Source organism: Specibacter sp. AOP5-B1-6 (genome assembly GCF_052376555.1).
Lineage (GTDB): Bacteria > Actinomycetota > Actinomycetes > Actinomycetales > Micrococcaceae > Specibacter.
In genome coordinates, this window is sequence record NZ_JBQSVT010000008.1 from 56,809 (window position 1) to 114,198 (window position 57,390).

General features: G+C 64.2%; 50 protein-coding genes, 4 tRNA genes and 1 riboswitch (2 of these 55 cut by a window edge). Of the genes, 10 read left to right on the forward strand and 44 right to left on the reverse strand.

All coding sequences use genetic code 11. From position 1 onward, the window contains the following. The 4 genes in view from ACT3TS_RS05775 to ACT3TS_RS05790 are tightly spaced (at most 6 nt apart) and all read right to left on the reverse strand, a layout consistent with a single transcriptional unit that may run on beyond the window. Positions 1 to 966: the 5' portion of a vWA domain-containing protein gene (locus tag ACT3TS_RS05775; RefSeq protein ID WP_444530542.1), read on the reverse strand. Its footprint begins 45 nt before the window's first position; 966 of the gene's 1,011 nt are visible here — the first part of the coding sequence; its start codon is at positions 964 to 966; the stop codon falls past the left edge of the window. Then, positions 957 to 1,427, reverse strand: coding sequence for a hypothetical protein (locus ACT3TS_RS05780; RefSeq protein ID WP_444530543.1), 471 nt, complete (start codon positions 1,425 to 1,427; stop codon positions 957 to 959). Before ACT3TS_RS05780 ends, ACT3TS_RS05775 begins: the two co-directional genes overlap by 10 nt. Continuing rightward, the gene (locus tag ACT3TS_RS05785; RefSeq protein ID WP_444530544.1) at positions 1,417 to 2,298 is read right to left on the reverse strand and encodes a DUF58 domain-containing protein; all 882 of its coding nucleotides are present in this window, start codon (positions 2,296 to 2,298) and stop codon (positions 1,417 to 1,419) included. The genes ACT3TS_RS05780 and ACT3TS_RS05785 overlap by 11 nt, the downstream gene beginning before the upstream one ends. A gap of 6 nt (positions 2,299 to 2,304) precedes the next feature. Beyond that, the gene (locus ACT3TS_RS05790) at positions 2,305 to 3,315 is read right to left on the reverse strand and encodes an AAA family ATPase (protein WP_444530609.1); all 1,011 of its coding nucleotides are present in this window, start codon (positions 3,313 to 3,315) and stop codon (positions 2,305 to 2,307) included. A 134-nt stretch (positions 3,316 to 3,449) separates the two neighbouring features. Between ACT3TS_RS05790 and ACT3TS_RS05795 the strand changes: the two genes are divergently transcribed. Continuing rightward, positions 3,450 to 3,647, forward strand: coding sequence for a hypothetical protein (locus tag ACT3TS_RS05795; RefSeq protein ID WP_444530545.1), 198 nt, complete (start codon positions 3,450 to 3,452; stop codon positions 3,645 to 3,647). 25 nt (positions 3,648 to 3,672) lie between these two features. Here the strand turns inward: ACT3TS_RS05795 and ACT3TS_RS05800 are convergent, their stop codons facing one another. Continuing rightward, entirely contained in the window at positions 3,673 to 4,878 is a 1,206-nt protein-coding gene (locus tag ACT3TS_RS05800; protein ID WP_444530546.1) for an ROK family transcriptional regulator, read from the reverse strand. A 188-nt stretch (positions 4,879 to 5,066) separates the two neighbouring features. Further along, positions 5,067 to 6,248: a class I SAM-dependent methyltransferase gene (locus ACT3TS_RS05805; protein ID WP_444530547.1), complete on the reverse strand. Its 1,182-nt coding sequence runs from the start codon at positions 6,246 to 6,248 to the stop codon at positions 5,067 to 5,069. A 141-nt stretch (positions 6,249 to 6,389) separates the two neighbouring features. On the opposite strand from ACT3TS_RS05805, the gene ACT3TS_RS05810 reads away from it, so the two are divergent. Continuing rightward, positions 6,390 to 7,388, forward strand: a complete 999-nt coding sequence (locus ACT3TS_RS05810; RefSeq protein WP_444530548.1) for an MIP/aquaporin family protein — start codon at positions 6,390 to 6,392, stop codon at positions 7,386 to 7,388. On the opposite strand, the gene ACT3TS_RS05815 is transcribed toward ACT3TS_RS05810, so the two are convergent. The 16 genes from ACT3TS_RS05815 to ACT3TS_RS05890 all read right to left on the reverse strand — a co-directional run bounded on the left by ACT3TS_RS05815 (position 7,382) and on the right by ACT3TS_RS05890 (position 25,284). Next, positions 7,382 to 7,870, reverse strand: a complete 489-nt coding sequence (locus tag ACT3TS_RS05815) for a YchJ family protein (protein ID WP_444530549.1) — start codon at positions 7,868 to 7,870, stop codon at positions 7,382 to 7,384. The two genes, ACT3TS_RS05810 and ACT3TS_RS05815, sit on opposite strands and share 7 nt — an antisense overlap. Before the next feature lie 47 nt (positions 7,871 to 7,917). After that, positions 7,918 to 9,675 (reverse strand): L-lactate permease, encoded by a 1,758-nt coding sequence (locus tag ACT3TS_RS05820; RefSeq protein WP_444530550.1) that lies wholly within the window; start codon positions 9,673 to 9,675, stop codon positions 7,918 to 7,920. 246 nt (positions 9,676 to 9,921) lie between these two features. Beyond that, positions 9,922 to 9,997: transfer RNA gene (locus ACT3TS_RS05825), tRNA-Ala, on the reverse strand. Between the two features lie 61 nt (positions 9,998 to 10,058). Beyond that, positions 10,059 to 10,134, reverse strand: a tRNA-Ala gene (locus ACT3TS_RS05830). A gap of 112 nt (positions 10,135 to 10,246) precedes the next feature. Further along, positions 10,247 to 10,996: a histidine phosphatase family protein gene (locus ACT3TS_RS05835; RefSeq protein ID WP_444530551.1), complete on the reverse strand. Its 750-nt coding sequence runs from the start codon at positions 10,994 to 10,996 to the stop codon at positions 10,247 to 10,249. A 37-nt stretch (positions 10,997 to 11,033) separates the two neighbouring features. Then, positions 11,034 to 11,453, reverse strand: coding sequence for a ribosome silencing factor (gene rsfS / locus ACT3TS_RS05840; protein WP_444530552.1), 420 nt, complete (start codon positions 11,451 to 11,453; stop codon positions 11,034 to 11,036). Positions 11,454 to 11,480: 27 nt separating this feature from the next. Continuing rightward, entirely contained in the window at positions 11,481 to 13,394 is a 1,914-nt protein-coding gene (locus ACT3TS_RS05845) for a hypothetical protein (protein WP_444530553.1), read from the reverse strand. A 7-nt stretch (positions 13,395 to 13,401) separates the two neighbouring features. After that, the gene (nadD, locus tag ACT3TS_RS05850) at positions 13,402 to 14,100 is read right to left on the reverse strand and encodes a nicotinate-nucleotide adenylyltransferase (protein WP_444530554.1); all 699 of its coding nucleotides are present in this window, start codon (positions 14,098 to 14,100) and stop codon (positions 13,402 to 13,404) included. Continuing rightward, positions 14,069 to 14,314 (reverse strand): hypothetical protein, encoded by a 246-nt coding sequence (locus ACT3TS_RS05855; protein WP_444530555.1) that lies wholly within the window; start codon positions 14,312 to 14,314, stop codon positions 14,069 to 14,071. Before ACT3TS_RS05855 ends, nadD begins: the two co-directional genes overlap by 32 nt. Before the next feature lie 201 nt (positions 14,315 to 14,515). After that, on the reverse strand, positions 14,516 to 15,796 hold the full coding sequence (locus ACT3TS_RS05860; RefSeq protein WP_444530556.1) for a glutamate-5-semialdehyde dehydrogenase: 1,281 nt from the start codon (positions 15,794 to 15,796) through the stop codon (positions 14,516 to 14,518). 46 nt (positions 15,797 to 15,842) lie between these two features. Further along, positions 15,843 to 17,009, reverse strand: coding sequence for a glutamate 5-kinase (gene proB / locus ACT3TS_RS05865; RefSeq protein ID WP_444530557.1), 1,167 nt, complete (start codon positions 17,007 to 17,009; stop codon positions 15,843 to 15,845). Next, positions 17,009 to 18,622 carry a GTPase ObgE gene (obgE, locus tag ACT3TS_RS05870; protein WP_444530558.1) on the reverse strand — a complete coding sequence of 538 codons (1,614 nt, stop codon included), beginning with the start codon at positions 18,620 to 18,622 and terminating at the stop codon, positions 17,009 to 17,011. Before obgE ends, proB begins: the two co-directional genes overlap by 1 nt. A 158-nt stretch (positions 18,623 to 18,780) precedes the next feature. Then, a complete protein-coding gene (rpmA, locus tag ACT3TS_RS05875) occupies positions 18,781 to 19,038 on the reverse strand; it encodes a 50S ribosomal protein L27 (RefSeq protein ID WP_082357843.1) in 258 nt (85 codons plus the stop codon). A gap of 58 nt (positions 19,039 to 19,096) precedes the next feature. After that, on the reverse strand, positions 19,097 to 19,405 hold the full coding sequence (rplU, locus tag ACT3TS_RS05880; protein ID WP_444530610.1) for a 50S ribosomal protein L21: 309 nt from the start codon (positions 19,403 to 19,405) through the stop codon (positions 19,097 to 19,099). Positions 19,406 to 19,799: 394 nt separating this feature from the next. Then, entirely contained in the window at positions 19,800 to 21,434 is a 1,635-nt protein-coding gene (locus ACT3TS_RS05885) for a bifunctional hydroxymethylpyrimidine kinase/phosphomethylpyrimidine kinase (protein WP_444530559.1), read from the reverse strand. Then, a riboswitch (TPP riboswitch) is annotated at positions 21,425 to 21,523 on the reverse strand. Its footprint overlaps the gene before it by 10 nt. Positions 21,524 to 21,636: 113 nt before the next feature. After that, positions 21,637 to 25,284, reverse strand: coding sequence for an Rne/Rng family ribonuclease (locus ACT3TS_RS05890; protein ID WP_444530560.1), 3,648 nt, complete (start codon positions 25,282 to 25,284; stop codon positions 21,637 to 21,639). Positions 25,285 to 25,651: 367 nt separating this feature from the next. Here ACT3TS_RS05890 and ACT3TS_RS05895 point away from each other — a divergent pair, with 367 nt between their 5' ends. Next, positions 25,652 to 26,287, forward strand: coding sequence for a vitamin K epoxide reductase family protein (locus ACT3TS_RS05895; RefSeq protein WP_444530561.1), 636 nt, complete (start codon positions 25,652 to 25,654; stop codon positions 26,285 to 26,287). A 187-nt stretch (positions 26,288 to 26,474) separates the two neighbouring features. Here ACT3TS_RS05895 and ndk read toward each other — a convergent pair whose 3' ends face one another. The 7 genes from ndk to ACT3TS_RS05930 form a co-directional block, all read right to left on the reverse strand. Further along, positions 26,475 to 26,891 carry a nucleoside-diphosphate kinase gene (gene ndk / locus ACT3TS_RS05900; protein ID WP_444530562.1) on the reverse strand — a complete coding sequence of 139 codons (417 nt, stop codon included), beginning with the start codon at positions 26,889 to 26,891 and terminating at the stop codon, positions 26,475 to 26,477. Between the two features lie 96 nt (positions 26,892 to 26,987). Then, positions 26,988 to 27,434, reverse strand: coding sequence for a DUF4233 domain-containing protein (locus tag ACT3TS_RS05905; protein ID WP_444530563.1), 447 nt, complete (start codon positions 27,432 to 27,434; stop codon positions 26,988 to 26,990). 1 nt (position 27,435) lies between these two features. After that, positions 27,436 to 28,818, reverse strand: coding sequence for a bifunctional folylpolyglutamate synthase/dihydrofolate synthase (locus ACT3TS_RS05910; protein ID WP_444530564.1), 1,383 nt, complete (start codon positions 28,816 to 28,818; stop codon positions 27,436 to 27,438). Beyond that, positions 28,819 to 32,109 (reverse strand): isoleucine--tRNA ligase, encoded by a 3,291-nt coding sequence (ileS, locus tag ACT3TS_RS05915; protein ID WP_444530611.1) that lies wholly within the window; start codon positions 32,107 to 32,109, stop codon positions 28,819 to 28,821. A 295-nt stretch (positions 32,110 to 32,404) separates the two neighbouring features. Then, entirely contained in the window at positions 32,405 to 33,175 is a 771-nt protein-coding gene (locus ACT3TS_RS05920; protein WP_444530565.1) for an SDR family oxidoreductase, read from the reverse strand. Positions 33,176 to 33,230: 55 nt separating this feature from the next. Continuing rightward, complete coding sequence (locus tag ACT3TS_RS05925; RefSeq protein ID WP_444530566.1) at positions 33,231 to 33,575, reverse strand: DUF488 domain-containing protein; 345 nt, start codon at positions 33,573 to 33,575, stop codon at positions 33,231 to 33,233. 236 nt (positions 33,576 to 33,811) lie between these two features. Further along, entirely contained in the window at positions 33,812 to 34,300 is a 489-nt protein-coding gene (locus tag ACT3TS_RS05930) for a MepB family protein (RefSeq protein ID WP_444530567.1), read from the reverse strand. Positions 34,301 to 34,348: 48 nt separating this feature from the next. On the opposite strand from ACT3TS_RS05930, the gene valS reads away from it, so the two are divergent. Next, complete coding sequence (valS, locus tag ACT3TS_RS05935; protein WP_444530568.1) at positions 34,349 to 36,970, forward strand: valine--tRNA ligase; 2,622 nt, start codon at positions 34,349 to 34,351, stop codon at positions 36,968 to 36,970. 56 nt (positions 36,971 to 37,026) lie between these two features. Here valS and ACT3TS_RS05940 read toward each other — a convergent pair whose 3' ends face one another. From ACT3TS_RS05940 to ACT3TS_RS05950, 3 genes are read right to left on the reverse strand one after another with little or no spacing between them, the layout of a single operon-like run. Then, the gene (locus ACT3TS_RS05940) at positions 37,027 to 37,860 is read right to left on the reverse strand and encodes an SGNH/GDSL hydrolase family protein (RefSeq protein WP_444530569.1); all 834 of its coding nucleotides are present in this window, start codon (positions 37,858 to 37,860) and stop codon (positions 37,027 to 37,029) included. A 6-nt stretch (positions 37,861 to 37,866) separates the two neighbouring features. Continuing rightward, the gene (locus ACT3TS_RS05945; RefSeq protein ID WP_444530570.1) at positions 37,867 to 39,309 is read right to left on the reverse strand and encodes a UDP-glucose dehydrogenase family protein; all 1,443 of its coding nucleotides are present in this window, start codon (positions 39,307 to 39,309) and stop codon (positions 37,867 to 37,869) included. Next, positions 39,306 to 40,451, reverse strand: coding sequence for a glycosyltransferase family 4 protein (locus ACT3TS_RS05950; RefSeq protein ID WP_444530571.1), 1,146 nt, complete (start codon positions 40,449 to 40,451; stop codon positions 39,306 to 39,308). The genes ACT3TS_RS05945 and ACT3TS_RS05950 overlap by 4 nt, the downstream gene beginning before the upstream one ends. A 205-nt stretch (positions 40,452 to 40,656) precedes the next feature. Here ACT3TS_RS05950 and ACT3TS_RS05955 point away from each other — a divergent pair, with 205 nt between their 5' ends. Beyond that, positions 40,657 to 41,265, forward strand: a complete 609-nt coding sequence (locus tag ACT3TS_RS05955) for a TetR/AcrR family transcriptional regulator (protein WP_444530572.1) — start codon at positions 40,657 to 40,659, stop codon at positions 41,263 to 41,265. Position 41,266: 1 nt separating this feature from the next. Beyond that, positions 41,267 to 41,629, forward strand: a complete 363-nt coding sequence (locus ACT3TS_RS05960; protein WP_444530573.1) for a DoxX family protein — start codon at positions 41,267 to 41,269, stop codon at positions 41,627 to 41,629. Positions 41,630 to 42,039: 410 nt separating this feature from the next. Here the strand turns inward: ACT3TS_RS05960 and ACT3TS_RS05965 are convergent, their stop codons facing one another. The 11 genes from ACT3TS_RS05965 to ACT3TS_RS06015 form a co-directional block, all read right to left on the reverse strand. Further along, a complete protein-coding gene (locus ACT3TS_RS05965; protein WP_444530574.1) occupies positions 42,040 to 42,666 on the reverse strand; it encodes a mycothiol-dependent nitroreductase Rv2466c family protein in 627 nt (208 codons plus the stop codon). 132 nt (positions 42,667 to 42,798) lie between these two features. Next, entirely contained in the window at positions 42,799 to 44,085 is a 1,287-nt protein-coding gene (gene clpX, locus ACT3TS_RS05970; protein ID WP_444530575.1) for an ATP-dependent Clp protease ATP-binding subunit ClpX, read from the reverse strand. A 186-nt stretch (positions 44,086 to 44,271) separates the two neighbouring features. After that, a complete protein-coding gene (locus ACT3TS_RS05975) occupies positions 44,272 to 44,946 on the reverse strand; it encodes an ATP-dependent Clp protease proteolytic subunit (protein ID WP_444530576.1) in 675 nt (224 codons plus the stop codon). Between the two features lie 32 nt (positions 44,947 to 44,978). Continuing rightward, positions 44,979 to 45,599, reverse strand: coding sequence for an ATP-dependent Clp protease proteolytic subunit (locus tag ACT3TS_RS05980; protein ID WP_444530577.1), 621 nt, complete (start codon positions 45,597 to 45,599; stop codon positions 44,979 to 44,981). A 296-nt stretch (positions 45,600 to 45,895) separates the two neighbouring features. After that, positions 45,896 to 47,266, reverse strand: coding sequence for a trigger factor (tig, locus tag ACT3TS_RS05985; RefSeq protein WP_444530578.1), 1,371 nt, complete (start codon positions 47,264 to 47,266; stop codon positions 45,896 to 45,898). A 90-nt stretch (positions 47,267 to 47,356) separates the two neighbouring features. Then, positions 47,357 to 47,429 (reverse strand) — tRNA-Pro (locus tag ACT3TS_RS05990). 318 nt (positions 47,430 to 47,747) lie between these two features. Continuing rightward, positions 47,748 to 47,821, reverse strand: a tRNA-Gly gene (locus ACT3TS_RS05995). A 263-nt stretch (positions 47,822 to 48,084) separates the two neighbouring features. After that, on the reverse strand, positions 48,085 to 49,095 hold the full coding sequence (locus tag ACT3TS_RS06000) for an Fpg/Nei family DNA glycosylase (RefSeq protein WP_444530579.1): 1,011 nt from the start codon (positions 49,093 to 49,095) through the stop codon (positions 48,085 to 48,087). Positions 49,096 to 49,151: 56 nt separating this feature from the next. After that, positions 49,152 to 49,625, reverse strand: coding sequence for a ribose-5-phosphate isomerase (locus tag ACT3TS_RS06005; RefSeq protein WP_444530580.1), 474 nt, complete (start codon positions 49,623 to 49,625; stop codon positions 49,152 to 49,154). A 76-nt stretch (positions 49,626 to 49,701) separates the two neighbouring features. Further along, positions 49,702 to 50,697 (reverse strand): hypothetical protein, encoded by a 996-nt coding sequence (locus ACT3TS_RS06010; RefSeq protein WP_444530581.1) that lies wholly within the window; start codon positions 50,695 to 50,697, stop codon positions 49,702 to 49,704. Positions 50,698 to 50,701: 4 nt separating this feature from the next. Then, complete coding sequence (locus tag ACT3TS_RS06015) at positions 50,702 to 51,727, reverse strand: DUF1648 domain-containing protein (RefSeq protein ID WP_444530582.1); 1,026 nt, start codon at positions 51,725 to 51,727, stop codon at positions 50,702 to 50,704. A 310-nt stretch (positions 51,728 to 52,037) separates the two neighbouring features. Here ACT3TS_RS06015 and pepN point away from each other — a divergent pair, with 310 nt between their 5' ends. The 4 genes from pepN to ACT3TS_RS06035 all read left to right on the forward strand — a co-directional run bounded on the left by pepN (position 52,038) and on the right by ACT3TS_RS06035 (position 56,686). After that, positions 52,038 to 54,617 carry an aminopeptidase N gene (gene pepN, locus ACT3TS_RS06020; RefSeq protein ID WP_444530583.1) on the forward strand — a complete coding sequence of 860 codons (2,580 nt, stop codon included), beginning with the start codon at positions 52,038 to 52,040 and terminating at the stop codon, positions 54,615 to 54,617. Positions 54,618 to 54,774: 157 nt separating this feature from the next. Continuing rightward, positions 54,775 to 55,257, forward strand: a complete 483-nt coding sequence (locus ACT3TS_RS06025; RefSeq protein ID WP_444530584.1) for an OsmC family protein — start codon at positions 54,775 to 54,777, stop codon at positions 55,255 to 55,257. A gap of 59 nt (positions 55,258 to 55,316) precedes the next feature. Then, a complete protein-coding gene (locus ACT3TS_RS06030; protein ID WP_444530585.1) occupies positions 55,317 to 56,036 on the forward strand; it encodes a mechanosensitive ion channel family protein in 720 nt (239 codons plus the stop codon). A gap of 158 nt (positions 56,037 to 56,194) precedes the next feature. Beyond that, entirely contained in the window at positions 56,195 to 56,686 is a 492-nt protein-coding gene (locus ACT3TS_RS06035) for a globin (RefSeq protein ID WP_444530612.1), read from the forward strand. Positions 56,687 to 56,842: 156 nt separating this feature from the next. On the opposite strand, the gene ACT3TS_RS06040 is transcribed toward ACT3TS_RS06035, so the two are convergent. Further along, on the reverse strand, positions 56,843 to 57,390 hold the 3' portion of the coding sequence (locus tag ACT3TS_RS06040) for a hypothetical protein (RefSeq protein WP_444530586.1). It continues 121 nt past the right edge of the window; the window shows 548 of its 669 coding nt (coding positions 122–669); the start codon falls outside the window, past its right edge; its stop codon occupies positions 56,843 to 56,845.

The window sequence follows — 57,390 nt, forward strand, 5'->3', positions numbered from 1 at the left end:
CAGCAGGGCCAGGCCCAAGGGCCAGCCCGGGTGATCCAGCACAGTCTTTTGCGGCGCGCCTGACAGCTTGGACGCCTCGGTCGCCTGCACCTTGGTCACGATCGCATCCACCGCCGACTCCGATTCCAGTGCATGATAAGTGCCTCCGGTGCTGCTGCTGGCTTGTTTCAGCCCGTCAGAGGCCTCGGCAAACACAGTGCTGGAACCATAGTCGTTCGGGTTCAGGGAGTACACGCGGATGTCCGCCTTCTTGGCCAGCGCCGCGGCCTCGTCCAGACGGAAAATTGGTTTGCCGGCAAGCATGTTGTCCGTGGCGAAAATAATTGACCGCGAGCGTTTCGTTTCCTCCGCGCCCGACGTGCCCGACGTCCCCGACGTGCCGGGGAAGCCGTTGACGCAGCTGGCCAGCCCGTCGCCGATCAACGACGACCCCGCCGCTTCATAGGTCCCGGCAAAATACTCAAAGCTGGAGGCATCCATGCTCAACGCCTTCTGCGCCACCTTCAGTTCCCCCGCCACGAACTCGTAATCGTCGGTCAGCGGAAACACCATCACCGCGCTGGAGTCAAAAATTGTCAGGCCCACGCGTTCACCCTTGAAATTGCCCACCAGTTTGGAAAAGACCGTGACAATGGCCTCGTCGGTGCTGATCATTGAGCCGGACACGTCAAGGCACAAGATGATGTCACGGTTGAGCTTCTCGGGAATGCTGGTGCTTTCGGTGACCGGGCGCGCCGCAGCCACGGCCAGCGACAGGCCGAGCACGACGACGGCGGCCAGGGCGGCAAGCAGCCTTTTTTTGCGCTGCGCCAGGGCTTTTCTGTACGCGGGCAGGGCCGTGAGCCGGTCCGCGTGCGCCACCGGGGTCCGTTGCCCGCCGGCCTCCTGCCGGCGCCAAAAGATGACTGCCACGGCGGCAAGCGCGGCCAGGGCCAGGAGCAGCAGCCACCAATATTTCAACGCCACGACGCCACCACGCTTCTGGCGGACGCAGCCGAAGCGGCCACCGTGAGGTTCCCGCCGTGGGCGGCGAACTCCCCCGGATAGAAAAGTTCGACGGCGTCAGCCACCAGGGGCAGTTGGCGTCCCCTGAGCTGGGCCAGGGTCATGCGCTGGGCCGGCAGGCCCGTCATCTCGTGGACAAACGTCCGCACAGCCAGGCTCAACTCAAGGTGGGCTGCCCGCCTGCCCAGCCGGCCGCCGTCGTGCTTGTCCTCAATGACCGCTATCAGCTGCAGGTATTTTTGCCGCACGGACTCCGGGTTTCGCGGGGCGACAAAGTCCGGCACGCCGGTGGTGGCCCGGTCCCTGGTGGAAATCCACACCCACGACGTCCAGCCAAGGCAGAGCAGGAGGAGGGCCGCGCCGCCCAGGGGCCACCACGCCGAGTAGCCAACAGGGGCGAAAAATGTTCCGTCAGTGGGCACGGCGGTGCCTTTCGAGCAGGGCAAAAATCTTCGCCATGACCTCATCGGTGGTGCCAATGCCGGCCATCGCAATGCCGCTGGCCTGGAGCATTTGCGCCAGCGCCCGGGCCCGGTCCGCCACCGCCTCCGCATAGCTGCGGGCCAGTTCGGGATCCTCGGCCAGCAGCATCAGGACCGGGTCCATGCCCGCAACGTCCATGCCGACCCCGTGCACGGAGCCGGGACCGGCCAGGGCCGCATCGTCGACCTGGATCCACAGGATCTCGTGCTGGGCCCTGAGCCGCCGCAGCACCTTGGCCAGGCGGGGATCGGCGGCGACTTCGTCGGCCACCACCACCAGGAGCATCCGCTGCTTGTAGTGCGCGGCCACATATTCCAGCCGGGCGCACAGCTCGCTGGGGCCGCGGGTGAGGCTGGCGCCGTCCATGCAGCGGAGCAGCTGTTCGAGGTGGTTCTCCGTGCCCTTGGCCGGCAGTGCCACTGAAGCTCCGCCGTCGCCGTGGACCAGCGCCACCGAGTCCCCGTGGCGGATGGCCAGCGAACCAATGACTCCCATGGCCATGACGGCGATGTCCTTCTTGACCTCGCCCCCGCGGGCCGTGGCTGCCATGTTGCGGCCGGTGTCGGCAACGAACAAAACCTGCTGCCTGCGGGTTGCCAGGTAGCGCTTGATCAGCGGTGTTCCTGTCCGGGCAGTGGCCTTCCAATCAATGTCGCGGACCTCGTCGCCCGGGACGTAGTCGCGCAGGTCGTCGAAGTCCAGGCTGCGCCCGCGGAAGATGGAGGCGTATTCGCCGTCGAGCATGCCCCGGGCCTTGCGGTGCGCAAAGATGTACATCTTGGATTTCACTGCCGTCAACAAGGTGCCCACTGCTGCCTACGGTGTCTGGACGGAATCAACGATGGCGGCAATGACTTTTTCCACCCGGATGTTCTGGGCCACGGCCTCGAACCCCAGGATGAGCCGGTGCCGCAGGACACGGTCGGCCAGGGACTTCACATCTTCCGGGATCACGTGGTCCCGTCCGTGCAAGAGGGCCAGGGCGCGTGCCGCCTGGGTGAAGGCGATGCTGGCGCGGGGGCTGGCCCCAAATTCGATCAGCCCGGCCATGGCCGGATCAATGTAGGCGCCGGCGTGCCGGGTGACGTAGACAAGGCCCACAATGTAGTTCACCAGGGACGGGTCCAGGTACACCTTTTTAACTGCTGCCTGCAGCGTGCGCACCTGGTCAAGGCTCGCAACCGCCGACGGCGTGGCTTCCGCCAGGAACACGCCGGCGTCGATGCGCCTGATGATCTCGGCTTCCTCGACGGGACTCGGGTAGTCGAGGACGTCCTTGAGCATGAACCTGTCCATCTGCGCCTCAGGCAGCTGATAGGTCCCTTCCTGCTCAATGGGATTTTGGGTTGCCATGACCATAAAGGGTGACGGCAGCGGGTGCACCTGCCCGCCGATGGTGGTTTGGCGTTCCTGCATGGCCTCCAGCATCGCCGACTGGGTCTTGGCGCTGGAGCGGTTGATCTCATCGAGGAGCACAATGTTCGCATGCACGGGACCGAGCTGGGTGACAAAGCTGCCCTGGGCGGCGTCGTAGATCTGCGTGCCCACGATGTCGCTGGGCAGCAGGTCGGGGGTGCACTGGATGCGGTGGAAGAGGGCGCTGATGGAGTCGGCAAGTGTCTGGGCCGCGGTGGTCTTGGCCAGCCCGGGCACAGATTCAAGCAGCACATGCCCGCCGGTCATCAAGGAGATCAGCAGCGTTTCCCGCAGCCGTGCCTGGCCCACCACCTTGGTTTCGAAGCTGCTCGAGATGCTGTTCACCAGCTGCTGCGCCTGGGCCAGCTCCAGGGGGTCGATGTGGTGGCTGACGGCGGTGGTTGACAAGATCTCAAGCCTTTCGATGGCACAGTTGGCGAATGGTTCCAAGTGTCCAGCCCATCTGATCCGGGGCGGGGCCGCAATGGGGAGAACTTCCCATGAACACCTGTCGGCTGCGGCGGGCTGGGACTACAGTATGGAGCATGAACCAATTGCCAGCCGCGTATGCAGAGTACCTCAAGGGAAAAAGCGAGAGTTTCACCGCCACCGTCCTGCCGGTTCTGCTGCAGTCTGTCGCCGAGAAAACGCACGGCGTCCATGTTGTCGTCACTTCGCACGTGGTCCAAGCCCAAACGGACCCTGCCGTCCCCTTTGGCGAGATCGTCGAAGGGGTGGCCTGAGGAAGGGGCCGGAGGAAAGGGCCGGTCAGGGCTTCGCGTCGAGCAGCAGCTGGGCTGCGCGGGGGCTGAACGTTTTTTCCATGACCAGGCAGGCTGCACCAAATGCTTCCTCCCCGGAACTGACGATGGTCCCCACCACTTCCACCGAGTGGATGCAGCTGGTGACGCTGAGATCTGCCAGCAGCTGCGGCATCTGGACCAGGTAGCTTGGTGCCAGGGCCGGCCAGAACGGTCCGCCAAACACGACGCGCTCAACGTCAAGAAGGTTGGTCAGCACCGAGACGGCACCGGCCATCCTGCGTGCGGACTGGGCAACAACTTCAACGGCGGCGGGGTTTCCGTCTGCAGCCGCCTGCGCCAGTGCCATCATGTCGTCAAGAAGCGGATTCGGGGCCAGCGGGTTCTCGGCCGGCAGCGCACCGGCCTCCCTGGCCAGGGCGACCATTGTTTCGGGCATGCAGGTGGCCTTGACGCAGCCCCGGCGCCCGCAGTCGCATTCGGGGCCGGCCGGATCGGCAATGATGTGGCCAATCTCCCCGACGTTTCCCGAGGAGCCGCGGACCACTTCGTCATTGAGCACCAGTCCGGCGCCGATGCCCGTGCCCACGTAGATGTACACAAAATCGGTGGCGCTGTTGTCTGCGCCGGCCCACAGTTCAGCCACGGCCGAGGCCGTGACATCCTTGTCAATGACCACGGCGAGTCCGGTGGTTTCCTGCAGGATGTCCCGCAGCGGCACCCGCGTCCAGCCGGGCATGTGCGGCGGGTTGACCACCGTGCCGCTGGCGGCGTCAACAGGCCCCGGCGTGGCCACCCCGACCCCTGCAATGCGTTCCTCATCCACGCCCGAATCCTTGATGATCCGGCGGATGCTGGCACCCATGGCCGCCACTGCCTCGGCGGGGGTGCTGGCCAGATCGGTGGGTTCGTGCACCGACACCAGCACTGTGCCCACGGCGTCAAGGAGCGCATAGCTGGTCAGTGCCGGATCAATGTGCAGGCCAATGGCGTACATGCCACGCGGGTTCAGTCGCAAAATGGTCCGCGGCTTTCCCGGACCGGAGGTCTCCTTGCCGGCTTCGACAATGAGCCCTGAATCAAGGAGCCTGCGGCAAATGTTGGAGACTGTCTGAGCCGCCAGGCCGGCGGAGGCCGACAATTCCACCCGGCTCAGGCCCTCGTCGGAGCGGCGGATGGAGTCCAAGATGACGGCTTGGTTGAAATCTCCCATCTTTGGAAGATTTGTGCCGCGGCGGCGGTGCGGCAACCCAATCTCGGGAACACCCAAAATATAACTCCTTGAAAGATTATTGGCGGTTGTTGGCCTCTACTGGCGCTGGCTCTCTCATCCCCAGTTGAAAGGTTACCCCGCGGCGGGCCGGCGCAGGTGCACGCCACGGCGGACCGGGCATGCTTCGGCTATGACTTGATGCCAGCAGGCTCGGTTGTGGCGGGCTTGGTTGAAACGGTGACCGTGAATTTGCTGTTGCGTCCGGCCACCCGTGTGGGGCCGACTGTCTTCCCCAATGCCGCCTTGTACTCCAAGTGGCGGTTGTACACACACCACAGTTCACCGCCGGGGGCCAGCACCCGTGCGGCTGCGGCAAACAGCTTGAGCGCAATCCCGGCATGGACCGTGGCGCCGACATGGAAGGGCGGGTTGAGCACAATCAGCTCGGCCGACGCCGGGGCGAAGCTGCCCAGGGCGTCGTCGCGGACCGCCTCAATCTGTCCGGACAGGCCGTTCGCCAAGGCCGTTGCGGCTGTGGATGCCACCGCTGCGGCCGACTGGTCGGTGGCGATGACCCGCAGTCCGGGGCGGGCCATGGCCAGCGCCGCAGCGATGGTGCCGTTGCCCGCACCCAGGTCGATGGCAGTGGCTGCGTCCGGGCGCATGTCGGGGATGAATTCGAGCAGGAACCGGGTTCCAACGTCGACCTTGGTGCCGCCGAACGTTGCCCCGTGGGCGCAGAGCCACAGGTCCAGGTCCGGGTGGTGTTCCGTCCGCGGGAAGCTCGACGCCGGGGCCTCCTTGAGCGGGCCGCTGAGCTGCAGCGGGCGCGACTTGCGCCAGGCACGTCCCGGGACGACCTGTGAAAAACGTTCCGCCAGCACCGAGTTCATGGCCAGCGTCATGTGCTTGACCCGGCCCGCGGCAAAGACCCGGACATCGGGGGACGCGTGGGCGCGGATCAGGTTGGCCACTTCCGCGATTTCATCAAGGCTGCGGGGAAGCTGCCACAGGACCACCTCGGCGCCGTCGAGCAACCCGGCAGCGAGCGTCATCGACGCGAACGTTCCTGTGAGCTCCGCCCGTTCAGCATTGGCCGCCAGGGCGAGTTCGCCGGAGAGCCCGTCCTGGTGCACACGCAGGCCCGCCAGGCCGTGCACACCCGCCGCGGCCAGCGTCAAGGCCCCGTATCTGTCCCCCACAATGGTGACCGTGCCGGCCTCTGCCACCGCCAGCGCTGCTGATGCTTCCCGGAGAATCAGCTCATCGCTGGCGTCGTGGGCAAACAGGTTCGCCGCCTCGATGTCGGGATACCGCCGCAGCAGACCAAAATCAAATCCAATGCCCTCAACGCTGCTGTTTTGCTCCACCTGCCCACTCTACAGGGCAGCAAATGGACCGTTAAGTGGTGGCATCGGCCCAGGTGCCAAAGATCACATAGGCCGTATACTGGGGTCAGTCACCTCAGTCAAGATACGTCGCCGTCGTCGACGACTCGAAGGATGATGGATATGAGTGAGATCACCCCGCTGCGGAGAACCGTTCGTGAGGGCAGCGGACTAAAGCGTGTCGGCGGATTGTGGGGAGAACTCCTCGCAGAATTCCTCGGCACTTTTGTTTTGATTTGTTTTGGCGACGGAGTTGTCGCCATGGCCGTCGCGGCACTCCCTGGCAGTGGCCGCACAGCCGGGGACAACATCTTTTTCCAAGGCGCCGGAGACTGGCTGCTCATCACCTGGGGTTGGGCGTTGGCCGTGACCCTTGGAGTTTATGTTGCCGGCGGTGTGAGCGGCGCCCACATCAACCCGGCCGTCACCCTTGCCTTTGCCGTTCGGCGCAAGTTCCCCTGGAACAAGGTCATCCCCTACATTGTGGCGCAGGTGGTGGGTGCGTTTGCCGCGGCCGCGCTGCTGTATGTGGTGTATTACAACGCCATTGACGCATTCAACAAGGCACTCGGGGACCAGCCCAGGGACTCCGGAAAAGGTTTCATCACCTTCTCCATTTTCGCCACGTTCCCGGCACCGTACTTCAACGGCAATCTGACCATTCCGCTGATTGACCAGATCGTGGGCACGGCTTTCCTGGTGATCTTCATCGTGGCCATCATTGACATGCGCAACATGGCAGTCAAGGCCAACCTGGGTCCGCTCATGATTGGTTTTGCCGTGGCCGCCATCGGCATGTCCTTCGGCGCAAACGCCGGATATGCCATCAATCCCGCCCGTGACTTCGGCCCCCGCGTCTTTGCCTGGATTGCGGGTTGGGGTGAAGTCGCCATGCCGGGCACTGTTGCCGGGCCAGGCGGCTTCAGCTGGTATTTCTGGGTGCCCATCATCGGGCCGCTGATTGGCGGCGTGATCGGTGTGCTGCTGTACGACTGGTTCATTGGCGACATCCTGCATGCCCGCCGGGCCCTGGCCGAACAGGAAACAGCAGCCGCAACGCCGGGCAGCCATGCTGCGCCGCCAAAAACAGAGCCCGGACCGGGCGAGGAGGAAGACTACTGAAGCTCCAGCGCCTCCACATAAAGCCATTGCCTGTCCTGGCGGGTAAAACTGCTGGTTTCGGTCAGCGCGTCCTTGAGTTTGCGGTTGACCGCTGAACGGTAGTGGGCGCGGAAGCTGACGACGCCTTCCTGGTCAAAGTATCCGCCCCGCTCGGTGCCCAGGATTTCCAGCAGGTACCACTGCTGGTCAGGGTCCAGCTCAAGTGAGCTGGGGCGGGTGTCGGGGTGCCAGGTGCGAAGAAGGTAGTCGGCATCCCCCAGGGCAAAGGCGCTGAAGCGGGAGCGCATCAACGCCTCGGCCGTTGGCGGGAACAGGGCATGTGGCCCGCCGGCCGTGGTGATGTATTTTGCGCAGCAATTCCCATAGCTCTCCCCGCCCAGGCAGGGACACCTCAACGATTCGGCGGCACGGGGTTCGGGACTGGGTTCAGCGCTGGAGTCTGGACTGGGGGCGGGGCTGGGGGCGGGGTCTGAGCTGGGCACCCCGCCATTGTCCCACCTATGGCCGCTCCCCCGCAGCCAGCCGCCTGTTATGGCGTTGGCAGCATCCACGACAGAACCGGCGTGGACTGCAGGTACACGAGGATGCACAACACGAGCAGCATGCCGACGCTCCAGCCCACGACCTTGCGCAGAATCACCGATTCCTGGCCGTCCATTTTTACGGCTGTCGCGGCAATGGCCAAGTTTTGCGGACTGATCAGCTTGCCCACGACGCCACCTGAGGTGTTGGCAGCAACCAACAGGTTGGGATCGATGCCCGCATTCAGGCCGGCTGTCTGCTGAAGTTTCGCGAACAAGGCGTTGGAGGAGGTGTCTGAGCCTGTCACCGCGGTCCCCAGCCAGCCCAGGACTGGCGAGAGGAAGGCAAAGAACGCCCCCGTCCCGGCCAGCCACGTGCCAATGCTGACCGTCTGGCCGGACAAGTTCATGACGTAGGCCAGGGCCAACACGCAGATGATGGTCAGGCCCGCGAACCGCATGTTCACTATTGTCCGCCAAATCTCCAGCAGCGCATCGGAGACGTGCAGCCGGAACTGCCCGCCGCCGTCGAACTTTGAATAACATACGGCAACAATCAGTCCGGTGATCAGCAACAGGGTGCCAGGGCTGGAAAGCCAGGAGAAATTGAAGATGGTGGCCCCCACGGGGAGGCCGTCGGGGCCAACGACTTTCCCGTGCAGCCCCGGCCACTGGATTTTCAGGTCGGTGGAGGCGAGCCAGGTGGGCACGTCCATGCCCCACTTCCACAACTTCGCCACCGCAAAGACGACGATGACCAGCAGGTACGGAAACAAGGCCAACCAGGTGCGCCCCGGCGTGAGCGCGAGGCCGCCGGCAACCCCGGCCTTGGTCCCGGCGGAAGATGCGGTCCCGGCAGGTGCGGCCCCAGCGCCGGCCCCGGCAGCAGAGCCCGTGGCTGCCTGTGCATGAACCGTCAGACGCTCACGGGCGGCCTCACGGTTCTTGGGCGTCCAGAAACGCAGGAACACCACGGCCACGCCCATGGCGAACAGCGAGGCAACAATGTCGGTGAGTTCGTAGGAGAAGTAGGTCGCACTGAAGTACTGGGCCAGTGCAAAGGCGAGCCCGGTCACCAGGGCCGCAGGCCAGCAGTCCTTGATCCCGCGCCAGCCGTCAAGAATGATCAGCAGGATCAACGGGACAAATGTTGCCAGCAACGGTGCCTGGTGCCCAATAATCGCGCCGATGTGCGCCGGGTCCAGTCCGGTCAACGCACCGGCCGTGGTGATCGGAATGCCGATGGCGCCGAAAGCAACCGGGGCGGTGTTGGCGACCAGCACCGCAGCCGCCGCACGCAAGGGTGCCAGCCCCAGGGCCAGCAGCATGGTGGCAGTAATGGCCACCGGCGCACCGAAACCGGCAAGGGCTTCGAGCAGCCCGCCAAAACAAAAGGCAACCAGGATGCTTTGAATGCGGATGTCGCCGTTGCCCACAATGTCAAAGACCTTGCGAAGGTCGTCGAAGCGCCCGCTCAGGACGGTCACCTGGTACAGCCACACTGCCATGACCACGATCCACAAGATCGGAAAGACCCCAAACACGGCACCCTCAGTGGCGGCCAGCCCGGCCAGCAGGATGGGCATCCGGAACGCCACCACAGCCACCACGACTGCCGCCAGCAGCGCCCACCCGCCGGCGACGTGGGCCTTGAATTTGCATATTGCCAACAAAATGAAGAAGGTCAGCAGCGGAATCAGCGAGACCAGCGCGGACAACGCCAGGCTGTTCAGCACCGGATCAGTGGTGGGGGTGAAGGTGTCCATGACCGTCCTTTTGTCGCCTTGATGCCGCACGCCCTCGCGTCCACATCCAGGCCGCAACGGTGGGAGACTGCTGATTTCGAAATCATAACCCATGGTTGTTATACCAGTGACGGCTTTTGGCGTCGTTTTCGGGATTGTGTCGGGTGGCTACCGGCACCTCCGGACCCGCCCTGTGCTACAGCCAGGCACAAAAAAGTCCGAGCTCTTCTCCGCCAATTGGCAGACAAGAACTCGGACTTCAATTTTTGGTGGAGCTGAGGGGACTCGAACCCCTGACCCCCTGCATGCCATGCAGGTGCGCTACCAGCTGCGCCACAGCCCCAAAACAAAAACTCATTATTCAGTTGCAAACCACCGCTCGCGTTTCCACTTCACGGTGTGTTTGGTGGAGCTGAGGGGACTCGAACCCCTGACCCCCTGCATGCCATGCAGGTGCGCTACCAGCTGCGCCACAGCCCCAAACACTGTTCAATCTTGTTTCCCCGCCCTTGACCTGTCGGTCTTGGCTGAAGCAACCTGTCTATCCTAGAACACCTTTTGTCCTGCTGCCAAATCGGGCCCGTGGACCCGATTAATCTTCAATCGGTTCGGCCAAATCTTCGGGTCTTTCATACGGCTCGGGAAGCGTGCCAACATTGTGTTCAAGCAGGCGCCACTTGCCTTCTCCGGTTCCCGCAGCCGCGGATTGGGAGGCCTCCACGACGGACCAATGACAGTTTGAGAGCCCCGACAGCGTCCTCCACAACTGTTCGGGCAGGCCCAGCATCTTGGCCAGTGCCACACGGGTTGCCCCGCCGTGGGTTGCGACCACCAGGGTGCCACCATCCGGCAGCAGCTGCACGCCCTCCAAGATGGCGTCCACCATCCGCTGGGCCACTTCCACACGCGTTTCACCACCACCGGCACGGATGCCGGGTTCGTCCTGCTGCCAGCGCTGGATCTGCTCCGGAAAGCCGGTGGTGATCTCGTCGAAGGTCTTGCCCTCCCACTCACCGCCAAACGTTTCGCGCAGCCGCTGATCCACCAGGACCTCGCTGCCGGTGAGCGCAGCCAAGGCCTGTGCCGTGGAAAAGGCGCGGGACAGATCTGAGGAAACGATTTTGACCGGTGTTCCGGTCACGCCGCTGGAAACGAGTTTTCCGGCCAACAGCGCCGCGGCACGATTGGCCTGGGACGTGCCCACAGCGTCCAGCGGAATGTCACTCTGGCCTTGAAACCGCCGGGCAGCATTCCAGGATGTCCTTCCGTGGCGCCAAAAAATAACCCGCCGGCGTGGACCGGCGGGTTGTAAAACTGAGCGCTCGGGTGCAGTAGAAACCATCAAGTGACAATATCCATTCCTGAGCCCCTGAGAGGGGTTAGTTTTCGATAATCGATTCTTCAGCGGGCGCTTCTGCAGCCTTCGCTGACGGATCCAGCTCCCCCAGCTGCAGGTCAATGACGGGGCAGTCCCCATAGAGGCGTTCGAGGGCATAGAACACACGGTCTTCTTCGTGCTGGACGTGCACAACGATGTCTGCGTAGTCAAGGAGCACCCAGCGGCCGCCGGAACGGCCTTCGCGGCGCACCGGGCGCAGGTTGAACTTGTGCAGCTCATCTTCAATGCCGTCAACGATGGCGTTGACCTGGCGTTCGGTTGCTGCCGAGGCAATGAAGAAAATGTCCGTGATCGCCAAGCGTTCACTGACATCGATGGCTGTCACGTTAAGGGCCAGCTTGTCCGATGCCGCACGCGCCGCTGCGCGTGCCAGGTGGATTGACTGTTCTGTTGCGGTCACTGCTGTTTCCTTTGATTGGTGAAAAATTTAGCGTGCAAGGGCGGTGATAAACATGATGACGCCAACAACCAGGGCCGCGCCGCCGGCGACGACGCTCCCCCACTGGATCAGCATGTTGCGCTTGGTCCGGCCCAGTCCCGCGGTGACGGCATCCAATGGTTCAAGTCCATGGGCGTAGTCGGCAGGTATGGGAGGCATTTGTGAGCGCTGGACGTCGGCAGGTCCGACGGCGGGAGGCACCGTCCGCTGTCCGCCGGTGGCCATCGCTTCGGCCCGCTTGAGCGTGCTGCTGCGCCCGCCGGTAAGCGGCCGGTTGCCCGGCCCGGGGCGGTGGCCGGCCCGGGCGGCCAGGGCTGCGTCGAAACGCTCTGCACTGACGTTGGGCACGGCTTCCTGGGGTTTGGCGTGCGGCTGGGCAGCCGCGGTTTCGGCACTCGCGGCTGCTGTTCCCGACTGTTCGTCGGGCAGCTGCTCATCGGCAGTCTGTGCTGCTGTCCGGGCAGGCGCCGGCGGCGGCTTCGGAGGCGTGCGCCTGGCGGCGCCCTGGCGCGGAGTTGACCGAGTCACGACCGGGATGTGCGTTGTGGTGGGCGGACGCATCACCGGGCGTTCGGCGCCGGGGACCTCGACGAATTCCAGCGGCGTCACCATGGCCAGGTTGTTGGTGGCCGTGGGGTCGGCGGGCTGCCGACGGTTTTTGGCACTCTCCTGGGCCAGTCGTTCCCGTGCCTGGGCACGCTCGCTGAGGATCGCGGCACGTTCTGCGTCAGCGCGTTCCGCCGCCAACACCCGCAGTTCCTCGGTCGTGGGCGGGACCGTAGCGGGCGGTACAGCGGAAATTGAACCGGTCGAAGTTGGGACCGCGGCCGGTGTTGCCGCCCGGGGGCCGGCGGTCACCGGGTAGTAGCTGCCGCCAGGAACCAATCCTGGCAACGGAGCATACTTCGAAGACGCTTGGCCGGCGTCGGCGGCAGCTGTTTCTCCGTTACCAGTTGCTGGCGCTTCTGTTGCTGCGTCGGCTGTTCCCGATGTCTGATCCGCGGGTGAATCTGCAGGGCTGGTGAGCGGCAGCTGGTCCATTGCGGAAGGATGCTTGGGGCCCTGCTGCTTGGACGGCGCGCCACTGGACGCGCCGGACTTCGCCGGGGCGGCCACTGCGGCCCGGCGGCCTGCACGGTTGCGCGGCGGGGCGGTCGTCGGCATGCCCTTGGGCTGTTCAACCGGAGGGGCCGGTTGTGTGGGCAGCGCTGTTGGCACAGGCTGCCCTGATTCAACAAGCTTCGCAGGAGGGGCGGGCGGGGCCGAACCCTCCTCGGGGAGCGCTGCGTCCTGCCCGGCTGTGCCTGACTGAAGATCCGAGCCTGACTGAACAGCTGTGCCTGACTGAACATCCGTTTCTGACTGAATGTCCGCGTCGGTTGCCTGCTCCGATGCCGGTTCATTCACATGGGGCGACTGCTGGGTCTGCGGGCCCTTGGGCGGCAGACCGGGCGCGGTGACGGATACGACCGGGTTGACCGCGGTCACCGGTGCCCGTTCGGCGTCCAGTTGCGCCTGGCGCAGTGCGCGCCTGGACGGCAGCGGGCTGAGTCCGGGCGGGTCGATGAGCTCCTTGTAGGCGCGCAGGGCGGCCCTGTCACGGGCGCGTGTCTGGGACTGGCGTTCGCCTCGTGGTGCCGCCGATTCGCTGCGCGGGGCAGTCACCGGTGCTGCGGGCACCTTTGTGGCAGAGCCGGCTGGCGCTGCAGCAACTGGCGCTGCATCAGCTCTCGCTGCCCCAGCTGGGGCGGCATCAACAGTTGCCTGACTGGCAGCAGCGGATTCCGGCGCCTTGGGCGCAGCCTTGACAGGCACCGTGGGGACGCCCGCGGTGCCATTTGCTTGTGCCGACTGCTCCCGCATTTGCCTGCGGCTGCGAATCGGCTCCGTTTCCTTGCTCATTTATTACTCATTCGGTTCTCGAAGTCACCGGCACAATGCCCGCGCTGGCATTGTCGCCGGGTTGAACGTACAGACCATACTTGGCGATATATTGCACCACACCGTCGGGCACCAGGTACCAGACGGGGTTCTGCTCCGCCACGCGCTTGCGGCAATCAGTTGAAGAGATCGCCATGGCAGGGACTTCCAACAAACTTACATTCTTGCGGCCCCTCCCATCGAGCACGTGCCCGGGGCGGGTGACGCCCACGAAATGGGCCAGATCCCAGAGTTCGTCGCTGTCTTTCCATGACATGATCTGGGCCATGGCATCGGCTCCTGTGATGAAGAACAAGTCCGCATCCGGGCGGAGGCGGCGCAAGTCCCGCAAGGTGTCGATGGTGAAAGTGGGTCCGGGTCTGTCAATGTCCACGCGGCTCACCGTGAATTGCGGGTTTGCCGCGGTGGCAATGACAGTCATCAGGTAGCGGTGTTCAGCGGCGCTGACCTGACTCTTGACCTTCTGCCACGGCTGTCCCGTGGGCACGAAAATAACTTCATCAAGCTTAAAAACACTCGCAACCTCGCTGGCTGCGACAAGGTGACCATGGTGGATCGGATCAAACGTGCCACCCATGACTCCGATGCGGAGACGGTTCCGGGCGCCCTCAGTCGAAGGCACCCGGAGTGTTTCCTCAGTGATTGGAGGACGCCGAATCGTCGCCATGCAGGTGCTTGTTGGTGTGCTGGCGGTGAGGGTCGTCAGTTGCCTCGACTGCTGAGTGGCGGTTGCCCAAGTTCATGAACGACACACACACAATCATCAGCGTCAGCAGAAACGCAAGCATGACACCGCCAATCACGTATGGCGGCGCAATCAACGGCGCAAGCTCATGTTCTTCTGCGGCAGCCAGTACGACGCCGGCAAGCTGGGTCAGCATTATTTCTCCCCTTGGGTGCGTGGCCGGGCGGTGGTGTCACCGCAGCCGGTCCGATTGTTCCTTGAATTCCTTCTAATGGTACGTGCTATCGGGGCGCACTGGCACACCGGCGCGCAGCAAAGCCCTTGGCAGATGGGCCCCAGCTCCGAGGTGCACCAATCCCAGACGTGCAGGCGACTGCAATTGGGGAGCAGTTGCGGATTAGCCGCGGACCTGGCCTTCGCCCTGCACAATCCACTTCGTGGTGGTCAGTTCCGTCAGCCCCATGGGCCCGCGGGCGTGCAGCTTTTGGGTTGAGATGCCCACCTCGGCACCCAGCCCCAGCTCGCCGCCGTCCGTGAACCGTGTGCTGGCATTCACAATGACGGCCGCCGAATCAATCTCGGCAATAAAAATTTCGGCGTTGGCCAGATCGTTGGTGATGATCGCCTCGGTGTGCCCGGTGCTCCACGTGCGGATGTGCTCGAGGGCCTCCGGCATGGAGTCGACCATCTTTACGGCAAGGTCAAGGTCCATGTACTCGGTGGCCCAGTCCTCGTCGGTGGCCGGGGTGGCCGTGACACCGGCGGGCAGCACTGCCTGCACCCGCTCATCGACGTGCAGCCGCACGCCTGCCTTCGCCAGCGCGGTGAGCACGGCCGGCAGCACAGTGGCGTCCTTGTGCACCAGCAGGGTCTCCACCGTGTTGCACACGCTGGGCCGGTGGGTCTTGGCGTTCAACAGGATGTCGACGCTCATTTCTTCCTTGGCACTGCTGTCAATGAAGATGTGGACGTTGCCTTCACCAGTTTCGATGACGGGCACGGCTGCGTTGTTCACCACTGTTTGGATCAGCTCGCGGCCGCCCCGGGGAATCAACACGTCAACCGCTCCGCGCGCCTTCATGATGAGGTTGGCACCCTCGCGGCCGAACTGGTCAACAGACTGCACGGCGTCTGAGGGCAGGCCGACACGGTCCAGGGCGTCGCGCAGGATGCCCAGCAGCGCCTTGTTGGTGTTGGCGGCTGCCGTGCCGCCGCGCAGGATCACGGCATTTCCGCTTTTCAGCGCCAGGCCGGCGATGTCAACCGTGACATTGGGGCGGGCCTCGTAGATGGCTGCCACGACCCCCATGGGGACGTTGATCTGGCGCATGCGCAGGCCGTTGGGCAGGGTCTGGCCCCGCACCACATTCCCCACGGGGTCCGGCAGGGTGGCCAGGTTTTCCAGCGCATCGGCCAGCCCCTGAACCCGCGGTCCCGTCAGCGTGAGCCTGTCGAGCATCGGCACCGAGGTGCCGTTGTCCCGACCGTTTGCCACGTCCTTGGCGTTGGCGGCGAGGATGGTCTCCTGGTTTTCCAACAGCGCCTTGGCAATGGCGCGCAGGCCCTTGTCCTTCCAGGCCCGGTTGGCTCCGGCCATGCGACGGGCGGCTCTGCGGGCGCGGTCGGTGATGGTCCGAACTTCGGCGGCAATATTTTGTTCAACAATCTGCTCGGTCATGTCCCAAGTCTAGGCCACGCAGGCAGATGTTGCAGCGGGCCGCAGATTATCCGGGCAGCAGCACCAGATCATCAACATGGACCACTTCACGCTCAAACTCGCGGCCCAATTCCTTGGCCAGGGCCTTGGTTTTGCGTCCCAGCATTTGCGGCAGGTCCGAATGGCGGTAGTTCACCAGGCCATGGGCGAACACGTTGCCCTGGGAATCACTGATTTCAACGGCGTCACCGGCATCAAAGTCCCCGGTGACGGACGTTATCCCGGCGGGGAGCACAGACTTGTGCCTCTCGCTGACAGCGCGCACGGCGCCGTCGTCGAGCACCAGGCGGCCACGAATGTCTGCCAGGTGGGCCAACCACAGCATGCGCACGGGGCGCTTGCTGCCATTGATGCCAAACCAGGTTCCAACGTCCTCCCCTGCCAGAGCCGCCCCGGCCTGAACAGTGGAGGTCACCAGGGCTGGAATGCCTGTTTCGGCGGCGATCATGGCAGCCTGGACCTTGGTGGCCATGCCTCCCGTGCCCACTCCGGCGGCGCCTGCCGTGCCAATGACAATGCCTTCAAGATCCTCGGGTGAGTCAACCTGGCTGATGCGTGTGGCCCCTTCCGACGGAGGGCCGTCGTACAGGGAATCGACATCCGAGAGCAGCACGAGGGCGTCGGCCTTGATCAGGTGCGCCACGAGCGCGGCCAGCCTGTCATTGTCACCAAAGCGGATCTCGTGGGTGGCCACGGTGTCATTTTCATTGACAATGGGAATGACGCCAAGATTGAGCAGGCGGTCCAGGGCACGGTGCGCATTGACGTACTGGTGCCGGCGGGTCAGGTCCTCGGAGGTCAGCAGGACCTGCGAGGCGGTCACACCGTGGGAGGCAAAGACCTGGTTGTAGTGTGCCATCAGCAAGCCCTGGCCCACGCTGGCTGCGGCCTGCTGGGTGGCCAGGTCCTTGGGACGTCGGGACAGGCCCAGCGGAAGCAGCCCTGCAGCAATGGCCCCGGAAGAAACCAGGATGATCTCGGTGCCCGCCTGATGCCGCCGCGCCAGCACGTCCACGAGCTGTACGAGCGCCTCCTCCGAAAGGCCCCCCGCAACAGAGGTCAAGGACGACGAACCGACCTTGACAACTATTCGTGCCGCGGTGGCAATCCCACGCCGTGTTTTAAGCGATGCGGGCTGTCCTTGCAAACTGTCTCCTGTTAATCCCAAATCCATTACTTCTGTGATTCACCTGTCTTTTCGTTGTCGTCTTCAGCCGCCAATTCGTCTTCGATGAATTGCGCCTTGGTGGCCTGGCGGTTGTGAGTTTCAGTCCAAATGCCGGCCTGGCGTTCTGCTTCGAGCTCGGCGCGGCCTGCTGCCTTGGCGTCACGGCGGTCCTGCTGCTCCTGGCGCTTTTGTGAACGCGTGGGGCGGTCCCCCAGGTCGAGCAGGCGCAGGTCGGTGCCGCGGGGTGCGGCCAGGTGCTCGGCGCCACCCATCATGGTGGGCTCCCAGTCGAAGATCATGCCGTTGTCTCCGCCAATGACCACGGTGTCTCCTGGCGTGGCACCGATCCTGAAGAGTTCCTTCTCGACACCGGCCTTCGCCAGCCGGTCCGCCAAGTAGCCGATGGCCTCTTCGTTCTGGAAATCGGTCTGCTCAACCCAACGCTCGGGCTTTTCACCGCGAACGCGGAACAACGGAGTCAGGTTACGCTCCTCGCGGTGGATCGTGAACGATGATTCGTTGACGGCACGGGGGCGCAGAACGACGGGGGCAACCTTGACGGGGCTGTCGATAACTTCCTGGCGGGCCGCCGTGACAATTTCTGCCATGGCGTAACCCAGGGCCTTCAGGCCTTCGTGGCTTGCAGCCGACACCTCGAAGACACGGTAGCCGCGGGCTTCCAAGTCAGATCGGACAAATCCGGCCATGTCGCGGCCGTCGGGGGAATCAACCTTGTTCAAGGCAATCAAGCGCGGGCGCGCATTCAACGGGACAACGTCGCCGTCGGAGCCGGCAAAGCTCATGTCAACGGAGTAGCGGTCGAGTTCACGCTCAATGACGGCCAGGTCAGTAACCGGGTCGCGGTCGGCCTCGAGTGCTGCACAGTCAAGGACATGCACAATCGCGGCGCAACGCTCCACGTGACGCAGGAAGTTATGACCCAGGCCCTTGCCTTCGCTGGCGCCCTCGATGAGGCCCGGCACGTCGGCCATGGTGAAGCGGACGTCTCCTGCCTGGACAACGCCCAGATTGGGGATCAGGGTTGTGAAGGGGTAGTCGGCAATCTTGGGCCGTGCCGCGGACATGGCAGCGATGAGACTGGATTTGCCGGCGGACGGGAAGCCCACCAACGCGATGTCGGCAATGGACTTCAGCTCAAGGACAATGTCAGCCTCTGTGCCGGCAATGCCCAACAGTGCAAAGCCCGGGGCCTTGCGCTTCAGTGAGGAAAGGGCATTGTTGCCAAGCCCGCCCTGGCCACCTGCCGCAGCAATGTACTCGGTGCCGATTCCCACGAGGTCCGCCAGTACATTGCCGTCCCGGTCCTTGATGACCGTGCCGTCGGGAACCTCCAGGATCAGCGAATTCCCGTCCTTGCCGTCGCGCCAGTCGCCCATGCCGGGCTGGCCGTTGCCGCCGCGGCGGTGGGGTGCGTGATGGAAGTCAAGCAAGGTGGTGGTCTGGTCGCTGACGCGGAAGGTGACGCTGCCGCCATCGCCGCCCTTGCCGCCGTCGGGCCCGCCCAACGGTTTGAACTTTTCACTGTGAACCGAGACGCAGCCGTGGCCGCCAGTCCCGCCGGATACCTGCAGAACAACCCGGTCAACGAAGCTGGCCAATGAAATCTCCTTGAGTAGAAACTTGCTGTTTCGCACTAATTCTAGTCCCGTGGGGGACCAAGGCCTGATGCCGGCCGGTGGGAAAAACTGACTGAAACGCTGTGTTAAAAGCCAGTGGAGCGAGCCATGCGGCCCGCTCCACTGGAAAAGCTTTGGTATTAGACCGCAGCTGCAACGATGTTCACGACGCGACGTCCGCGACGCTGACCGAACTCGACTGCGCCTGCGTCCAATGCGAACAGCGTGTCATCCTTGCCACGACCAACACCCTCACCGGGGTGGAAGTGGGTGCCGCGCTGGCGGACGATGATTTCGCCAGCCTTGACAACTTGACCGCCGAAGCGCTTTACGCCCAGGTACTGAGCGTTGGAGTCACGACCGTTGCGAGTGGAACTCGCACCTTTTTTATGTGCCATTTGAAAATGCCTGCCTTTTTACTAAAAGTATCTAAGTGGATCGAACCGCAGTCGCTAATTAAGCGATTGAGGTGATCTTGACCTTGGACAGTTCCTGACGGTGACCCTGGCGCTTCTTGTAGCCGGTCTTGTTCTTGAACTTCTGGATGACGATCTTCGGCCCGCGAAGATCCTCCAACTTCTCAGCCGTAACCTTTACACTAGCCAGGTCCTTCGCGGCTGTGGTGAGCTTGTCACCATCAACCAAGAGCAAAGCGGGCAGCTCAAGCGTGCTGCCAACTCCACCGGGGACGCGGTTCATGGTCACGTGGTCTCCTACGGAAACCTTTTCTTGACGGCCGCCTGCGCGGACAATCGCGTACACCACTGGGGAACTCACTTCTCTCGACGTTTATTACAAAGTTTTTATGCCGGCTTGGATCAGATTTGATCGCCACCAACCGCATGCGCCGCAGTTCAAGAATGAACAGACGCGGGGTGCATACTATGTGCCTCAACGCCGTGGACCTCAATGGAGTTCTGCCATGGAGTGGTTGCCCTAGGTGTTGGCGTAAGCACCGAAGATCAAGAATACGCTAATTCTGCCTCCGGGAGCAAATGAGACTGGTTCCGGGTCCCCTGCACCCTGCCGCCAAAACATTGTTTCGACGGTGACGCTGCGTGGTTCCTGAAACCGTACTCATCAACACTAGCGCGACTGTCGCCAATTATTGCCATTTTTGGCCAGTGCCGCGGCGTTTCCTTGCGAACAGCGCGTGGTGTTAATCACCTGCACCGATGTTCGCGCCTGACAACGCGCCTGCCAGTTGGCTGTGCGGGGCTGCAAAGAAGTCCACCTCGTACTGCGCCGAATGGGCAAAGGCCGCCCGCATGCGTCCACGTTCCAGGGCCGATCCCCGCCGAGCCGCTGCATCCATGATGCTGACGGCAGTTGCCGTTGCCTGCGCAAAGTCATCGTCGGCGTACGTCGCCAGCCAGGCACCATAGGGGTGCTCCCCCGCAAACGCGAGGTAGTCGGCGTGCAGCACGCGCCCCACCTCCGCGTACAGCCAATAACACGGCAGCACGGCGGCAACGACTTCGCCGTAGCTTCCGGAGAAGGCCACGGCCTGCAGGTGGTCCACATAATGTTTGGTGACCGGCCCCTGCTCCAGCCCCGCAGGGTGGTCGCGGAGCCAGTCGCGGTGCAGCACCATTTCCACCTCGAGGCAGTTTTGGGCGCCGCCGGCCCAGAATTTCTGCTCGGCCTCGGTGGGCGCCAAGGCACTTGCCCGGGCCAGGACCTTGGAATAGCTGCCCAGGTACAACGCATCCTGGGCGAGGTAGTAGGCGAAATGGTGGCCCTGCAGGGTGCCTGACGCCAGTTCCTTGATGAAGTCAAGGGCAAAGATGGCCCGGCGCTGCGGCTCACATGCCTCCCAGAGTTCGTTGCTGAAGCCCCCTGGCCGTAGCGCCGCGTGCTCCCACAGTGCGTGCAAATGGTTGATCGGTCCCGCACCGGCGCCCACCTGCAGCGCCGCGGAGGTCTCGAGTGCACGCCCCAGCCACTCTTTCGCCAGGGACACACTTGCCTGCCAGTCGCCGGTTTGCACCTGCAGCGTGGCCACCGCAGCCGACAATGAGCATCCCGTGCCGTGGGTGTTGGCCGTGTCGATGCGGGCTGCCTGGAACTCCTGGACCGTGCCATCCGGTGCGACAAGCGCATCGGGACACTGGTCCCCCGGCAGATGACCACCCTTCACGAGGACCAGGACGTGGTGTGCTGCGGCCAGCTCCCTGCCCTGCCGCACGGCTTCCTGCCAACCGGCAGCCTCCGGCAGGTCGAGCAGCACGGCCAGCTCAGGAATGTTGGGGGTCACCAAGTGCGCGTTTTTGATGATTGCCAGCAAGGCCCGGCGTGCTGCCGGGAGCACGAGCACGTCCCCGCTGGTGGCCACCATGACAGGATCAAGCACGACGACGGGCGGGCGGGTCCGCGCCAACCAGCCGGCGACCGCGTCCATCACCTCTTCTGTGCCCAGCATGCCAATCTTTACCGCGTCTATTGTGATGTCTGCGGCAACGGCGTCCAGCTGGGCGATGAGGAAATCTGCCGGTGGGACGTGGACACCCTGCACTCCGCGGGTGTTTTGGGCGGTCAGGGCCGTGATCGCGGCCATGGCATAACCGCCGTGGGCTGAAATGGACTTGATGTCGGCCTGGACGCCGGCTCCCCCGGAGGGGTCTGACCCCGCAATGCTCAGTATTCTGGGGTGCAGTACCCCGGGGTTCCCGACCTTGGGATGCCGTGCTGGTGCGGGCGTGCCCGCAACATTTTCCGTGTCGAAATTTTCCGTGTCGACATTTTCCGTGGGAACAGCTTCGCGGCTTGAAGATTTTAATGTGCTGGTGCTCATGGGGACATCCCTTCGCCGGTGCTAACCGGGCAGGTTCAACGGGTATTGTCTCAGCCCGCCCTGATGGCGCAGCACCCCGTGTCGATCTCCACCCTAGCCCGAGCCCCGCCGGTTAAAGAAAAAACCCGCAGTTGGTGTCGAAGACCGCGTTCAAACACGGTCTTCGACAACAACTGCGGGCTGTCCCATGGCTTGTCAGGAACTAGAGTTCCGAAGCCGGCACTCCCACACCCAAAATGATCGGGCCACTGCTAGGTTTCACGGCTGGTGCGGCTGCTGGAATGTCAGCTGCAGCACTCACGTGCGGCGCCGAACCCTGACCGGCAGATGTTGCAACCGAGGTCTCCACGGTCATGTCCGCACCCCCCTGCGCACTGCGTGCACTGCGGTTGCGGCGTCCCCGGCGTGAGGACCGTGACCGGTTGTCACCCCCTGCCTCGGCGGAGGTGTCGTGCGGCTGGTCCTGGCCGGGCGCTGCCAGCGGGTCCAGCGCCTGCGCCAGTCCGGCCAGCGCTGCCGCCTGGTCGGCATTGTGTTCTTCCGCGCTGCCGCCGCTTTCGCTGCGGTGTCCACGAGGGAGCTCGATGGCTTCCCCGCCAAAGGTGAGCGTGGCGCCGTCGGCCGTTTCAGTCGTTTCGGCAGGCGCCGCAGCACCCTCTGCAACGGCGGCACTGTGCGGCTGTCCGCCGTCGTGCTCATGGTGCGAGGCTGCAGCGGCCGCGGCAATGTTCGCCAGGGCGGCGCGGGCTTCGTGGGCCTTTTGCGCCTTTTGTGCCTCGCTTGCCTCGTCCGGCACCTGGACGGGGGCGGCGTCGTGCTGCTCCGTTTCCTGCTGCTGGCCGCGGTTGCGGTTGCGCTTGCGTTCGCTGCGGGTTGAGCGGTTGGCGGTGCGTTCGCTCTCGCGGTGTTCGGGCTTGGCACCGTGGATCTGTGCAGCTTCCACGGCGGGGCTGTGCGTGCGGCGGTGCTCGACGGGAATCTCGTGGGTGACCATGCCGCGGCCGGCGCACGTGGGGCACTGCTCGCCAAATACCTCGAGGAGCCCGGTGCCCATGCGCTTGCGCGTCATCTGCACGAGGCCCAGCGAGGTGACTTCGGCGACCTGGTGCTTGGTGCGGTCCCGGCCCAGGCATTCAACCAGGCGCCGGAGCACCAGGTCGCGGTTGGATTCCAGGACCATGTCGATGAAGTCGATGACAATGATGCCGCCGATGTCACGCAGGCGGAGCTGGCGGACGACTTCTTCGGCCGCTTCCAGGTTGTTCTTGGTGACCGTTTCTTCCAGGTTGCCGCCGGAACCGGTGAACTTGCCGGTGTTGACGTCAACCACCGTCATGGCCTCGGTGCGGTCGATGACGAGCGAGCCGCCGGAGGGCAGGAAGACCTTGCGTTCCAGGGCCTTGTTGATCTGCTCGTCGATGCGATGTGCGGCGAAGATGTCCTCGGGCTTGGTCCACTTTTCCAGGCGGTCAAGGAGGTCCGGGGCCACGTACGTCACGTAGGCCTCGATGGTGTCCCAGGCGTCCTCGCCGGAGACGATGAGCTTGGTGAAGTCTTCATTGAACACGTCACGGACCACCTTGATGGTCAGGTCGGGTTCGCCGTAGAGCATTTCCCGGGCGAGCGTCTTGTGCGACGAGGCCCGCTCGTTGATGCCGGCCCACTGGGCGCGCAGCCGGTTGATGTCGTTGGTGAGCTCTTCCTCGCTGGCACCCTCGGCGGCCGTGCGGACAATGACGCCGGCGTTTTCGGGCAGGTGGTCCTTGAGGACGCGCTTGAGGCGGTTGCGTTCGACGTCGGGCAGCTTGCGTGAGATGCCTGTCATGGAACCACCGGGCACAAACACCAGGTAGCGGCCGGGCAGCGAAATCTGGCTGGTCAGGCGGGCACCCTTGTGGCCCACGGGATCCTTGGAAACCTGGACCAGCACCGGGTCGCCCGATTTCAGGGCGTTTTCGATGCGGCGCGGCTGGCCGTTGAGGTTTGCGGCATCCCAATCAACCTCACCTGCGTACAGGACGGCGTTGCGGCCGCGGCCAATGTCGACGAAGGCGGCTTCCATGCTGGGCAGCACGTTCTGGACCTTGCCCACGTACACGTTGCCGATGAGGGAGTCCTGCTGGGTCTTGGAGACAAAGTGTTCGGCCAGGATGCCGTCTTCCAGGACGCCGATCTGGATCCGGTCTTCGCCTTGGCGAACCACCATGACACGGTCAACTGATTCACGGCGGGCCAGGAACTCGGCCTCGGTGATGACGGTGCGGCGGCGGCCGGAGTCGCGTGAGTCGCGGCGGCGCTGCTTCTTCGCTTCGAGACGGGTGGAGCCGCGCAGGCTGGTGACCCGGTTGGGGTCGCCGGCTCCGGTGTCGGCGGGGGCCCGTGGGGCGCGGACCCGGGTGACGGTGTTGGGCGGATCCTCGTCGGATCCTCCCGTCAGCTCCAGGTCCTGGTCGCCGCGGCGGCGGCGACGGCGGCGACGCGAGGTCACGCCGTCGTCGGTATCTTCAGTGTCCGTCTCGGCAGCTGCGCTGTCACCGGCGTCCTGTGCCTCGGGGGCTTCGGAATCGTTGCCCCGGTTCCGGCGGTTGCGGCCCCGTGAACGGCCGTGGCGTTCGCCATCGTGGCCCTCGCTCTTGCCGGTGGCACCGTCTTCGTTGCCATCGCGGTCTTCATGGGTGGCTGCGGCAGGCGCGGCCAGGCTCAAATCGGGTGCCAGGAACAATGCCGACATGCCTGCGGACGGGGACACGAACAAGGAGTCGGCAGCAGCTGTCTCCGTGCTGTCCGCAGTCGCGGGCAGCACGCCGGCAGCTTCCGGGGCTGCTTCGGTGTCAGCCGCGGCGCTGGCGTTTGTTGCGGCGTTGGTTGCCGGGCCGTTTGCGGATTCGGGCGTTGCGGCAGCAACCGAATCAACGACAGTCTCGGACTCTGCGGCGGCGGACTTGCCTGCAGGCCTGCGGCGGCTGCGGGTGGACTTGGGTGCTGCGGCGGGCGTTTCTGCGGCGTCAGCTGTGGCGGGCGCTGCGGAATCGCCGGCATCGCTGTCGAGGGAAATTTCGCTCTGGACTGGCGCCGGTCCGGCTGGCGCGGCCGCCTTCCTGCTCGCCCGGCGTGCGGGAGCCTTCACGGCCGGTGCAGAGGCAGGCGCTTCGGCCGGAGCCGAGGCGGAGCCGGCAGCAGATTCAGCAGCGGATTCGGCGGGAACCGCGGCCTGACCTGATATTGACACTGATCCGGCACTGGAGGCGGCACGCCTTGAGCCACGGGCCTTGGTTGCAGTGGTCTTGGTTTCCGCTGTCTTGGTTTCGGGGGTCTTGGTATCGGCTGTGGCGGTGACGGGCGCCTTCGCCGAGCGGGTGCGTTTGGCCGGTGCCTTTGCTGCCGGCGCTTCGGAGTCATCTCCGGCCAGGCTCAGTTCGCCTTGGACACCGTTTTCATGCTGCGCTGCCGCAGGGGCAGTCACGGGCGCGGTGGCCCGGCGGCGGGTGGCACGCTTTGCCGGTGCTGCAGCAGGCTCAGCCGTTGCGGGCTCGACAGCTGCCGGGGCCGCGGCCGACTGGGCAGGCTCCGCTATTTCATCCAGCAGCGACGGTTCGGATGCGCCCGCAGCTGCCGTTGCTGCCGGTTCCGTTTTCTTGGCGCGGCTGCGGCGTGCCGGGGCCTTCTTGGCCGGGGCGGCCACTTCAGTTGCGGCGTCGGCAGCGGTGCCTGCTTGGGAAGTGCTGGTTTGTGCAGCGTCACTGCTGGCGGGGCTGGCTACTGCCGACGTTGCCCGGCGCGAGCGTGTGGCTTTTGCCTTGGCGGGGGCCGCTGCCTCTGTGCTGTCCGGAGCTGTCTGTTCTTTATCCATTGTGGGCGTTACTTTCGCGCCGAGTCGACACCCCCACATCGGGTGCCGGCAGCGGCAGATGTGCCAACACCCGCGGGCGCTGACGGAAGTCGTCTAATTACTTTCCAGGCGGCACCAACTTCTGGGTGCGCAAGCTCTAAAAAGCCAATGGTTTGCGGAATCCGGCCGGTGGATGGCTGCACGCAGTGGCAGTGTCGTCACCGGCAGCCGGAGGCGTGCCATTGGACTGAGGGGCGCATGTGGATCGCCGATCAGCCGATTTCATTGTCTCATACGCGCCATGCCACAGCGCCGTTTCACGCAGGGCGCGCCAAGAAACTCGCGCTACAATCAGGACTCAATCACCGGTCTCGATGAATAGGACGTCATGCCCAGCACTGAAGCTTCCACCCGCGGCCCGGCAGATTTGGACAAGCCCGCCATGGCACGTGCCAGACCGTTTGGCTGGTTTCTGGTTATTGCCGGCGCAATTGCATGGATCGCATCGTTCACCCTGGTGCTTGAACGGGTCGAACTTTACAAGGACCCGAACGCCACAGCCAGCTGCGACTTCAACTCCTGGATCTCCTGCAGCGACGTCATGAAGACACCCGAAGCAGGCCTGCTCGGCTTCCCCAACCCGTTCATCGGCGTTGTGGCGTTCGCCGTCGTCATCACCACCGGCATGGTCCTGCTGGCCGGTGCCCGACTGGCGCGCTGGTACTGGTTCGGCCTGCAAGTGGGCATCACCGCCGGGATGGCCCTGGTGGTCTGGTTCTGGTTCACCGCCGTGTACACCCTCGCGCTCCTGTGCCCCTACTGCATGGTGGTGTGGGCCATGATGATCCCGCTCTTCGTCTGGACCACCATCCGCAACATCAATCACGGCGTCATCCCGGCCCCGCCGGCGCTCACCAAGTTCCTCAACAATTGGGCCTGGGTCATCGTCGCCCTGCTCTACCTGGCCGTCCTGGCCTCCATCTTCTTCAAGTTCATGTACCTGATCATCCCCTCCAACGCCTGACCCGCCGACAAACGCTCCTGCAGTTGTGGGACTGTTTTGGCCAACGCTCCTGCATTCCGCAGCAGGAGCGTTGGTGTTTAATGCCCCGGAAGTGAGCGAGCGTTTTTAGCGGAAAGTACGACGACGAAGGGCACCTTCCACACGGAAGGTGCCCTTCGTCGTCGTACTTCAGGCAAAAAAGTCGCGCTTAGGCGAACCAGATGCCGATCTCGCGCTCGGCGGACTCCACCGAGTCGGAGCCGTGGACCAGGTTCTGCTGGACCTTCAGGCCCCAGTCGCGGCCAAAGTCGCCGCGGATGGTGCCGGGTGCTGCGGTGGTGGGATCGGTGGTGCCGGCCACGGCGCGGAAGCCTTCGATGACGCGGTGGCCCTCGAAGATGGCGGCGACGACCGGGCCGGAGAGCATGAACTCAACGAGCGGCTCGTAGAACGGCTTGCCGACGTGCTCTTCGTAATGTGCCTCAAGCTGCTCGCGCGTGGCGTTGACCTTCTTCAGCTCGGCCAGGGTGTAGCCCTTGGCCTCGATGCGGGCCAGGACGGCCCCGGACAGGTTGCGGGCGACGCCGTCGGGCTTTACAAGTACAAGGGTGCGCTCAATGCTCACAGTAACTCCATCAATATCGTTCGAGATCATTTTCAAAGCCAGTCTACGGTCGTTCGGGCAGGGGCCGAAACGGAAAATGCCGCCGGCAGGTGGGGACTATGCCGAAGCCTCCGGCTTTTCGCCTTCGGGGTGGGCTGCGTCCCAGTTGGCCTGCGCCCTGGCCCGGGCGGCGTTTTCGCGGTCAATCTTGGCGCCGGCGTACAGGGCGTACCACCACGCGACGGCGAAGAGCACGCCCACAACAAACATCGACGGCTCCCAAAAGCCGCCGGCGATCAAGGCCAGCTGCAGAAGCCAGCCGAAGGCCACACCCCAGGTCTTGCGGATGACCCCGCATGCCAGGATCATCAGCAGCGCCAGCACGCCGGCGGCGATGAGGTAGGTGGCGTCCTTGTCCTTCAGGCCGAACAACGCCAGTCCCAGGAAAAGGGCCACGAACGCCTCGAGCATCAGGACCACCGAGGCGAACATCATCTTGGTGGAGCGCAGCTTTTTGGGAGTGTTGGGCTTCCATTCGCGCTGGGCTTTTGTCAGCTTGGCCATCTCAGGCACCTGCCCTTTCGCCGGGACGGCCCAGCAGGATCCGGGCCTCGCCCACGACGGTGATGGAGCCGGTGATCAAGATGCCGCCGGCAAGGTCGTTGTTGGATTCGGCGCGCTCAACAGCCCATTCAATGGCGTCGTCAAGCTTTTCGGCGATGTGGACGTCTTCCTCGGCCCAGCCAAGGTCCACGGCCATTTCCGCCAACTCGGCGGCCGGGATGGCCCGCGGGGAGTTGGATTGGGTCAGGCAGATTTCCGCCGCCTCGTCACCGTAGGATTCCTTGATGGTGTTGAGGATTTCCTCGGCGTCCTTTTCCGCCAGCACGCCGAGCACGACCACCAGCTTGCTGAAGGCAAACGCCTCCTGGAGGGCTGCCGCGGTGACGGCAATGCCTGCGGGGTTGTGCGCCGCATCCACCACGATGGTGGGTGAGGTGCGCATGACTTCCAGGCGTCCGGGCGAGGTGACGGCGGCAAAGCCTTCCTGGACCAGTTCCTGGTTCAGTTCCTTCTCTCCCCCGCCGAGGAACGCCTCCAGGGCGGCAAGTGCGACGGCGGCGTTCTGGGCCTGGTGTTCGCCGTGCAGGGGAAGCAGGATTCCCGGGTAGCGGCCGGCCAGTCCCTGCAGGTCGAGCATTTGCCCGCCCACAGCCACGGTGCGTGCCTCCACACCGAATTCAACGCCCTCAAAGCGGAATTCGGCATGCTTTTCACGGGCCTTGTCCAGGATGACCTGGGCGGCGTCGGTGGGCTGGGCGGCGCTGATGAGGAATGCGCCTTCCTTGATGATGCCGGCCTTCTCCTCGGCGATGAGCCCCGTCGTGTCACCCAGCAGCTCGGTGTGGTCAAGGGAGATCGGCGTGATCACGGCAACCTGGCCGTCGCCCACATTGGTGGCGTCGGTGATGCCGCCAAGGCCCACCTCCATGACTGCCACATCCACCGGCTCGTCGGCAAAGATGGCGAACGCCAGGATCGTCAGGCACTCGAAGTAGGTCAGGCGCACCTCCCCGGCGGTCGTGAGCTCGGCGTCGACAATGTCCAGGTAGGGGCGGATTTCGTCCCAGATCCGCACGAAGGTCTCGTCACTGACGGGTGCGCCGTCAATGCTGATGCGCTCCGTCACCCGGGTCAGGTGCGGGCTTGTATAGCGGCCGGTGCGCAGGTCGTGGGCCAGCAGCCCCGCCTCGATCATCCGAGCGGTGGAGGTTTTCCCGTTGGTGCCGGTGATGTGGATGATGGGGAAGGCCTTGTTGGGCTCCCCCAGCACGTCCATGGCCCGGAACAACGGAGCCAGCCTGGGCTGCATCTTGTTTTCCGGGGCACGGCCCAACAGCTCGGCGTAGACGCTTTCAACCGAGAATTCGTCATGGTCAGCAGGCATTTAGGAAATGCTCCGTTCAACTGTGATGGTGGTGTCAACGTCACCGGGGATGAGTTCAAGCTTCAGGGTCAGGGTCTCGGACTTCACCAGCTCGGCGTTGGCGTGCAACGCATCAATGGTGTCCTGCGGGGCACTGATGATGGTGCGGATCCTGTCGCTGACCTGCAGCCCGGCGTCCTTGCGGGCCTGCTGGATGGCACGCACCATGTCGCGTGCCGTTCCTTCGGCCTCGAGTTCGGGGGTCAGCTCGGTGTTGAGAACCACGAAGCCGCCGTGCGGCAGCATCGCAACGGCGCTCTTGCCGCCGTCGTGCGCGTCCTCAACAACAGTCTCCAGCGTGTACTCGGACGGTTCCAGCTCCAAACCTCCGGAGGTGACCACGCCGTCGGTGACGGACCAGTCCCCGGACTTGGAGCCCTTGATGGCCAGCTGGACGTTTTTGCCCAGCCGGGGGCCCGCGGCCCGTGCGTTGACAACCAGCTTCTGCGTGATGCCGAACTCCTCGGGGGAAGCCTCGGCGGCGTCAACAAAGCGGATGGAGCGGATGTTCAGTTCGTCCGCGACGATCGCGCCGCCGTCGTTCAAGGCAGCGGCGTTGGGCGCCACCACGGTGAGCTCCTGCAGCGGCAGGCGCACGCGCAGCTTGGCGGCCTTGCGCAGGCTGGAACCGGTGGAGCAGATCTGCTGGATCCGGTCCATCTGCTCGACGAGGGCGGCGTTGGGGACGAACAGCTCGGCGTTGGGCCAGTCGGTCAGGTGCACCGAGCGGCCGCCGATGAGCCCGCGCCAGATTTCCTCGGTGACCAGCGGCAGCAGCGAGGCGGCCACCCGGCACACCGTCTCCAGCGCCGTGTAGAGGGCGTCAAAGGCATCGGTGTTTTCGTCGAAGAAGCGGTTGCGGCTGCGCCGGACGTACCAGTTGGTGAGCATGTCCAGGTAGCTGCGCAGCGAGTCGCAGGCGCCGGAAACGTCGTAACCGTCAAGCTTGGCCGTCAGCTCCCGGACGAGATCGCCGGTGTTGGCCAGCAGGTACTGGTCCATGGGGTCGGCATAGCCGTCGTAGCGCAACTCGGCGTCGTAGCCGTTGCCGCCGTTGGCCGTGTTGGCGTACAGGGTGAAGAAGCTGTACACGTTCCACAGCGGCAGGATGACCTGTCGGACACCGTCGCGGATGCCTTGTTCGGTGACCACCAGGTTGCCGCCGCGCAGGATCGGGCTGGACATCAGGAACCAGCGCATGGCGTCGGAGCCGTCGCGGTCCAGGACCTGGGAGACGTCCGGGTAGTTGCGCAGCGACTTGGACATCTTTTGCCCGTCGGAGCCGAGCACGATGCCGTGGCTGATGACGTTCCTGAACGCCGGCCGGTCAAAGAGTGCCGTGGACAGGATGTGCAGCATGTAGAACCAGCCGCGGGTTTGGCCAATGTACTCGACGATGAAATCGGCCGGGTTGTGGGTGTTGAACCAGTCCTCATTCTCGAACGGGTAGTGCGCCTGGCCGTACGGCATGGAACCGGAGTCGAACCAAACGTCCAGGACGTCCTCCACGCGGCGCATGGTGGACTGTCCCTCCTCGGGCGTGCGGGGGTCGTCCGGGTTGGGGCGCGTCAGCTCGTCGATGAACGGGCGGTGCAGGTCCACGTCACCGGCCTTGTTCAGCGGCAGGCGGCCAAAGTCGGCCTGGATTTCGGCGAGCGAACCGTACACGTCCGTGCGGGGGTAATTTTCGTCGTCGGACTGCCACACGGGGATCGGTGAGCCCCAGTAGCGGTTGCGGCTGATGGACCAGTCGCGGGCGTTGGCCAGCCACTTGCCGAACTGGCCGTCCTTGACGTTGCCGGGGATCCAGTTGATGTCCTGGTTCAGCTCGACCATGCGGTCCTTGAACGCGGTGACTTCCACGTACCAGGAGGAGACGGCGCGGTAGATCAAGGGTGTGCGGCAGCGCCAGCAGTGCGGGTAGCTGTGCACGTAGCTGGCCTGGCGGACCAGTCGGCCGGCCTCCTTCACCACACGGGTGATGGTCTTGTTGGCGTCAAAGACCTGCACGCCGGCGATGTCGTTGAGTGGGCCGCCCTCAAACACGGACAGGAAGTTCGCGCCCTCATCAACGGAAAGGACCACGGGGATGCCGTACTGCTCGCACACCTTCTGGTCCTCCTCACCGTAGGCGGGCGCCTGGTGGACGACGCCAGTACCGTCGGTCGTGGTCACATAGTCGGCGAGCAGGAACTGCCAGGACTTCGCCGTGCCGTACTTCTCGTCATCGGCAAAGTAGTCCCACAGCGGCTCGTACTTCAGGCCCTCAAGCTCTGCGCCCGCGTACGTGGCGGTGACGGCGGCCGTCGCGGCAGCAGCGTCGTCGTACCCCAGGTCCTTGGCGTGGGCACCCACGAGGTCCGCCGCCAGCAGGAAATTCCCTGCCGTGGCGCCTGTTGCGGAACCGTTGGGGCCGGCAGGCACGACGGCGTAGCTCACCTTGGGTCCGACGGCGAGGGCCTGGTTGGTGGGCAGGGTCCAGGGCGTGGTGGTCCAGGCGATGGCGGCAACGCCGGCCAGCTCCTGCGAGAGCGCGGATTCGCCGGCCAGGATGGGGAAGGTGACGGTGACTGTCTGGTCCTGGCGGTCCTTGTAGACGTCGTCATCCATGCGCAGCTCGTGGTTGGAGAGGGGCGTCTCATCCTTCCAGCAGTAGGGCAGCACGCGGTAGCCGTTGTAGGTCAGCCCCTTGGAGTGGAGCTGCTTGAACGCCCAGAGGACCGATTCCATGTACTCGACGTTGAGTGTCTTGTAGTCGTTCTCAAAGTCGACCCAGCGGGCCTGGCGGGTGACATATTCCTGCCATTCGCCGGCGTATTTCATGACGGAGGAGCGGCAGGCGTCGTTGAACTTGTCGATGCCCATGGCCTCGATCTGGGCCTTGTCGGTCATGCCCAGCTGCTTCATGGCTTCCAGCTCGGCGGGCAGCCCATGGGTGTCCCAGCCGAAGCGGCGCTCAACGCGGCGCCCGCGCTGGGTCTGGTAGCGGGCCACCAGGTCCTTGGCGTAGCCGGTGAGCAGGTGCCCGTAGTGCGGCAGGCCGTTGGCGAAGGGAGGACCGTCGTAGAAGACGAATTCGTTTGACCCGTCCTCGCCGGCGTCGCGCGCGTCAATGCTGGCCTGGAATGTGCCGTCTTCATCCCAGTACTTCAGGACGAGCTCTTCCACCTTCGGAAAGTTCACGGAGGCGGGGACGTGCTTGGATTCGGCGTGGAGGCCGGCGGCGGCTGAGGCCTTCGGGAAGTGGGTCATCACATCATCCTGGTTGTGGGCGTTCATGTTCAGGATGCAAGGACGGCTTGCGCCGCGGTACCACCTCGCTTGCCATGCTCCGGTTTCACCCTTTGCGCGGCCGCTTGTTGACTGCTGTGACGGGCTTACCCGTCCGGTTCTACTGGCGCCCTTGTACGGGCGTGTTCTTCCGGAAGCTCACCGGTGATGGCCGGGTCGACGCTTTGTTGTTCATTCTACGGGATGCGCACGAATGCGCGAACCGGGCGCTGGCGGGACGCTGGCGGGACGCCGGCGGGGCGCTGGCTCCGGCGGGTCAGGCCCTGCGGATGAGCTTGTGGTCGGCTGCCTGGGCCACGGGGCGGATCACGATCTGGTCCAGGTTGATGTGGTGCGGCAGGGTCACGGCGTAGGCCACGACCTCGGCCACATCGTCACCCGTGAGCGGGTTCTCCACCCCTTGGTACACCTTGTCGGCGGCTGCCTGATCGCCGCCGAGGCGGTTCAGCGTGAACTCCTCGGTGTGCACTAAACCGGGCGCCACCTCGATGACCCGCACATTGTTTTCCGCTTCCTCCAGCCGCAGCGCGTTCGTGATGGCGTGTTGGCCAAACTTTGCGGCGTTGTACCCGGCCCCGCCCTCATAAGCCGAGAGGCCGGCGGTGGAGGTGAGGTTCAGCACCGTGCCGTGGCCATGGCGGCGCAACTCGGGCAGGAAGGCCTTGATGAGTTTCATGGTGCCCACGACGTTGACCTGGAACATCCAGTCCCAGTCATCCGCATCGGCGGTGGCCATGCGGTCCACACCGCGGGCACCGCCGGCAATGTTGACCAGGGTGTCCAGCCCGCCTGCCTCGCGGAAAGCTTCGGTGACGTAATCACGGAGACGGGCGACGTCGTCGTCCTTGGTGATGTCCGCGGGGAACGGCGTGGCACCGGTTTCCGCAGCCAGTTGGGCCAGCCGGTCTTCGCGGCGGGCGACAGCAATCACGTTCCAGCCATCGCTCCGGAGCCGGCGGACGGTGGCGGCGCCGATGCCCGAGCTGGCGCCTGTGATGAGTGCATTTCTGGAAGTGTTGTCAGCCATGGAACAAATGTATCGCTGTTGGTGCGGGTTGCTGAAATGGCCGGGGAGCCGCCGCTCAGGACCCGTTGTTCAGGAAGTCCAGCAGCACGGCGGCCTGGTTTTCGTGGTGGTCCTTCGCCCCGTAGAGCAGCACCACCTCCTCATGTTCGGCAACGACCTTGCGCAGCTGAGCCACCGCGGGGTTGTCCTTCAGTTCGGCCGTATAGTCGCGGACAAACGCCTCGAAGTTTTCTTCCTTGTGGCCAAAGGCGTTGCGGACCTCTGTGCTGGGGCCTGCTTCCTTGAGCCACAGGTCAACGTTGTCCTTCTTGATGCCCCGCGGCCACAACCTGTCGACCAGGACGCGGTACTCCCCCGGTTCCGGCTCCTCATACACCCGCAAAATCCGTACAGTGCCCATATTTGCATCATAGCCCCGGCGCTGAGGCGGGTCGCGGCCTTGGACGACCTGTTCTGCGCTGAACTGGCGACGGGTGTGCCGCATGACAGTGTCATGCGCAACACCCGGCTCCAGTCGTGCGCAGAATGGGTCACCGTCCTGCCGCCGCCCGGAGTTTCTGCCTCATCCTGGACACGTACGCAAAAGTCACCACCGAGTTCCATGCCTGCGCGGAGCCACGCATGCCGGAAGCCCGATCAGGCGGCGTACAGCTCACGGACCCGCCCCGCGGAGGCGTCATGGGGCAAAAAGTATTCGCACTGCCACTGCTGGGTGCGCCGGGCCTGGGCGCTGGTGGGCTCCACGTCGGGCGGGTAGACGCGCATGGCCCGTTTGCCGCCCTCACCCTCAAGCGACACCACGCCATGGCGGGCCAACACACCCAGGGGGAGCACGAACTGGCCCAGCCCCGCACCCAGGCCGGCCTGAACGACAAAGAGGGCAACGCCGTCGGCCGCGTCAAAGGGGCGGATGGGCCCCGCAGCCGATCGCTGCCACAACGTGACGAACTGCCCCGCCTTGGTGGGCGTGGTCTTCGCGGTGCGGAACACGGCGTGCCGCCCGCCCAGCAAAAGGGTGTGGGCAGCGTAGTCGGCGCCCTCCGGCTCGGCACGGATGCCGGCCCACGACAGCCCGGCGCGTTCCCACATCTGCAGTGCCTGCTCCAGCGTATTCACAGGCACCATGTAACCACTGAATCCTGCTTCCGGGGCAAGTCATGGAAGAATTGGGCCATGGCTGAAAACTTTCCGGGCACAGACACGCCCGCACCCACCACAAGCAACGTTCCTGACAAGCCCGTTTTGGAGGGCCTTGAAGAGTCCCTGACCAAGCGGTGGCTGGCAGAGGGCACCTACAAGTTTGACCGTGAGACCACCCGGGAGCAGGTGTACTCCATCGACACTCCCCCGCCCACGGCGTCCGGTTCCCTGCATGTGGGCCACATGTTCTCGTACACCCAGACCGACGTGCTGGCCCGCTTCCAGCGCATGAACGGCAAGAACGTCTTCTACCCCATGGGCTGGGACGACAACGGTCTGCCCACCGAGCGCCGCGTGCAGAATTACTACGGTGTGCGCTGCGACCCAACCCACACGTACGACGCCGACTACCGCCCTCCCGCAGCGCCGGCCAAGAACCAGCGTGATTTCGATGTCATCTCCCGCAGGAATTTCATTGAGCTGTGCGAGGAGCTGGCTGTTGAAGACGAGAAGGTCTTTGAGCACCTGTTCCAGACCCTGGGCCTGTCCGTTGACTGGGCCCTGACCTACCGGACCATCGACGACCACTCAAGGTCTGTCTCCCAGCGCGGATTCCTGGAGAACCTTGCCGCCGGCGACGCCTACATGGCCGAGGCCCCCACGCTCTGGGACGTCACGTTCCGCACCGCCGTGGCCCAGGCAGAACTGGAAGACCGCGAAGTTGCCGGCGCCTACTACCGGTACCCGTTCTTCGCCGAAGACGGCACGAAGATCTACATCGAGACCACGCGCCCGGAACTGCTCGCCGCCTGCTCCGCCCTCGTCGCCAACCCCGATGACGAGCGCTACAAGCCGCTCTTCGGCAAGAAGGTCACCTCTCCCCTGTTCGGCGTCGAGGTTGAGGTACGCGCCCACGCCCTGGCCAAGGCCGACAAGGGCTCGGGCATCGCCATGGTCTGCACCTTTGGAGACCTGACAGACGTCACCTGGTGGCGTGAACTGCAGCTGCCCACCCGCGCCATTGTTGGCCGCGACGGCCGCATCCTCGGCGACACCCCCGAGTGGATCACCACCGAGGAAGGCCGCGCCAACTACGCGGCGATCGCCGGCAAGACCGTGTTCAGCGCCAAGGAAGGCGTTGTGGCCATGCTTGGCGAGGCGGAGCTGCTGGACGGCGACGTCAAGAAGATCATGCACCCCGTGAACTTCTTTGAAAAGGGCGACAAGCCCCTGGAGATCGTTTCCTCACGCCAGTGGTACATCCGCAACGGCGGCCGGGACGAAGACCGCCGCGACAAGCTGATCAACCGGGGCAAGGAAATCGAGTTCCACCCGGCGTTCATGCGCTCGCGCTACGACAACTGGATCTCGGGCCTGAACGGTGACTGGCTGGTTTCCCGCCAGCGCTTCTTCGGTGTGCCGGTTCCTGTCTGGTACCCGCTGGATGCCGACGCGAACCCCGACTACGACCACCCAATCCTGCCCACCGCGGACATGCTGCCGGTTGACCCCGCCGCCGACGCGGCACCGGGCTACACCGAGACCCAGCGCAACGCGGCCGGCGGCTTCGTCGGCGACGCCGACGTGCTGGACACCTGGGCCACCTCGTCCCTGACACCGCAGATTGTGGGCGGCTGGGGCGTTGATGAGGATTTGTTCGCCAAGGTCTACCCCTTCGACCTGCGCCCGCAGGGCCACGACATCATCCGCACCTGGCTGTTCTCCTCGGCCGTGCGTGCCGACGCCCTGCAGGGCAGCGCACCGTGGAAGCATGCCGCCATTTCCGGCTGGATCCTTGACCCGGACCGCAAGAAGATGTCCAAGTCCAAGGGCAATGTGGTCGTCCCCACCGACGTGCTCAACGACTTTGGAGCCGACGCCGTCCGCTACTGGGCAGCGTCCGCGAAGCTCGGCGCCGACACGGCCTATGAGATTGCACAGATGAAGATCGGCCGCCGGCTGGCCATCAAGCTGCTGAACGCCTCCAAGTTCGTGCTGAACCTTGGCGCCACCGAGGCCAACGTGCTCAGCGCGGACTCTGACGTGCTCAGCAACCCGCTGGACCGTGCCCTGCTGGCCCAGCTCGCCGAAGTGGTTCATGCCTCCACGGCTGCGTTTGAAAAGTACGACTACGCCCGTGCCCTGCAGATCACCGAGAGCTTCTTCTGGCACTTCACGGACGATTATGTCGAGCTCATCAAGGACCGTGCCTACGGTGCCAGCGGCGAGGAGGGCCAGGCCTCCGTGCTGGCAGCCCTGGCCACCACGCTGGATTCGCTGCTGCGCCTGTTCGCACCCTTCCTGCCGTTCGCGACGGAAGAAGTGTGGAGCTGGTGGCGTGCAGACTCCGTTCACCGCGCCCCGTGGCCCGCTGTTGTTGCCGTGGACGACGGCGACACCACCTTGCTCGCGACGGTCGGCGACGCGCTTTCCGGCATCCGCAAGGCCAAGTCCGAGGCCAAGGTCAAGCAGCGCACCCAGGTCCTCACCGCCACCGTGACGGCCGGCGACGTCCAGGCCGCGCAATTGGCTGCGGGCTTGGGCGACCTCAAGGCCGCTGCCAACGCCCTGGAGCTCACGGTTGCCGTGGGCGAAGGGGAACTGACCGTGTCCGACGTCGAGCTGGCGCCGGCCGAGGAGCCCGCGCAGGCTTAACCCCCTGTTCAACTGCCCCGCAGTTGTGGTTGTAGAAACACCGATTTTGCGTTGTTTTACGACCACAACTGCGGGGCAGTTGGTATTTTGTGCCGAGCCAGCTTCTTCAGGCCCTTTTTCGGCGGCACCCGCACGGGCTCCGGCCAGCGCGGGCTGAGATCGTCACCCAGTGTGGTGCCGCGCACCTTGCGGGCCGCCAACGGCAGCACCCAGTCGGTAACCCACACATACTGGCTCCGCGCCCACTCCCTGGCCCCGGGACCGGGACGCCGGTCCTTGTGCTTGAACGCTATGCCATGCGGGACGTCCAGCCGGTCGAGGAGCTGCGACGCCAGATATTTGTGCCCGGCCTTGGACATGTGCAGCCTGTCAGGACCCCACAGGCGCGGATTCGTGTAGGCCGCGAAGGCCGCGTAGTCCACCAACACCGCCCCGTATTTGGTGGCCAGCGCTCGGACCCCGTCGTTGTAGGCGTGGTTCTTGCGCCGCAGCGGACCCAGCAGGGGTGAGACCTCGACGTCGTATCCGGTGAACAGCACCAGTGTGGCGCCGGTCTGGGCAAGCCGCGCCACCAGGAGCTCATACTGGGCCAGGATGTCTGGAATCCTGGTGCCAAGGTCCATGACGTCGTTCCCTCCGGCGTACAGCGTGATCAACGTCGGTTTCATGGCAACGGCCGTCTCCAGCTGTTCAGCGATGATGTGCCGCAGCCGCTTGCTGCGGATGGCAAGGTTTGCGTACTCCCAGCCGGGCGTGTCCCGGGCCAGGGCCTCGGCCACCCTGTCCGCCCAGCCCCTGACGCCGTTGGGCAGGTGCTGGCTCGGGTCCCCGACGCCCTCCGTGAACGAGTCGCCCAGGGCAACATAGCGGCCCGGCACCTTCTGCAGCACAGGGAGTTAGACCGCCGAGCCGGACTGCACGGCAGCAACTGTCTGCACAGGGCCACCCGACGACGCCGAGCCAACTGTCTGCGCCGGGCCGCCCGACGACGCCGAGCCAAGGGACGGGGTCCGGGAAACGCCAGGGCTGGAGCCGCCGCGTCCAATCCCGTGGCAGTCCCAGCCTGCCGCCTGCCACGCCGCGGCGTCCAGGGCGTTGCGGCCGTCGATGATCACCGGCCGCTGCACCAGTGCGGCCGTCTTGGCAGGATCCAAGGAGGTGAATTCGGGCCAGTGCGTCAACAACAGCACCAACTCGGCTCCGTGCAGGGCCGTGTCCACATCGCTGTCAAAGGCAAGCTGCGGAAACTGCAGCCACGCGGTGTCTGCTGCCTGCGGGTCGCTGACCGTCACCTGTGCACCCTGCGCCGCAAGCTGGGCTGCCACGTCCAGCGCCGGCGAATCACGGATGTCATCGGTGTGCGGCTTGAACGAGGCGCCCAGGATGGTGATCCGCCGCCCGGCCACCGAGCCGCCGCAAAGACGCACGGCGGTCTCAGCAGTGCGGTATCGCGCGTCGGCATTGATGCCGTCCACCAGCGAGAACATCTCATCGAGGGCGTCAACTCCGTGGCTCTGGGCCTGCGCCCGAAACGACCTCAGGTCCTTGGGCAGGCAGCCTCCCCCAAACCCGACGCCGGCATGGAAGTACTTGCCCCCGATGCGGTCGTCGTGCCCCAGTGCCTGGGCAAGCTGGACGACGTCGGCCCCGGCCTTCTCACAAAACTCACCCACGGCGTTGATGTAGGAAAGCTTCAACGCCAAAAACGCGTTGGCGGAAACCTTGATCAGTTCCGCCGTGGCAAAGTTGGTGACCACCTTGGGGGTTGCGCGTGCCAGCAGCGGTGCATAGACGGCATCAAGCAAGGCGGCGGCCGTGGCGCCCCGCTCACCGTCGGCGACGCCGTAGACCAGCCGGTCCGGGACCAGCGAGTCCTTGACGGCCGTGCCCTGGCGCAGGAACTCGGGATTCCACGCCAGCACGGCCCCGGTGGCTGAAATCATCGACTCAACCACGCCGGCCGTTCCCACCGGCACGGTTGACTTGCCCACCACCAATGCGTCGGAGCGCAGATGCGGCAGCAACGACTCGATGGCCGACCGCAGGAACGACAGGTCGGAGTCGTTGGCCGTCTTGGATTGCGGCGTGCCGACGCACAGGAAATGAATTTGCGCATCGGCTACGTCCGCCGGGTCCGTGGTGAACGTGAGACGACCGCCGTTGTGGCCTTCCTGGAGCATTTCGGCAAGTCCGGGTTCATGGAACGGTGCGGTGCCGGCAGCGAGCTGGGCGATCCGGGTGGCATCCGTATCCAGGCCAATGACCTCGTGGCCCATGTGTGCCAGTGTTGCCGCATGCACGGTGCCGAGGTAGCCGGCGCCAATAACCGAAATTTTCATTTGATTCCTTTCAGGGCGGCCGTAAGCCGCGGGTGGTCGGCAATGGTCTGGGTGTAGAGGTCCATCAGCTGCTCGCAGACAACGTGCCAGCTGCGGCCCTGGACCTGGTCGAAGGCTGCGGCGCCAAAGGCGGCCCGCTTGGCGTCGTCACCGAGGAGGTCGGTGGCATAGCCCCGCAGCTGGGCCAGGTCGCCCGGTTCGTACAACCAGCCCGTTCGGGAGGAATCCACCAGGTCCACGGGCCCGCCGCGCCCGGTGGCGACAACGGGGACGCCCGAAGCCATGGCCTCCTGGATGGTTTGGCAGAAGGTTTCCAACTCACCGGGGTGGACAAAGAGGTCGAAGGAGGCCATGGCGGCGGCCAGCTCCCCGCCGCCGAGAAATCCCGTGAAATGGGCGTCGGGCAGGAGGGCTTCCAGTGCCGGGCGCTGCGGTCCGTCGCCCACGATGACGATGCGGGAGTTCGGGATGCCCGCCAGGGCGGCGAGGTCCTCAACCTGTTTCTCGAGGGCCAGCCGGCCCACGTAGCCGATGATCTTTTGTCCTTCAGGTGCGGCCGCCTGACGGAATTCGAAGCTACGTTTGCCGGGGTGGAAGCGGTCCGTGTCGACGCCGCGGCGCCAGAGCTCGACGCGCGGGATGCCGTGGCCACGGAGTTTGTGCATGGAATCGGTGGACGGGGCCAGCGTTTTTGTGGCTGTCGTGTGGATTCGTTCCACCCGCTGCCAGGCCCAGTTTGCCAGGAACGGCATGCCGTATTTTGCGGCGTATCCCGGGACATCTGTTTGGTAGACCGCCACTGAGGGCAGGCCCAACAGCGCTGCGGCCCGTACGGCACGCCATCCCAGCACAAAAGGCGAGGCCAGGTGGACCACGTCGGGGTTGAACTCGGCCAACAGGGTTTTCACGCGGGCCACACCGCCAACGGCAATGCGGATGTTCCGATACCCGGCCAGGGGAACCGCTGGCAGCCGCCGAATGGTGGCCCCTTCCACCAGCGGGGGTGCATTCTCAAGTGTGGACGGCGCAATGACAAGTACGTCATCACCGCGCGCATCCAGGTGTTGCAGGATTTTTAGCAGCGAATGGGTGACCCCATTCATCTCGGGCAGGAACGATTCAGCAACTATGGCAACCTTCACGCTCCAACCATGACCGGCCAAGATTGCCGATACGGGCCGCTGCGGGAACGTGGGGGTTAAGAGTTGGTGAACGGAGGTGCCGCGCAACGAACGGCGGCTCCACCGCGGGAGTGCGGGCGGGACCGCGGCCGGCAGTGCTGCGGACAGTGGCGTGCGGCCACCACCTGGATTGCCAGACGACCGGGAGCCTGATAGCTTGGTGAACATGTTCAGTGAACGCGTTCAATCACGAGACGGCCAGCGGCTGGCCACCATCCAGGGGGTCCTCTCGGCCGCGGAGACGCTCTTTCACCGGCAGGGCTTCAAGGCCACCACTGTGCGTCAAATCGCAGCCGCCGCTGGTGTCAGCATTGGCACGGTCATGGCCGCAGGCGACAAGGACAGTCTGCTGGTGGCTGTCATGGACCGGCACATTTCACAGCTGCACAGGGAACGGCAACTCCCGGATGCAGGGTTCCTGGCCATGAAGGCAGGCACCGACGCCGAGGGCATGATCGCCGCCTTGGTCGAACCACTTCTGCAGCTTTTTGCCGACGACCTTCCACTGGCCAGGGAGTATGGCGCCATTCTGCTCAGGGGCAGTAGCGGCTCAGCCGTCTTTGGTGAACTGGCCGCCAGTCTCAAAGCCGAGTTTGAGCAGGTCTTCAGGCTGTTCGGCCTGCGGGCGGCCCAGGCAAGGAATGCCGCCACCGCCGTCCACCTCTCTTATCTCGGCATACTTCTCGCCTGGGCCGGCGGGGCCTGCGACCAACACCAGGCCCTGACCCAGCTCAGGACTGTGGTTGCCACGATCCTGAACCCTGGCGGCCCATAAAATGTTGCTTGTGCCGGAACCATGGTGGCCCAGCGCGTTCCTCGCGCTGGTCTTGTTCGTCGATGCAGTCGCGTCTGTGCGTCCGCCACGGTTCATTCGTGACTGTCTTGCCGGCGTCCGCCTCCCCCGGGAATGGTGGTGGACCCTGGTGGTTGTGAAGTTGCTGGCAGCAGCTGGGCTGATGGCCGGCCTCGCCATCCCAGGGGTTGGTTTGGCCGCCAACATCGGAGTGGTGGCCTATTTCCTGTCGGCCGCTGCCGCACACATTCGGGCACGGTTCCTTAAACAGGAATTCTGGCTGAACTGTCTGGGAATGCTGGCGTTGAGCGTGGCTGTCCTGATCATGTCCTACGCAGCCCGGTGAGCGGCTGCTTCCCACTACACGCACGCTGCGACACCTTGACTTCTGGACACCATGACCTCTGGACGCCCGGGATTTTGGGCAAAGGGGAAGCCCCATCGGCCTTTTGCCGTCGGTGGGGCTTCGACTTTCATGCCGCTATGTGACGGTTAGCGGTCTGGCGGGTGCCGTCGACCTTCAGGACCTTTCACCGCGTCACCGGTGTCAATGAACCTTTTCGAGTGTCCCGCCGAAGCGTTAACTCAATTATCAAGCGGTTCAGTCACTGAATATCTGGTGCCTGCCAGCCCTTTCCTTGGCGGATTGGGTAAGACCAAGTATCCTCCCGTCGGAGAGTCAAAAACAAGGGCCGGTGCGGAAATTTTCCAAGGAAATTTCCACACCGGCCCTTGCCGGGAGTTGTCCAGCAAATGCTAGCCGAATTGCGGGTCTTCGGTCCGGCTGCGCTTGATCTCGAAGAAGTACGGGAAGCCAGCCAAGGTCACCGTGGCGTCCCACAATTTGCCGGCTTCCTCACCTCGCGGAATGCGGGTGATGACGGGTCCAAAGAACGCGGTTCCGTTGAAGGCCACGATGGGTGTGCCAACATCCTGGCCCACCTTGCTGATGCCTTCTGCATGGCTGGCACGCAGTGCGCCATCGTAGGCATCCGTGGTGGCCGCGGCGGACAGTTCAGCGGGCAGACCTGTCTCGGCCAGGGCCTTGGCGATGACGTCGGCCAGGTCCTTGTTTCCGTTGTTGTGGATTTGCGTGCCCATGGCGTCATACAGTGGCTTGATGACCTCTTCGCCGTGCTCATAGGCTGCGGCAATGATGACGCGAACGGGCCCCCAGGCCCTGGCTACGTGTTCCTTGTACGCATCGGAAATGCCTTCCTTGTGCTCGTTGAGCACGGAAAGGCTCATGACGTGCCAGTTCACAGAGATGTTGCGAACCTGCTCCACTTCACCGATCCAGTGCGAAGTGACCCAGGCAAAGGGACACGTGGGGTCAAACCAAAAATCGGCCGTTTCGGGAGTGGCCACAACATTTTCAGACACGTTAAATCTCCTTGCTAAAACTCGGATTCACAGCTCTGTCGGGGACAAAGCCTACTGTTTGGTGCAACCGCACCGGACAATAAAGTATTCCGCACAACGAGTCGGCACAACCGGCAGGGAGGGCAGCTGGAGTTACGCGGACTTGTTCCGGCGCTTGGCCACAACCTCGTGCGGGATGAGCGTCGGCTCGGCCTTCTTCCCGACAACATCGGCCGTGATCACCACTGTTGCAATGTCTTCACGGCTGGGCAGGTCGAACATTACGGGCTGGAGCACTTCTTCGAGGATCGCCCGCAGGCCACGCGCACCGGTGCCCCGTTCCAGGGCCAGGTCAGCAATGGCGTCCAGGGCTTCGTCGTCAAACTCAAGCTCGACGCCGTCGAGCGTGAACATCTTTTGGTACTGCTTGACCAAGGCGTTCTTGGGCGTCGTCAGAATCTGGATCAACGATGACCTGTCCAGCTGGGTGACTGTGGTGATGACCGGCAACCTGCCAATGAACTCCGGAATCAGCCCGAACTTCAGCAGGTCCTCGGGCATGACATCGGCGTAACTGGCTTCCGTCTGTTTCAGGGCGCTGAGCGGGGCGCCAAAGCCAATGCCCTTCTTCCCTGCCCGCGAACCGATGATTTCCTCCAGCCCGGCAAAGGCGCCGGCAACGATGAACAGCACATTGGTGGTGTCGATCTGGATGAATTCCTGGTGCGGGTGCTTGCGGCCGCCCTGCGGCGGCACCGACGCGACGGTCCCCTCAAGAATTTTCAACAGCGCCTGCTGCACGCCCTCACCGGACACGTCCCGCGTGATGGAGGGATTCTCGGACTTGCGTGAAATTTTATCGATCTCATCGATGTAGATAATGCCTTGCTCAGCCTTTTTGACATCGAAGTCTGCAGCTTGGATGAGCTTGAGCAGAATGTTTTCCACGTCTTCGCCCACGTAGCCGGCCTCTGTGAGAGCCGTGGCATCGGCGACGGCGAACGGCACGTTCAGCCTGCGGGCCAAGGTTTGTGCCAGGTACGTTTTTCCGCATCCGGTGGGGCCGACCAGCAGGATGTTTGACTTGGCGATTTCAACTTCGTCATGCACGCCGCCAGAAATGGTGGTGCTCTTGACGGCGTGGCCGGACTGGATGCGCTTGTAATGGTTGTAGACGGCGACTGCCAGTGAGCGTTTGGCCGGTTCCTGGCCGATGACGTATTCCTGCAGGAAATCGAAGATCTCCCGCGGCTTGGGCAGTTCAAAGGCGTCAAGGTCGGCCACTTCGGCCAGTTCTTCGTCAATGATCTCGTTGCAGAGTTCAATGCACTCGTCACAGATGTACACGCCCGGGCCGGCAATCAGCTTCCGGACCTGCTTCTGGCTTTTGCCGCAGAAGGAGCACTTCAACAGATCGGTGCTTTCGCCCATCCTGGCCATTGCTGTGTCCTTCCGCGAACCACCCGCCGACGGCGGAGATAACTTTTAATACATTCGAACGCGGCTGGTGCCGGGAACGTCGTGCAAATTACTTTCCACTCTAAGCCACGGCATGGACATTCAGTGGAATGCAAACGCCGGAACAGGGGTTTTCCTTCTCCCTGTTCCGGCGTTTGCCGAACCGTTCTAGCGTGTGATCGCTGCCGGCTTCATCTTGCGCGGTGCCAGCACTTCATCGATGAGGCCATACTCCTTGGCCTGGGCTGCCGTGAGGATGTTGTCACGCTCGATGTCGTTGCTGACCTGCTCCGGTGTGCGGCCCGAGAGATCGGAAAGTGTGTTCTCCAACCATTCGCGCATGCGCATGACCTCGTTGGCCTGGATCTCCAAGTCAGAAGCCTGGCCGCCCTGGCCGCCGGACAGTGCGGGCTGGTGGATCAGCACACGGGCGTTCGGCAGGGCCAGCCGCTTGCCGGGGGCACCGGCAGCCAGCAGGACTGCAGCAGCCGAGGCCGCCTGGCCCAGGCAGACAGTCTGGATTTCCGGCCGGATGAACTGCATGGTGTCGTAGATGGCCGTCATGGCCGTGAACGATCCGCCGGGCGAGTTGATGTACAAGGTGATGTCACGGTCGGTGTCGTCGGCTTCCAGCACGAGCAGCTGGGCCATGACGTCGTCGGCCGAGGCGTCGTCAACCTGGACGCCGAGGAAGATGATCCGGTCCTCGAAAAGCTTCGTGTACGGGTCCTGGCGCTTGAAGCCGTAGGGTGTGCGCTCCTCGAACTGCGGGAGCACGTAGCGGCTGGTGGGCAGGTTGCCGGCAGTGTTGCCAAAAGCTGTGCTGCCAAAGTTGTAAGTCATGGTGTTACTCCTGAAATCTGTTCTTCGGCTGGTTATTTGGCGTTTGTTCCGCCGCCACCGGCAACGGTTCCTGCGTGGCGGCTGATCTTGTCGAAGAAGCCGTATTCAAGTGCTTCCTCGGCCGTGAACCACTTGTCGCGGTCGTTGTCGACGAGGATCTTCTCCACAGTCTGGCCGGTCTGCTCGGCCGTGAGCTCGGCCATGACCTTCTTCATGTGCAGGATCAGTTCGGCCTGGATCTTGATGTCCGACGCCGTTCCGCCAATGCCGCCTGATGGCTGGTGCATGAGGATGCGTGCGTTGGGCGTCGCGTAGCGCTTGCCCTTGGTGCCTGAGGAGAGCAGGAACTGCCCCATGGAGGCGGCCAGCCCGGTGGCGACCGTGACGACGTCGTTCGGGATGAACTCCATCGTGTCGTAGATGGCCATGCCGGCGGTGACCGAGCCGCCGGGTGAGTTGATGTAAAGGTAGATGTCCTTTTCGGGGTCCTCAGCCGAGAGCAGCAGCAGCTGCGAGCAGATCAGGTTCGCGTTGTCGTCACGAACCTCCGAGCCCAGCCAAATGATGCGTTCCTTGAGCAGGCGGTTGTAAATGTACTGGTCCTGGGCTGACGGGTCCGCGCTGGCCATCGTCGGGGTGGTTTGCTGTGCCATGGTGGGTTTACCTCTCCTTCGTGCGGTCCGCCGGGCGTGCCCAACGGGTCCATCACTAATGTTCACTACTTGGACAGTAGCCCTTTTTGGGTGTGCTTTGGCGTCCATCAGTACACTGTTCGCTGTAGGCGCACGATCACCGAAGATGCGCCGCGTGCGGGAATAAAACAGGCCCGACGCTGCAACCCGGACACCGCAGCAAACGTTCGTCCCGCAGCTTAAAAAACCGTTGCCGGCCCCTTCGAAAAGGGACCGGCAACGGCCGCTAAGACTTACTGCCCTGTAAAGGGATGCAGTTAGATGCGGACTTCGCCCGGATCGGTCACTGCTGTGGGCTCGATGACCTCGTCCTCGGAAACAATTTCTTCTTCCTCGGAAGCAACTGAAACGAAGTCCGTCAGGTCCACTGCTGCACCCTCGGAATCCTTGACTGCGGCCTTGCCCAGAACAACGGCAAGTGCCTTGCGGCGGCGGACTTCGCCAACGATCATGTTGACCTGGCCGGAGGAATCAAGCATCTGCGCGAACTGGTTCGGTTCCATGCCGTACTGGCTGGCGGAGGACACGATGTAGTCGATCAGTTCAGCCTGGCTGACGCCGATCTCTTCCTTCTCGGCGATGGCGTCCAGGACGATCTCGTTGCGGAAGGCCTTCTCGGTGTTTTCCTTGACCTCGGCGCGGTGCTCTTCGGTGTCGTGCTCTTCGGCGCCGTGCGAGTTCTCCGGCTTGAAGTGCTGCTCGAGCTGGTCGGCAACGACAGAATCCGGAACGGGCACCTCGACGAGCTCGATGAGCTTCTCAAGGACCTTGTCGCGGGCTTCAACACCCTGCTCGACGGTCTTGGATTCGGCGGCCTGCTTGGCCAGGTCTTCCTTGAGCTCGGCGATGGTGTCGAACTCGGAAGCCAGCTGTGCGAAGTCGTCGTTTGCCTCGGGCAGTTCACGGACCTTCACGGAGGTGACCTTGACGGTGACCTGTGCTTCTTCACCAGCGTGCTCGCCACCGGCGAGCTTGGTGTTGAAGATGGCTTCTTCACCGGCGGACAGGCCGGTTGCTGCCTCGTCCAGGCCGTCCAGCATGTTGCCGGCGCCGATCTGGTAGGAGAGGTCGGCAGCCGAGTCGACCTCGACGTCGTCGATCTTGGCATTGATGTTGATGGTGAGGAAGTCACCCTCGGCAGCCGGGCGGTCTTCAGCCTTGAGCGTGCCGAAGCGGCCGCGGAGTTCATCCAGGGCGGTTTCGGTGTCTTCGGCGGAAGCCTCAACAGCTGCAACCTCAACCTCGATGCCCTCGTAGTCAGGCAGTTCGATTTCGGGGCGGATGTCCAGCTCAACGTGGAACTTGACGATGCCGTCGGTGGCTGTGGGGTCGGGAACCTCGGTGATTTCAACCTCGGGACGGCTCAACGGGGTGAGCTTGTTCTCGACAACGGCTTCCTGGTACCAGCCGTTCAGGCCGGAGTTGATGGCCGTTTCCAGCACATAGCCGCGGCCAACGCGCTGATCGATCAGCTTGTTGGGGACCTTGCCCTTGCGGAAACCAGGCACCTGAACCTGGGTACCAATCGTCTTATAAGCCTCAGTGATGCTGGGCTTCAATTCCTCAAAGGAAACCTCGACATCGAGCTTTACCCGAGTGGGTGTGAGGTTTTCGACAGCGCTCTTCACAGCGTGGTACTCCCTGATGGTCTGTTGATGGATAAATGGCCCCAGCACATGGGCAGTCACTGACCAAACGTGAACCGAATAATGCTGAAGTCGGGGCGACAGGACTCGAACCTGCGGTCTCCTGCTCCCAAAGCAGGCGCGCTAGCCACTACGCTACGCCCCGTAGTGCCCGCAACAGTCTACGGGCAAACGTTCCAAGATGCACAATCGGCCCATCCGGCCCGCCCTGGCGCGCTTGCCGGCCATGCGCTGTCCCGGCCCGGTGGCACTCTTCCGGGTTGGCAGCCAGGGGGTCGTTGTGGTCATACGCACCCGGTATACCAGGGGCGAATGACCACGGCTACCCCCGCGCCAGGATGATGCCCCGATTTGCCATCCAACCCCCGCTCTGGCCGCCAACCCCCGCTAACCCCCAACCCCTAATATGCGGGACAGGTTAAACAAAGAATCCCCGGCCTAATGACCGGGGATTGCTTATTTCTGGAGGGGGCGACGGGAATCGAACCCGCGTCATCAGTTTGGAAAACTGAGGCTTTACCATTAAGCTACGCCCCCAAAATTCGTTGCTGTTGGGGGTAAACAATTCGCCTTGCGGCTGAACAACTCCGTAACCTTATCAACGATTTTGACACTCTCGCAAATCGCACCGCGCCAGTCTCTGGAAAAACCATGAATTGGTACAAATGCCGCCGTTTGGGCCATGTCATTGGAGTCCAACTCGGCGGTATTTTTGCATGCTGAGTTCCCGCACCCCCACTCCCGGCCCCAGGCTTCCGAGCTCAGTCGCCCTGATCAGTCGCCGAGCTCAGACGCCCTGATCAGTCGCCCTGACAGGACGGGCACCAATACAATTTGCGGCCGCCCAGCTCCTTCATGGCGATTTCGGTGCCGCAGTGCCGGCACGGCAACCCCTGACGCTTGTACACGTAGTGGGAGTCCTCCGCCGGGACGTGCTGGTTGGGTCGCCGTCCGGATTCCGCGGCGGCCAAGCCGTGACCCACCTCAGCACCGGTGCCCGCCGGCCTGTCAGCCAGCTCGGTGGTGATGATGCGTCCGTCGCGGACCCCATCGGCCATGATCCGAGCCACGTCATCCCACAGTGCCCGGGCCTCTTCGCCTTGCAGGCTCCGCCCGGGCAGCATGGGGTCAAGGCCGAGCCGGAACAGCGTCTCCGCGCGGTACACATTGCCCACACCGGCCAGCACGTCCTGCTTCATCAGCTGCAGTGCAACTGATGTGGCGCTCTTGCAGATCCGGCGCACGAATTCCTCCGCGTCGCCGGGGTAATTGTTCAGCGGATCCGGACCCAGCTTCCTGCGGACTGCAGCGGCTTCCGCGGGCGTGATCGCCTCACAAGCCGTGGGACCGCGCAGGTCCGCCCAGCCATGCTCGGAGACCAGGCGCACGCGTACGGCCCCCTTGGGTTCGGGCGGCCCGGCATAATCTCCGTGTGCTCCCCCGGCTGCGACTCGAGGGGCACCCCCGATTGCAAAAGCCCCGTCCCGGGCGGAATCGATGTCCCCGTTCCCGCCAACTTCCTGTTCACCGATCCGCCGCGGCGCTCCGATGCTGGAGGCACCGGTGAATGTGGAGTCACCACCAAAATCCCACGCCCCATAGAGGCCCAGATGCACACGCATCACAAGGTCGTGCGAAAAGTACAGGAACATTTGTTTGCCATGGGCCTCGGCGCGTTCCACGACGTGCCCGTCCAGCAACGCGGCACCGGCCGCAAACTTCCCCTGGGGGCTGGAAACAGCCAGCCGGGCCCCGCCAAAAACGTCCTGAAACTGGCGGGCCAGGCGATGGACCGAATGACCTTCAGGCACTCAATCCACCGCCCGCCCGGCGCGGCATGCCGCTGAATCCGTCCCTCAACACGTAATTAGTCGACGACTTCGCCGGTGGTCTCATACGTGGCGATCTTGCCGATGCGGCGGACGTGGCGCTCAGCGTCGCTGAAGGGCTCGGCCAGGAACGCTTCGATGATTTCCGTGGCGTCCTCGACGCTGTGCTGGCGCCCGCCCACTGCGACGACGTTGGCGTCATTGTGTTCGCGGGCCAGCTTGGCGGTGGACAGGTTCCACGCCAGTGCCGCGCGCACGCCCTTGACCTTGTTGGCCGCGATCTGCTCGCCATTGCCGGAGCCGCCCAGCACGATGCCCAGGGCGTCAACGCCCGCGGCCTGGTCGGCAACGACGGCCAGTGCTGCGTTGATGCAGAAGGAGGGGTAGTCGTCCTCGGCGTCGTAGGCCTGGGGTCCGTGGTCGACCATGTCGTAGCCCTTGGCGATCAGGGCGGTGATGAGGTGGGCGCTGAGCTCCATGCCGGCGTGGTCGGTTGCAATGTGAACGCGCATGAGGGTTCCTTCGTTTCGAGGTGATGGGTGCAGCTTCAAGCCTACCCAAGCCGGGACCCGATTCCGCCCGGATGGCCTAGCGCTGCTGCGGCGTTTTCCCGGCCCGGCGGTTGAGGATCTCGGACAGCTCGTCGGCAAGGTCAAGGTTTGGGGCACCGACCACAACCTTCCCGCCGTCGTTCTGTCGAAGCACGACGGCGGCACCTGAGCTTGTCAGGAACGTTGCGGACCCGCTGTGCCTGCGCAGGCCCCAACCACCGTAATCCTTCGCTGCAATGTCCAGGGACACTGCGGCATCCACCCCCTCGCAGGGTGCGCTGATTGCCGGGATGACGCCAAGCAACTTGACTGTGAGTTGGCGTCGGTCCACCTGCACGGTGGCGCACAGCATCGCAATCACCAGCAGTGCGGCAAGGACCAGGGCAAGCAGGATCCATGGCGACAGCAACGCCAGGAGCGCACCCGGCAGGACGGCGGCCAGCAGGATCATCATGATGACCGAGCCCCGCGGGTGGAGGAAATAGGCAAGCCTGTCGCTCGCGAACGCGGGGTCCTCCGCGGCGTCGAGCATGGCGGCCAGGGCCTGGTCGTCGGCGGGGGTCCACTGCTCGTCGGGTTTGAAGGTCAGTGCCAGGACGACGCCCATGGCCATCGCCAGCCCGCTGCCCATCAGCATGACGTAGCCGTCAACCCGCACGGCAGGCAGCCCGCCTCCCTCGGACTGGCCCAAAAGAGCAGCTGCAAAGAGTGTGCAGACAGTGAGCTGCAGCGCCATGGCCACACCGAGCAGTATTCTGCGCAGCGTGCGCGGCAGGGTGGTTTGGGCACCAAAGCTGCCAATGCCCGCCCCAAGAAGCAGAATGCCGGCCCCACCCACGACCAGGAAGGTCGCCAGCGGTACGGGGTTTCCGCCCAGCGGGAGCACCACCCCATCTGGCAGCTGCGGACCAATCAGCAGACCGCCAACAACCAATCCGGCGGACAACAGCACGGGAAAAATCAAGGCAAAGCGCAGCGCCCGGGCATCAAGGTGCCGTTCGGTGCTGGAATCGCGGCTTCCGTCGGGTGCCATGGTGTTAGTTTTGCACCTTCCCTGCGTGGACGTAAGCGTTGACCAGGGCCGCCGCCTCGCCCGCAGTTTCCGCGTCCGGCATGGACACTGCGAATTTCTGGTGGAATCCTGCCTCCATGACCAGGGCCGGGCCACTGGCCATGATGAAGCCGATGGCGCCGCCGTTCATCCGGTAGCCCCAGCCGCCGTAGTCCATGGCCTTGATGTCTTCCACGGAGGCACGCTTGACTTCCTTCCACTCCAGCGGCATGACCTGCCAAAATCCCCCGGCCAGCACCTTGTGTCCTTCCGGGCCAATGACCGCGGTGCCGCTGCAAAACACCCAGGTGATGGCAGCAATCACAAGGCCCAGCAGGGCCAGGGCCGGAAAAATGAAGTAGGTGCTGACGGCAACGATCCCGCCAACGCCCAGGCTCAGAACCGCAGCCCAGCCACCCATGGAGACCTTGATCCGCAGGGTTTCGCCATTGCCCGCCTTGGCCTGCGCAGCCGCTGCCAGTGGGGAGTCACTTGCAGTGGCCGTTTCATTGACGGCCAACGATTCTGCGCTTTGTTCCCTGTCTTCCTCGGCGGGCGTGTAAAACCACAAGCCGGCAAATCCCACTACGAAGGCCAGGGCGACGCCGCCTGCCATGACGGGGCCTGAGAGATCAGCCTGGGACGTGTCCACGAGATCAATTTGGCCGGCAACCATTGCCACCGACAGGGCAACCATGCCCACACCAAACGCCAGCCCGAAACCCACGCCGATCCGTGCCGTCAGCAGCGACTGGGAGCGAAACAGCAACCCCATCGGTGCAATCAACGCACCCAGGGCGCCCATCGCCACCGCCATCCATGCGGCGCCGGCCACGGTCATCCAGCCGTCCACTTCGTTCTTCGAGTTCCAGTGTGACGCCAACTCCGCAGGCAGGCTGCCTGCCACGGAAAGGATCCACACGGCGGCCAGGACCCCCAGCAGCAGGGGGCCCGCGACCAGCCCGACCAGCCACCTCTTGTTATAGGCCTTCTCCGCCTCAGCACTTCGCACTTGCTCCCCCACCAAAAAATCCCGTCCTCAGTCCTGCATAAGCTTGTCTCCCTACAACATTGCCCCACGGCACCGGCGCGGACAACTTCGCCAGCAAGCCCGGACACCAGCACATCGGACCCGGCCGGCGCGTCCAGCCCCTCGGGCGTATCTGGCGCGGCCGGCGAGACCCGGGACACATCCGGCACGAATTGGTGACAGAATCATGTCAACGGTTGCCGGACTTCGCTCCGGCGGCTGCAGCCCGCAGAAAATCCTGCGGCCTGCCGAATACATCCGAACTCGAACGGAAGGCATCACCTTGCCTGGTATGAACCTCACCCGCGCCGAAGCCATCGAGCGCACAGCCACCCTCTCTGTCAACAGCTACGACGTCGCCCTTGACCTGACCACCTCCGAGACCACCTTCGCCACCACCACCACGGTGGCCTTCAGCGCCAGGGAAGGTTCGTCGTCGTTCATTGACGCGGTGACCGACGCGGTGCGCCAGGTGACCCTGAACGGGGTTGAACTGGACCCGGCGGTGGTGTCCGACGGCGTGCGCATCCAGCTGCCGAATCTCGCCGCCGAGAATGTGCTCACGGTGCGCGCCGACGCGCTGTTCATGAACACGGGCGAGGGGCTGCACCGTTTCGTGGACCCGGCGGACGGCGAGGTGTACCTGTACAGCCAGTTTGAAGTGCCGGACAGCCGCCGCATGTTTGCCGTGTTTGAGCAGCCCGACCAGAAGGCCGAGTTCACGTTCCACATCACCGCCCCCTCGCACTGGGACGTCATCTCCAACTCCCCCACCCCCGTTCCCGAGGCCGCCGGGGAGGTCAACGGTGTCAGCACGTCGGTGTGGCATTTTGCCCCGACGCTGACAATGTCCAGCTACATCACGGCGTTGATCGCCGGCCCGTACGAGTGTGTGCGCGGCGAGCTGACCAGCTCCAACGGCCGCATTGTGCCGCTGGGCGTGTTTGCACGGAAGTCGCTCATGGAGTTCCTCGACGCCGAGAACATTTTTGAGCTGACCCGCCAAGGCTTTGAATTCTTTGAAAAGCAGTTCGGGGTCCCGTACCCGTTCCCCAAGTACGACCAGCTGTTCGTGCCTGAATTCAATGCCGGCGCCATGGAAAATGCCGGTGCCGTGACGTTCCTTGAAAGCTACGTGTTCCGCTCGAAGGTCACGGACGCCATGGTTGAGCGCCGGGCCATCACCATCCTGCACGAACTCGCGCACATGTGGTTTGGCGATCTGGTGACCATGCGCTGGTGGAACGACCTGTGGCTCAATGAGTCGTTCGCCGAATTCATGTCCACCTTGGCCGCCGCCGAGAATACCAAGTATGTGGATTCCTGGACCACGTTCTCCTCCCTCGAGAAGTCATGGGCGTACCGCCAGGACCAGCTTCCCTCCACGCACCCGATCAAGGCCGAGATCAACGACCTTGAGGATGTGCTGGTCAATTTTGACGGGATCACCTACGCCAAGGGCGCCTCCGTGCTGCGCCAGCTGGTGGCCTGGGTCGGCCAAGAGGAGTTCATGGCCGGCGTGCGTGCTTACTTCGACAAGCACGCATGGGGCAACACCGAGCTGCCCGACCTCATGGTTGAGCTGGAGGCCGCCAGCGGCCGCGACCTGTCCGTGTGGACGCAGAAGTGGCTGGAGACGGCGGGCGTGAACACGTTCAAGCCCGCCATTGAAACCACCGACGACGGCGTGATCACCTCATTCTCGATCCTCCAGTCCGCCGTGGCCGAACACCCGACCCTGCGCCCGCACCGCGCGGCCGTTGGTTTCTACAACCTCGCCGACTCCGGCTCCGGATCCGACTCCGGGGAGGATGCCGGCAAGCTGGTCCGCACCCACCGGGTGGAGCTGGACGTTGACGGGGCTGTCACGTCCGTGCCGGAACTTGTGGGGCTGCAGCGCCCGGCGCTGGTCCTGCTCAACGATGACGATCTCGCCTACGCCAAGATCCGCCTCGATCCGCATTCCCTGGCCACGGCCAAGGCGCATTTGAAGGACTTCAAGGAATCACTGCCGCGTACCCTGGTGTCCGCCTCCGCCTGGGATGCCACCCGGGACGGCGAAACACCCGCCCGCGAGTATGTTGACTTCGTGTTGTCCACCATCGGCAGCGAGAGCGACTCAACGGTCATCATGGTGCTGCTGCGCCAGCTGTCCACCGCGTTGCACTTCTATGTGGCGCCCCAACACCACAAGGCCACGGCAGTTGCAGCCGCCGATTCCCTGTGGGCGCTGGCGCAGGCCGCCGAGGCCGGCTCCGATGCGCAGCTGCAATTCGTGAAGGCCTTTGCCGGACACGCCCAGTCGGCAGGGCAGCTGGATCTGGTCCAGTCGCTGCTTGACGGGGACGTGGAACTGGATGCGCTGGCGTTGGACACCGACATGCGCTGGGATTTCCTGATTTCGCTGGCTGCCGGTGGCCGGGCCGATGGCGCCGCCATTGATGCCGCGCTGGCGCTGGACAACACCCAAACCGGACAGCTCGCGGCTGCTACTGCGCACGCAGCCATCCCCACAACTGATGCAAAGGCTGAGGTCTGGGAGTCCGTCGTCGTGCGTGGCGATGGTGCCAATGCCGTCCAGCGCGCCGCCATTTCCGGCTTCACGAAGGTGTGGGACACGGCCCTGCTTGAACCGTATGTGGCCAAATACTTTGCGGCCATCCGCGGAGTGTGGGACAACAAGTCGTACGAAACGTCCTCAACCATCATCACCGCGTTGTACCCCGCACAGCTGGTTTCGCAGGCCACGCTGGACGCCACGGATGCTTTCCTGGCCGAGCTGGGGTCCGACGTTCCGGCGCTGCGCCGCCTGCTGGTGGAAAGCCGCGACACCGTGGTCCGGGCGTTGCAAGCACAGGCTGCCGACGCCTGACTCGCAGCGGTGGGCGCCGAGCGTCGAACGGTGAGCGCCGAGGCGTGAGGTCTGGCGGTCTGGAGCAATCCAGGCCGCCTTACCTCACGCCTCGACGCATCCGCTCCCCTCGGCCGCTACCGCTTGCGACCTCCCCAACACTCGCTAGGCTTAGCCCATGGGCTTGAACCAGCACTTCTACGAAATCAACGTCAATTGGACCGGCAACCGTGGCTCCGGCACGTCCGGGTACAAGGACTACGGGCGCGACCACGCCATCGCCGCCGTCGGGCTGCCGGTGCTGCTGGGGTCGGCCGACAGGACGTTCCACGGGGACACGGACAGGTGGAACCCGGAGCAGCTGCTCGTCACGGCACTCGCCCAATGCCACATGCTCTCGTACCTCCACGTCGCCGTCATGCATGGGGTTGTGGTGACCAAATACGAGGACACAGCCACGGGGACCCTGGTTCTGAACCCCGACAGCAGCGGCCAATTTGATTCGGTCACGCTGCACCCGAAGGTCTACGTGGCAGACCCGGCAACCGCAGAACTCGCGCTGTCCCTGCACGCCGAAGCCGCGGCAAAGTGCTTCATTGCCCGCAGCGTCAATTTCCCGGTCAACCACGAGCCCGGTCTGCTCGCCGCCACGCAGGACTAAACCACGCATCCTCCACGTTAGGCTGGATGGAGTGTTCCAGTCCCCTACAGATTCAAGGTATGCCCAGCGTGCAAGTTATTCAAAGCATTGACAACCCAGGCGACACCCTCTGGAGCAACCTGCTGCAGGCCGGAGTGGCGGTAGGCATCGGATTGCTCGTGTGGCTGATTGTGCACTACATGATCCGCGGCGTCGTCAAGCACGCCATGGCAGACCGCACGCCACTTTCCGGGCGGTCCATGCGGTGGGCCGGCCCCATGCTCCGCGGCATCGACCCGGTCATCCGGGCGCTCGACCACGAACGCCGGGTGCAGCGGGCGCGCACCATTGGCTCCCTGTTGAATTCAATTCTGACGGCTGTGGTGGCAGTGGTTGCCGTCTTTTATGTGCTGTTGGCGTTCGACGTGGACATTTCGCCGCTGTTGGCCAGCGTCGGCGTGCTGGGCATCGCGATAGGTTTTGGCGCCCAACAGCTCATCCGCGACTTCCTCGCCGGCATCTTCATCACGATCGAGGACCAGTACGGCATCGGCGACGTGATCGAAACCAGCGAAGTCGTCGGCACGGTCGAGTACCTGGGCCTGCGCATCACCCGGGTCGTGGCCGAGGACGGGACGCTCTGGTTCCTGCGCAACGGTGAGATCCTGCGCTTGGGCAACCGCTCCAAGGGAAGCTACCGGGCTCCTGCCGAGCCGCCGGCCGACGCAGCGGCCGACGCGACATCCCAGGCAGCGGCTCAAGCGCCGGCCCCCATCGAACCCACCGAATCCGCAGACTAGAAAGCATCCTCAACGCCATGAGTTCCGAGCACAACCCCACCTCCCCTTTCGCCAACGGCCCTGCCGAGAACGACGCTGCGGAGGGAATCCCGATTCCGTCGCGCTTTGGGGAACCGCTGGCACGCATGCTGCCGATCCCCACCACGATGGGCCGGCCCCTGCCCTCAACGTCCGGCCAGAGCCCCACCGCCAATGCGGTCCCCGACGCCAGCCCAGGAACTGGCGACACCCCCGTGACGGCTGAACCGGTGGACTACTCGGACACCTTTTACGGCCAGGTTGGCGGACATGAGACATTCAAAAAAATGATCCACGTGTTCTACCAAGGCATCGCCGCCGACCCGCTCCTGCGCGCCATGTACGCCGAAGAGGACCTGGGCCCGGCGGAGCACCGGATGCTGATGTTCATCGAACAGTACTGGGGCGGCCCTCGAACGTACCTCGAGGAACGCGGCCACCCGCGCCTGCGCATGCGCCACGTCCCCTTCGCCGTCACCCCGGAAGCGCGCGACCGCTGGCTGGCTGCCATGCGCAAGGGCGTCGACGCTGCGGAGCTTTCCCCCATGCATGAGGCCACCATCTGGGACTACATGGAGCGTGCGGCCGCATCGCTGGTCAACGCCCCGTCAGATCCGGCCCAGGCACTGTAAACCTGAGACAGGACGGGCTGCCGCCGCTTTAGCGCGCCTTGGGCCCGTCCCCGGGCAATTCCCGTGCCGAGTGTACAGTTATAGTCGCTTCACAGCCCGGTAAGCGGCAATAACTGTACACTCACGGAGCCGGAGGCGGGCCGCGCCGTATTCCCGTTACAGCAGCGCCGTCGGCCTGACCAGGATGTGCCCGCGATTCGTGCTGATCCGCAGCCATTTGTGGGAGCGGAAGATGGTGCCGGATTCACCCGGCGCCACGAAGCCGAGGGCGTAGGCCGCAAACGCCGCACCGCCCGGGACTTCTCCCGGCGCATCGGCCATCGGCCTCCCCCACACCGACGCCCGGATATTGTTCACGAGCATCGCGCCCGGATTGACCGGAATGATCTGGCCAATTTCCTGCACACCGGCTTTGGCAACCTCGATCAGCGTGTCAGCCGACACCGTGCCGACCTCCTCCCACGCGCCGCGGGGCGCACTGACCCCGGCCCACGACTCATTGACGGTCATGGGCGGCACCGGCAACCGGACATCGTCGGCAGCCATGCGGGCCAGGCGGTCGGCCACGGAGGACAGCGAGACCGTCACATCAACGTCCGACGGCGCCGCCAGGGCCATGGTGCGCAGGCCCAGAATCGTTGGGGTCCCCTCGCCCAAAAGCTTCCCGCGCATGACACACACATACGCCGCGAGCACGTGACCGG

Excerpts from the sequence above, each read along its gene's own strand:
- ACT3TS_RS05795 (WP_444530545.1), top strand. The coding sequence starts at position 3,450 with ATGAACCAATTGCCAGCCGCGTATGCAGAGTACCTCAAGGGAAAAAGC.
- ACT3TS_RS05800 (WP_444530546.1), bottom strand. The coding sequence starts at position 4,878 with ATGGGAGATTTCAACCAAGCCGTCATCTTGGACTCCATCCGCCGCTCC.
- ACT3TS_RS05810 (WP_444530548.1), top strand. The coding sequence starts at position 6,390 with ATGAGTGAGATCACCCCGCTGCGGAGAACCGTTCGTGAGGGCAGCGGA.
- ACT3TS_RS05820 (WP_444530550.1), bottom strand. The coding sequence starts at position 9,675 with ATGGACACCTTCACCCCCACCACTGATCCGGTGCTGAACAGCCTGGCG.
- ACT3TS_RS05835 (WP_444530551.1), bottom strand. The coding sequence starts at position 10,996 with ATGGTTTCTACTGCACCCGAGCGCTCAGTTTTACAACCCGCCGGTCCA.
- ACT3TS_RS05845 (WP_444530553.1), bottom strand. The coding sequence starts at position 13,394 with ATGAGCAAGGAAACGGAGCCGATTCGCAGCCGCAGGCAAATGCGGGAG.
- nadD (WP_444530554.1), bottom strand. The coding sequence starts at position 14,100 with ATGGCGACGATTCGGCGTCCTCCAATCACTGAGGAAACACTCCGGGTG.
- ACT3TS_RS05855 (WP_444530555.1), bottom strand. The coding sequence starts at position 14,314 with ATGCTGACCCAGCTTGCCGGCGTCGTACTGGCTGCCGCAGAAGAACAT.
- ACT3TS_RS05860 (WP_444530556.1), bottom strand. The coding sequence starts at position 15,796 with ATGACCGAGCAGATTGTTGAACAAAATATTGCCGCCGAAGTTCGGACC.
- proB (WP_444530557.1), bottom strand. The coding sequence starts at position 17,009 with ATGGATTTGGGATTAACAGGAGACAGTTTGCAAGGACAGCCCGCATCG.
- rpmA (WP_082357843.1), bottom strand. The coding sequence starts at position 19,038 with ATGGCACATAAAAAAGGTGCGAGTTCCACTCGCAACGGTCGTGACTCC.
- ACT3TS_RS05885 (WP_444530559.1), bottom strand. The coding sequence starts at position 21,434 with ATGAGCACCAGCACATTAAAATCTTCAAGCCGCGAAGCTGTTCCCACG.
- ACT3TS_RS05890 (WP_444530560.1), bottom strand. The coding sequence starts at position 25,284 with ATGGATAAAGAACAGACAGCTCCGGACAGCACAGAGGCAGCGGCCCCC.
- ACT3TS_RS05895 (WP_444530561.1), top strand. The coding sequence starts at position 25,652 with ATGCCCAGCACTGAAGCTTCCACCCGCGGCCCGGCAGATTTGGACAAG.
- ACT3TS_RS05905 (WP_444530563.1), bottom strand. The coding sequence starts at position 27,434 with ATGGCCAAGCTGACAAAAGCCCAGCGCGAATGGAAGCCCAACACTCCC.
- ACT3TS_RS05910 (WP_444530564.1), bottom strand. The coding sequence starts at position 28,818 with ATGCCTGCTGACCATGACGAATTCTCGGTTGAAAGCGTCTACGCCGAG.
- ileS (WP_444530611.1), bottom strand. The coding sequence starts at position 32,109 with ATGACCCACTTCCCGAAGGCCTCAGCCGCCGCCGGCCTCCACGCCGAA.
- ACT3TS_RS05920 (WP_444530565.1), bottom strand. The coding sequence starts at position 33,175 with ATGGCTGACAACACTTCCAGAAATGCACTCATCACAGGCGCCAGCTCG.
- ACT3TS_RS05925 (WP_444530566.1), bottom strand. The coding sequence starts at position 33,575 with ATGGGCACTGTACGGATTTTGCGGGTGTATGAGGAGCCGGAACCGGGG.
- ACT3TS_RS05930 (WP_444530567.1), bottom strand. The coding sequence starts at position 34,300 with ATGGTGCCTGTGAATACGCTGGAGCAGGCACTGCAGATGTGGGAACGC.
- valS (WP_444530568.1), top strand. The coding sequence starts at position 34,349 with ATGGCTGAAAACTTTCCGGGCACAGACACGCCCGCACCCACCACAAGC.
- ACT3TS_RS05945 (WP_444530570.1), bottom strand. The coding sequence starts at position 39,309 with ATGAAAATTTCGGTTATTGGCGCCGGCTACCTCGGCACCGTGCATGCG.
- ACT3TS_RS05955 (WP_444530572.1), top strand. The coding sequence starts at position 40,657 with ATGTTCAGTGAACGCGTTCAATCACGAGACGGCCAGCGGCTGGCCACC.
- ACT3TS_RS05960 (WP_444530573.1), top strand. The coding sequence starts at position 41,267 with ATGTTGCTTGTGCCGGAACCATGGTGGCCCAGCGCGTTCCTCGCGCTG.
- clpX (WP_444530575.1), bottom strand. The coding sequence starts at position 44,085 with ATGGCCAGGATGGGCGAAAGCACCGATCTGTTGAAGTGCTCCTTCTGC.
- ACT3TS_RS05975 (WP_444530576.1), bottom strand. The coding sequence starts at position 44,946 with ATGACTTACAACTTTGGCAGCACAGCTTTTGGCAACACTGCCGGCAAC.
- ACT3TS_RS05980 (WP_444530577.1), bottom strand. The coding sequence starts at position 45,599 with ATGGCACAGCAAACCACCCCGACGATGGCCAGCGCGGACCCGTCAGCC.
- ACT3TS_RS06005 (WP_444530580.1), bottom strand. The coding sequence starts at position 49,625 with ATGCGCGTTCACATTGCAACCGACCACGCCGGCATGGAGCTCAGCGCC.
- ACT3TS_RS06010 (WP_444530581.1), bottom strand. The coding sequence starts at position 50,697 with ATGGCACCCGACGGAAGCCGCGATTCCAGCACCGAACGGCACCTTGAT.
- pepN (WP_444530583.1), top strand. The coding sequence starts at position 52,038 with ATGAACCTCACCCGCGCCGAAGCCATCGAGCGCACAGCCACCCTCTCT.
- ACT3TS_RS06025 (WP_444530584.1), top strand. The coding sequence starts at position 54,775 with ATGGGCTTGAACCAGCACTTCTACGAAATCAACGTCAATTGGACCGGC.
- ACT3TS_RS06030 (WP_444530585.1), top strand. The coding sequence starts at position 55,317 with ATGCCCAGCGTGCAAGTTATTCAAAGCATTGACAACCCAGGCGACACC.